We start from the raw sequence: 56826 nt of genomic DNA on the forward strand, positions 1-56826 counted from the left end.
CTGTTCCAGCAGCGCCCGTCCAGCGGGTGGGGCACGGTCGAGCAGATCACCGACCCCGAGTACTCCACCACCGCCTTCCTGAAGGGCCTCAAGCAGGTCAACGGCTGGCAGGACATGCCGCTGACCAAGGCCGCGCAGACGGTGCAGGTGTCGGCGTACCCGGACCACTACGCCCAGTGGGAGCAGCAGGCCGCTGACCTGGTCGCCCAGCACTGGAACAGCTGACCCACGATGTGACGGAGCAGACTGGCCGGCACCCCACCCGGGGTGCCGGCCAGTTGGCATTTCGCCCTGACCCCAGCGCCACCACCGGGTGCCCAGCCCCGAAAGGCCCGTGGACGTCTCCGCTCAGGAAGACGCCACCAGTTCGACCTCGTACCCCTGCCCGTCGGCCAGGTAACCGGCGTAGGTGTCGGGCCCGCCGGCGTACGGGTGGCGGTCAGGGAAGAGCAACTTCCAGCCGTACGCCGGGGCCTGTTCGACCAGCCGGTCCACGGCGGCGGGCGAGCCGGCGTGGAAGGCCAGGTGGTTGAGGCCGGGGGCGAGCCGGTCGTGCCGCCGGCCGGAGAGCGCGGGCGACTCCTCCAGTACCAGATATGTCGGGCCGAGCCGCCAGGAACGGCCGGCCGGCCACTCCTGGAACGGCGTCCAGCTCAATTCACCGAGCAGCCAGCCCCAACTGTGCATTGCCGCGCCCAGGTCGGGTACCCAGAGTTCCACGTGGTGCAGCGCACCGACCGTCACCGGCCTCCGCCCGGCACCCATAGCACATCTCCGTCCGGATTCGCCGTTCTTGACAGGATAAAGAGCAGATCCGAAAGCCGGTTGAGATACTTTGCCGGGAGAGGGCTGGTCCGGTCGGGGTCGTGTGCGACGAGGGCCCACGCCGCCCGCTCGGCGCGCCGGGCGATCGTCCGCGCCACGTGCAGTAGTGCCGCGCCCGTGGTGCCGCCCGGGAGAATGAAGGAGTCGAGCTTGCTCAGGCGCCCGTTGTACTCGTCGCACCAGCCCTCGAGACGCTCGACGTACTCCTCGGTGACCCGCAGCGGTGGGTACTTCGGGTCCGGTTCGACGGGGGTGGACAGGTCGGCCCCCACGTCGAACAGGTCGTTCTGGATCTGCCCGAGCACCGCCCGCAGGTCGTCGCCGAGCTGGCCCAGGGCGAGCGCCACGCCGAGCGCGGCGTTGCACTCGTCGACGTCGGCGTACGCGGCGATCCGTGGGTCGGTCTTCGGGACCTGTTCGTTGTTGCTCAGCCTGGTCATGCCGGCGTCGCCGGCCTTGGTGTAGATGCGCGTGAGGTGGACGGCCATGACGCACAGCCTACGGATCCCGGACCTGACCATCCCGACGCGACCGGAGGCGGGGCCGGGCCGGTCCGTCGGGGTGGGGCCGGGTGACGCTGGTGATCCCGGGATCGCCGACGTCGATGTCATCCGGGTGTCCGGCGCGGCCCGGCTCGCCGGCACCGTGCACGTGGTTGGCGCGAAGAACTCGGCGCTGAAGCTGATGGCCGCCGCGTTGCTGGCCCCCGGCCGGACCGTGATCACCAACGTGCCGCGGATCACCGACATCGCGATCATGGGCGAGGTGTTGCGCCGGCTCGGCTGCGACGTACGGTTCGACGCGGACGACCCGGTCGATCCGATGGTCGCGGGCGGCGGCGTGCCCCGCTCCCGGTCGGTTGCCATCGACGTACCGGAGCAGCCGGGCGTCGAGGCCGACTACGACCTGGTCCGCCGGCTGCGCGCGTCCATCTGTGTGCTCGGCCCGCTGCTGGCCCGGCGCGGATACGTGCGGGTGGCCCACCCGGGCGGCGACGCGATCGGCTCGCGCGGGCTGGACATGCACGTCTCCGGGCTGACCCGGATGGGCGCCGACATCTCGGGCGAGCACGGCTTCGTGATCGCTTCCGCGCCCGACGGCCTGCACGGCGCGGAGATCACGTTGGATTTTCCCAGCGTCGGGGCAACCGAGAACCTGGTCATGGCGGCGGTGCTGGCCAACGGCACCACCGTGATCGACAACGCCGCCCGGGAGCCGGAGATCGTGGACATCTGCACCATGCTCCAGCGGATGGGTGCGTTGATCGAGGGCGAGGGCACGTCCACCATCAGGATTGTCGGCGTACCCCGACTGGAGCCGGTCCGGCACGCCACCGTGGGGGACCGGATCGTCGCCGGGACCTGGGCCTTCGGCGCGGCGATGACCCGTGGCGACGTCACCGTGACCGGCGTGGACCCGGCGTTCCTGGAGGTCGCGCTCGACAAGGTGGTCGCGGCCGGTGGGTTGGTGGAGACCCGGGCGGACGCCTTCCGGGTACGCATGGACGACCGCCCGCGCTCGGTCGACGTGGTGACGCTGCCCTACCCGGGCTTCGCCACCGACCTGCTGCCGATGGCGATCGGGCTCGCCGCGCTCAGTGACGGCGCGTCACTGATCACCGAGAACATCTTCGACGGCCGGTTCATGTTCGCCAACGAGATGATGCGGCTGGGCGCGGACATCAAGACCGACGGGCATCACGCGGTGGTACGCGGCCGGGACCGCCTCTCCGGCGCACCGGTACGTGCCACCGACATCAGAGCCGGCGCCGGGCTGATCATCGCCGGGCTCTGCGCCGACGGGGTCACCGAGGTGTCCCACGTGCACCACGTCGACCGGGGCTATCCCGACTTCGTGGCTGACCTGCGGGCGCTCGGCATCGAGGTCGAACGGGCCACCACGCCCGAGGGACCCGACCTGTCGTTCTGAGCCGCGTCAGCCGTCGCGGCGGGTGGTCCAGCGGAAGGTGGTGAGGCAGAGCACCAGGCCGATCACGCACCACGCGGCGAGGACCAGGGCGACCCGGGTCAGCTCGAACGAGCCGCCGGGCTCCTGGGCGCCGAAGCTCTCCGGCAGGAAGACCGCGCGCAGCCCCTGGCACATCCACTTCAGCGGGAAGATCGCCGCCACCTGCTGCATCCAGTCCGGCAGGTTGGTGAAGACGAAGAAGACCCCGGAGATGAACTGGAGCACCAGCGCCACCGGGGTGACCACCGCCGAACCGCTGCGGGCGGTACGGGCCAACGACGAGATGGCGATCCCGCAGAGGGTGCAGGCGGTGATGCCCAGCGTGCTGACCCAGCCGAAGGTCAGCCAGGCGGTCGCGGTGCCCGGCAGGTCCAGGTCGAACAGGGTGACCGAAACGGCGAGCAGGAGGGCGGTCATCACCACGCCGGTCACCAGCACCATGATCACCTTGCCGGCGAACCACACCCACTTCGGCATTGGTGTGCCCCGGTAGCGCTTGAGCACGCCGCGGTCCCGCTCGATCGGGATCCAGATGCCGAGGTTCTGGAAGCTGACGGTCATCAGACCGGTCGCGATCATGCCGGTGACGAAGTACTGCGTGTAGCTCACCCCCGGCGCGATCTCGTCCTTGAAGATCGACGCGAAGATCAGCACCATGATGACCGGGAAGCCCAGGGTGAACACCACGGACTCCCGGCTGCGCAGGAACTGCCGGATCTCCAGCCGTCCCTGCCGCAGGGCGAGCCGGGCCGGGCCGAGCCGACGGGTTGCGGGTGCGGCGACCGGGGCGGCCGGCTTCGTCGTGGTGGTCATCGTTGTCCGATCATCCGCAGGTAGATGTCTTCCAGGGTGGGCCGGGTGACGGTCAGGCCCGGCACCTCCCCGCCGAAGCGCGCGGCCAGCTCCGTCACCAGCGCCGTCGGCGTCGCGCTCTCCGCGCTCTCGACCTGACCGTCGGGCGTACGCCAGGAGACCGTGGCCAGCGCCTCCCGCCGCCTGCCCAGGCTGTCCGGCGCGGCGACCTCGATCAGTCGGCCACCGGCGATCACGCCGACCCGGTCGGCGAGCGCCTCGGCCTCGTCCAGGTAGTGAGTGGTGAGCACGATGGTGGTGCCGGCGGCGGAGAGATCCCGGATCAGCTCCCAGAACTCACGCCGGGCCTCCGGGTCGAAGCCGGTGGTCGGCTCGTCGAGAAAGAGCAGCGCGGGGCGGCCGATGATGCCCAGCGCCACGTCGAGGCGCCGCTTCTGCCCGCCGGAGAGGGTGTGCGTACGGGCGCGGGCCTTGCCGGCCAGGCCGACCCGCTCGATCACCTTGTCCGGGTCGTCCCCGGACGGGTAGAAGCCGGCGAAATGGCTCACCACCTCGGCGACGGTCAACTCGTCGAACTCACCGGTCCCCTGGAGCACGATGCCGACCCGGCTGCGCCAGTCCGCAGCGAGGCCCTCCGAGGAGCGCGCTCGCCGGGTGCCGAGGACCGACTCGGGGTCGATGCCCAGGACCTGCACCTCGCCGGCGTCGCGCCGGCGGTAGCCCTCCAGGATCTCCACCGTGGTGCTCTTGCCCGCGCCGTTTGGCCCGAGCAGGGCGAATACTTCGCCCCGGTGGACGTCCAGGTCCAGGCCGGCCACCGCGACATTGTCGCCGTACGCCTTGCGCAGCCCACGGACCCGGATCGCGACCTCGTCACTCATGCCCCCAAGTGTGCGCCCCACCAGCAACACCCATCCGAGGGGGTGTAAGGAAGGGCACCTTATTAACGCCTCGTGTAGAGGAAGGGCCCCTTCTTAACAGCGCGCCCAGGGCGCCTCAGCGGCTGGCGTACGTCATGCAGTCCGCCATGTCCGCGTCCGGGCCGACCCGGATCGACGGGGCGCGGCACTCCAACTGCGCGTTGTGCCGGCAATCGGCGCGCTGGCACGCGCCCACCTGGGCGACCTGCCCGTCCACCCCGGCCCGCACCGAGGGCATCTCGATGAAGGTGTGGCAGTGCGCGTGATCCAGGCTGCCGATCGTGATGGCGAAGGCGTGGCAGTCGCCGGTGTGGTTGTACGCGCAGGCGGCCACCACACACTCCTGGACCCGGGGCATCTCGATCGCTGCGGTCATGGCGACCTCCTCTAGGCTCTTGCCCGATTTTAGGCATTTAGAGGATTTGCGGGACCTGATTCCGGTCATGGGCGGGGCCGCCTGCCGGGGGAGCCGCACGGCTACGCGGGGCCCTTGCCCGGGCCGCGCTGCTCAGCCGTTGAGGACCTCGGAGAGCAGGGCCGGCTCGAGACCGCGCTCGGCCAAGCCGGCCAGGATGTGCGGCAGTGCCTCGTCGGTCATCGGCGCGTTGGCCTCCGTCACGTGGAGGACGACCACCGAGCCGGGGCGTACCTTGTCCAGTACGGCCCGCACGATCGGTCGCCAGGCGGTCGCGAACGGGTCGCCGCTGACCACGTCGCCGTCGACGACCGTGAGACCGAGCGGGGCCAGTTCGGTCAGCGCGGCCCGATCGTGGCAGAGACCCGGGAAGCGGAAGTACCGGGTCTGCCGTCCGCCGTACGCGCTCACGATGTCGAAGGTGCCGGCCACGTCGGCGGTCATCTTCCGCCGCTCGATGCGGGGCAGGCCGTAGCAGTCCGCGGTGAAGGCCAGGTGCCCGTAGGTGTGGTTGGCCAACTCGAAGCGGGGATTGGCGGCGAGTCGGCGGGTCACGTCCGGGTACTGCTCGACCCACTTGCCGGTCAGGAAGAAGGTCGCTGGTACCCCTTCCTGCTCCAGCAGGTCGATGATCTTGAGGTTGGCGTACGACCGCACGGCGCCGCTGCGCAGTTGGTACCGCATGGCGTCGGTCATGTCCGCGTCGAAGGTGAGCGCGACCTTGTTGCCGGTGCGTGGACCGTGGTCGACCACCGGCGGCAGGGTTCCCGGAGAGGTCGCGCCGGGCAGGATCTCGGCCGGCGTCGGACTGCCCGTCGACGCGGGGTCGCCCGGTCCCTGGTCCGCTGTCCCGTCGGCGATCGCCGCCGCGTCCCGGCCGGTGGTGGATGGTTCGACGAAGGCGCCGACGCCGTCGGGCTGCCGGAGTGGATTCGCGACGGCCAGCAGGACCACCGCACTGAGCACGGCGGCGAGGGTGGCGAGAAGCGGAACGCGGGAGATTTTCACGGACACCGCGGGATCATCTCAACTCCGCCCGCCAAATGGTGCGGGTGCCCGATCCACGTATGTGGATCAGACCCGGAAGCCGGCCTCCCGGGCGGCTCGGCGCTCCCGGCGGCGGTCCGCGCGACGCCTGAGGAACCAGGGCAGGAAAAGGACGAAACCGACCAGGAACGCCAGCACCAGCACCGGCAGGATGATCGCGACGAGCGACATCAGCACGCTGGTGGCGTCCTCGGCGGTACTCGCCACCGGGGCCCCGAACCCGGCCGTGGTCGCGTTGATCACCGGCCGGGCGGCGGACTTGAGAAGGTGTACGCCGAGCGCGATGAGCACCCCGACCAGCACCGGAAGCCACTGGCCGGTGCTGGCGAAGAAGCTGTCCGGGTCGCTCACCGTCACCGTGTCGGCGGCCGAACCCGCACCGAATGCCAGGCCGCCTGCGGTCGGGCGGACCACCGTCTGCACCACGTCGTTGACGTGGTCGACCACCGGCACCTTGTCGGCGACGACCTCGACGGCGAGCAGCACGGCGAGGATGCCCAGCACCCACTCGTTGCCGAGCCACTGCCAGCCGCCGGGCAGGTCGATCACGCTGGTGTAGCGGGCCAGCAGGCCGGTCACCAGCAACGGGATGTACGCGTTCAGCCCCGCCGAGGCGGCGAGACCGGTACCGGTGAGCAATTCGAGCACCATTTCAGCATCGCACCGGCACGCCAGTGGCGCTCGGCGGCGTTTCCCGACGGCCTCGGCTACCCTCGTCGGGTGCGGTTGGTGATTGCGAAGTGCTCGGTGGACTATGTCGGACGGCTCTCGGCCCACCTGCCGCCGGCTACCCGGCTGCTGATGGTGAAGGCGGACGGGTCGGTGTCGATCCACGCCGACGACCGGGCGTACAAGCCGTTGAACTGGATGAGCCCTCCCTGTCGGCTGGAGGAGGCGCCCGGCGTCTGGCGGGTGGTCAACAAGGCCGGCGAGGAACTGCGGATCACCCTGGAGGAGATCTTCCAGGACACCTCGTACGATCTGGGTGTCGATCCCGGGCTGCGCAAGGACGGCGTGGAGGCGCACCTCCAGGAACTGCTGGCGGCCAGTCCGGAGGCGCTGGGCGAGGGGTTCACCCTCATCCGGCGCGAGTACATGACCGCCATCGGCCCGGTCGACCTGCTCTGCCGGGACGCCAACCAGGGCACGGTCGCGGTCGAGGTGAAGCGCCGTGGCGAGATCGACGGCGTGGAGCAGCTCACCCGCTACCTCGAACTGCTCAACCGCGATCCGCTGCTCGCCCCGGTCGCCGGGGTCTTCGCCGCGCAGGAGATCAAGCCACAGGCCCGGGTGCTCGCCACGGACCGCGGCATCCGCTGTGTGGTGGTGGACTACGACCGGCTACGCGGCATCGAGCGCGACGAACTGACGCTGTTCTAGGGTCACCTGCCGTACAGCATCTTGACCGCCTTCACCAGGCGGGCGACGTCGGCCGGGGTGCGTTCGAACGTGGTCGAGGGCAGCAGCGAGCGGGCCCGGCGGCGGGTCACCGCCTTGGCGCGGGCGAACTCGCGTAGCCCGTCCGCGCCGTGGATCCGGCCGAAGCCCGACTCGCCGACCCCGCCGAACGGGAGGGTGGACATCCCGGCGAAGGTGAGGGTCGAGTTGACCGAGGCCATCCCGGAGCGCAGTCGCCGGGCGACGGACGCCGCCCGGCGCCGGCCGAAGACCGAGCCACCCAGGCCGTACGGCAGGGCGTTGGCACGGGCGACGGCCTCGTCCGCGTCGCGGACCCGGTTGATCGTCAGGGTGGGACCGAAGGTCTCCTCGCGGACCGCGACGGAATCCTCGGGCACGTCCACCAGCACGGTGGGATGCGCGTACGGCGGCTGCACGGCGTCCGGCCCGCCGAGCGCCGCCCGACCACCCCGGGCCAGGGCGTCGGAGATGTGCTGGCGGATGACGTCGAGTTGGCTCGGCATGGTGATCGGGCCGATGTCCGCGTCGTCCGGGCCCACGGTGAGCCGCCCGGCGCGCTCGACGACCTTGTCGACGAAGGCGTCGAACACCGGTTCCACGGCGTAGACCCGCTCGATGCCGATGCAGGTCTGCCCGGCGTTGGTCATCGCGCCCCAGACGCACGCCTCGGCGGCGGCGTCCAGGTCGGCGTCGGCGTCGACGATCATCGCGTCCTTGCCGCCGGCCTCGAGGAGCACCGGGGTCAGCGACTCGGCACAGGCCGCCATCACCTTCCGTGCGGTCGCCGCCGAACCGGTGAAGGCGAGCTTGTCGACGCCGGCCCGGCACAGTGCCGCCCCGACGTCACCGAGCCCGTGTACCGCGGTGAACACGGGCTGCTCGGGCACGACCTCGGCGAAGGTGTCGACCAGCCACTGCCCGACGACCGGGGTGTACTCGCTGGGCTTGAAGACCACGGCGTTGCCGGCGGCCAGCGCGTACGCGAGGGAGCCGATGGGAGTGAAGACGGGGTAGTTCCACGGACCGATGACGCCGACCACCCCGTACGGCTGGTACTCCAGGTGGGCCGAGAACTCGGCCAGGACGAGCCGGGAGCGGACCCGCCGGGCACCGAGCACCCGACGTGCGTTGCGGGCGGCCCAGTCGATGTGCTCCACGGCGATCACGATCTCGACCAGCGCGTCGGGGATCGGCTTGCCGCCCTCCGCGTGCACCAGCTCCGCGAGCTGCTCCATCCGCTGGGCGAGCAGCCGTCGCCAGCGCAGCAGCCGTTCGCGTCGCCCGGTGAAGCCGAGCCCCGCCCACCAGTTACCCGCGACGCGGGCCTGCTCCACGGCGCGTACGACATCCGCCGTGCCGGCCACCGGGACCCGCCCCGCCTCGCCGCCCGTCGCCGGGCTGGTCGAAACCAGCTGGTCGCCCTCGATCACCGCGGTGCCGGGGATCCGCACAGCATTCATGGCGGAAGTTTAGACCCGGTTCCTACCGGTCGGTAGGGATGCCGGACGGGGTCTGGCCGACGCAAGGTTCGAGCGCAAAGTGCCCACCCGGTCACTGATGGTTGACCGGGCGGTGGTGTGGGTGGCCATCTGGTGATGGCACCCTGACGCAGGGTGATCTCTGGGGTGGGGGCTGACTGTCCATGATGAATGAATGCCAACTGTTGCCGCTGCTGACGGTGGCGAGTGGTCCGATGCGCGGGGTCGGGTTCCGGCTGCGCCGGCAGCCGCAGGTGATCGGCCGGGACCCGGCGGTCGACATCGTCGTGTACGACCCGCACCTGAGCCGGCGGCACGCCGAGATCCGGCTCGCCGACGAAGGGGTGGCCCTGGCGGACCTCGACTCCACGAACGGCACCTGGGTGAACGGCGGCAGGACCAGCGGGCTGACCCGACTCACCGACGGCGACGTGATCCGGCTCGGCCGCACCGAGTTGCGTTTCCATGATCCAGGGGTGGCGCGTACCGATCCGGTGGGGTTGAGTTTCGGGGCGGCACGGCAGGACCGACGGCAGACCCTGATGCTGCCCCTGGCGCTCGCGGCGGCCGGTGACACAGCCCACCGCGCCTCGACAACCGGGCACGTGGCAGACTCCCGCGCATGACCTTAGCGGCCGTTCAATCTCGGCCGGTACGGAGTGAGCAGGGAGGCCGGTCGTGGCGCGTGAGTTCACCAGCGTGGGCGTGGTGGGGCTGGGCACCATGGGTGCCGGAATCGTCGAGGTCTTCGCCCGCAACGGCATCGACGTGGTCGCCGTGGAGATTTCCGAGGCTGCCCTGGAACGCGGGCGGGCCCACCTGACCGGCTCCACGGACCGGGCGGTGGCCAGGGGCAAGCTCGCCGAGGCGGACCGGGACGCGCTACTGGGCCGGGTCACCTTCGCCGTCGGGATGGACGCGCTGCGCTCGGCGGACCTGGTGATCGAGGCGGTGCCCGAGCGCCTCGACCTCAAGCAGCGGATCTTCGCCGAGCTGGACCGGGTCTGCCAGCCGGAGGCCATTCTCGCCACCAACACCTCGTCGCTGAGCGTCACCGAGATCGCCGTGGCCACCGCCCGGCCCGAGCAGGTCGTCGGGCTGCACTTCTTCAATCCCGCACCGGTGATGAAGCTGGTCGAGGTCGTGCGTACGGTGGTCACCTCCCCCGACGTGGTGGCCGATCTGGAAGCCCTCTGCGGACGCCTCGGCAAGGTCGACGTGACCATCAGCGACCGGGCCGGGTTCATCGCCAACGCCCTGCTGTTCGGCTACCTCAACCAGGCGGTCGACATGTTCGAGACCGGGTACGCCAGCCGCGAGGACATCGACGCGGCGATGAAGCTCGGCTGCGGGCTGCCGATGGGCCCCCTCGCCCTGCTGGACCTCATCGGCCTGGACACCGCGTACGAGATCCTGAACACCATGTACCGGCACGGTGGGCGGGACCGCCGCCACGCCCCGGTGCCGCTGCTCCGGCAGATGGTGACCGCGGGACTGCTCGGTCGAAAGTCGGGCCGGGGCTTCTACACCTACGAGCGGCCCGGTTCGTCGAGGGTCGTACCGGATGAGTACACGCCGGGCCCGGCGGAGTCGGCGGCGGCCGACGGGGCGCACGGGATCGCGAAGGTGGGCGTGGTCGGCGCCGGCGCGACGGCCAGTGGCCTGATCGAGGTCTTCGCCAGGGCCGGGTACGAGGTCGTGTCAGCCACCCCCGAAGCACTCGAACAACTGGCCGACGTCGACCTGGTGGTCGAGGCGGTGGTCGAGGAACTGGACGTCAAGAAGGCGCTCTTCGCCAGCCTGGACGAGATCTGCAAGCCCGGCGTGGTGCTGGTCACCACCACCTCGTCGCTGCCGGTGATCGAGGTGGCGATGGCCACCCAGCGCCCGGCCGACGTGGTAGGCCTGCACTTCTTCGACCCGGTCGCCGTGCCGCTGGTGGAGATCGTCCGGACCATCCGCACCTCGGCGCAGACCACCGCCGCCGCTCGGGCCGTCTGTGCCACGCTCGGCAAGACCGGCGTGGTCTGCGGAGACCGGGCCGGCTTCATCGTCAACGCGCTGTTGTTCCCGTACCTCAACGACGCGGTGCGGATGCTGGAGGCCAACTACTCCACCGTCGACGACATCGACCATGCGATGAAGCTCGGCTGCGGCTACCCGACGGGCCCGTTCGAGCTGCTCGACACGGTCGGCCTGGACGTGGCGCTGGCCGTCCAGCGGAGCCTCTACCGCCAGCTGCGCGAACCCGGCCTCGCCCCCGTGCCGCTGCTCGAACAGATGGTCACCGCCGGCCACCTCGGCCACAAAACCGCCCGCGGCTTTCGCTGACGGATGTAAGGAGGGGCCCCCTATTAACGCCTGCGGTAGAGGAGGGGCCCCCTATTAACACCGGGCCCGAGTTCGGTGGCGGCGGCGATCACGCCGGAGCCCGTGCGGGGTCGCCCGTCGCGTCGGTCGTACGCTGGATGACGTGAGCCCCCGTCGTAACCGCCCCCGTCGCGAGGACGCCGAACGCCTGGATGTCGAACGGCTCCGGCACGGCGTCGCCGCGGTGCAGCGATGGCGGGACGGCGACTGGCAGGTACGCGGGATCAGCGGCGGCGCGTCGGCCAAGACGTACCGCTGCCCGGGGTGTGACCAGGAGATCCGCCCCGGTGTGGCGCACGTGGTGGCGTGGCCCGCGGACGGCCGGGGCGACCTCACCGATCGGCGGCACTGGCACAGCGGGTGCTGGCGGGCCCGCGAGCGGCGTGGCCCGATCATCCAGCGCGGTCGCGGCCCGCGCCACAGCTGACCGCTGCGGGCCGTACGCGGCGGTGTCGCGGCGTTAAAAGGGGGCCCTTCCTCTACCGCAGGCGTTAATAAGGTGCCCTTCCTTACACCTCGGCGGCTCGGTGGGCGGCGCGGCTCGGGGTGGGGGAAACTGGCGGGGTGAGCAAGAGCATCCGCGCGTCCTCGATCCTGCCCGGCCACCGGGAGGACATCGAGTTGCACACCGCGGACGGTCTGCGCCTCGTCGGCGAGCTGGCCCGACCGGTCGACCGGGAGCCGGCGGCCACCCTGGTCTGCCTGCACCCGCTGCCCACCCACGGCGGGATGATGGACAGCCACGTGTTCCGCAAGGCGGCCTGGCGGCTGCCCGCCCTGGCCGACGTGGCCGTGCTCCGGTTCAACACGCGGGGCACCAGCAGCGTGCGGGGCACCAGCGAGGGGGCCTTCGACTCGGCCGTCGGCGAGCGCTTCGACGTGGCCGCCGCCATCGAGTACGCCGAATTCCACGAGCTGCCCGACATCTGGCTGCTCGGCTGGTCGTTCGGCACCGACCTGGTGCTCAGGTACGGCTGCGATCCGGCGGTGGCCGGTGCGATCCTGCTCTCCCCGCCGTTGCGCTTCGCCGAGCCGGCCGACCTGGCCAACTGGGCCGAGTCGGGCAAGCCGCTGACCGCGCTGGTGCCGGAGTTCGACGACTACCTGCGCCCGGAGCAGGCCCGCGAGCGGTTCGCCGCGATACCGCAGGCCGAGGTGGTCGGGGTGGCGGGCGCGAAGCACCTCTGGGTCGGCGACGCCGAGACCGTGCTGGACGAGGTGGTCCGACGGGTCAACCCGGCAGTGCCGGTGCCGCTGCCCACCACCTGGGACGGCCCGATGGAGACCGGTGACGCCAGCGCGTACGCCGACCGCACGGTGGCCGCCTTCGCCGACGTCCCGGTGTCGGGCCCACAGCAGCGCCGGGCCGAGTAGCCACCGTTGCCTCAGCGGGCGTCCTGGCGGGGGATCACCACCTCACGCAGGATGAGCTGGACGGCGGCCACGGTCGGGATGGCGATCAGCGCGCCGATCACCCCCAGCAGGGAGACGCCGAGCAACGCGGCGACCAACGCGGCCACCTCGTTGACCTGCACCGACCGGCGCATGATCTTGGGGTAGACGAGGTAGTTCTCGATCTGCTGGTAGACCAGGAAGAAGACCATGCAGGCGATGCCGACCGACGGGCTGGTGGCGAAGCCGACCAGGCTGACGATCACCGCGCCGATCGTCGCGCCGATCTGCGGGATGAGGTCGGTCACCGCGACGACGATGGCCAGCGCGAACGGGTACGGCAGCCCGACGGCCAGCGCGAACACGAACGCGACCGCGCCGGCCAGCACCGCGATGGTCAGCGCCCCCACCATGTACGCCCCGACCTTGGTGAGTATCTCGTCGCCGATCAACTGCACCCGCTCCCGCCGTGAGCGCGGCACCAGCGCGTACCCGAGGTCGCGCATCCGGTCAAAATAGACCAGAAAATAGATGGTCAGCACCAGTACGGTCAGCACCCGGAACACCGTGCCGAACAGCAACTGCGCGCCGCCGAGCACGCCGCCCAGCGCCCGGCCGACCACGTCCGCGCTGGCCGCTTCCTGGGCGCGGCGCATCAAATCGAAGCGTACGACCAGGTCGTTGACGGTCTCGTTGCGCTGCAGCGCCTCCAGGTAGCTCGGCAACTGCTCGATGAACTGCCCGGTCTGGGTCACGATCGGCGGCACCAGGGCCAGCACGCCGGCGCCGAGCAGCGCCAGCACGGTCAGCGCGACGACCGCGACGGCCAGCCCGCGCGGCAGCCCCAGGGACCGTAGCCGGACCACCGCCGGGTGCAGGCCCACCGCGAGGAACAGCGCGATGACCACCAGGACCAGGATCCCGGCCGCGTCCCGCAGGCCCAGATAGACGGCGTACGCGGACAGTACGCCGAGCGCCCCGGTGAACCCGACCAGAAAACTGTTGCGCCGCAACGGCCGCCCCGGCGTACCGAACCGTCCGGCGTCCCCACCCACCGCCCGCTGACCCGGCACGGACATCGGGTGCAATGGCGCGGATGCCGGGGGTTGGTCGGATTCGATCGCCGTCATCGGCGCATCGGCGGATCCCGCTGCCTCCGTCGTGGACTGTCTGGCTGTGGACTGTCCGGCCTTGGGCTGTCCGGCTCTGGGCTGTCCGGCCTTGGGCTGCTCCGCGTCGTCCTGCCGCATTCGGCCTCTCCGCTCGCGTCGGGGGTTCAGTGTCGCTTGACCCTGATGACGAAGCAGCGCCAGCTCTGCGGGGTGAAGGTGAGCACTGGACCCTGCCGATCCTTGCTGTCGCGGACCGCGACCACGCCGGGCAGATTATCGGCCACCTCAACGCAGTTGGTGTGCGCGCTGCGGATGGTGGTGCGCCACCTCGCGCCGCTCAACTCCATGACTTCACCACTTCCTCGAGGAGTTCGATCGACTGCTGGCGGGAGAGGGCCTCGTTGCGCACCGTCTCCCACCGTGCCAGCAGGGTAGCCAGTTCGGTCTCCCCATCGACCGGCGTGGCGGTCAGTTGGGTCTCCATCGTTGCCACCCAGCCACCGTCGACTCCCCGGGCCAGCGAGAACGGTCCGAAAAGGCCGATGTGCAGCCCGGCACTGAGCGGAATGACGTGCACGCTGACGTTTGGGCGCTCGGCGCCGGCGATCAGGTGCTTGGCCTGATGGATCATGATTGCCCGAAAGCTTTCGGCATGCCGATGCAGGATGGCTTCGTCGATGACCGCGATGAGCTGTGGCGGGTCGGGCTGAGTGAGAATGGCCTGCCGGTCCAGCCGGGCTGCGACGCGTTGCTCCACCTCCTCGTCGCTGAGCAGGTCGTCGCAGCGGATCACCGCGCGGGCGTACCCCTCGCTCTGCAGCAAACCCGGGATGAGTGTCGGCTCGAACACCCGGAGCTGCCGGGCCATGCGTTGGATATCCAACCAGGGCAGGACCGATGCGGGCTGGCCCTCGCGCTCGGCGATGCGTAGCAGCGCCACCAGCAGACCACCGGAGCCCAGCGCCTCGTCGGTGCGAGCCAGGAACGGCCGGTCGTACGGCCGGCTGCCGGTCTCCACGGCGGAGACCATCGACGCCGAGTAGTGCACCAGCTTGCCGAACTCCTCCTGACTGAGCCCGGCGGCCACGCGTCGCCGGCGCAACTGTGCCCGGATCAGATCCGCCGTCGATTCCTGCACAGTGCCTCCACAGTTGTCGGCCGAGAATCACTCGGCATTCCCCGGCGGTGCCTCGGTTGCGCAGCGGCGCTACGGCCAGCCTCGATGCCTTCCGAGAGTAGTGGTGTGGTCACCAGACTGTCAGCCATGCCGGGCCGGTCCGCCGCCGGGGAGGGCGCGGACGGGTTCAGTGGACGTCAGCGGGGGCCGGCCAGTGGTTACCGGACATGATCAGCAGCAGGTTGCCGGCCCCGGGCCGTGGCCCCCATCCCGAGCGCCCGCGCGCCGCCGACGGCCGTCCGCCGCACACTCCGCTCCGGCCGACCTGGTGCTGCCGCTCGGACGGGCAGCCCTGGCCGTGCGGCGAGGCGCGGCTGCTGCTGCGGCTGGAGTACGACGGCAACACCGTCGGTCTGACCATCTACCTCGCCGGCATGATGTACGAGGCGATGCGCGACCTCTATCACCTCAACCCGCACGACGGCCCGGAGCCCAGCGCATTGTTCGACCGGTTCGTCACCTGGGGCACCTCCCGCCGCCGATCGGCTGTTCACCGCCCCGACCCGCCGTGACCCGGTCGGAGGGCCGCTCTCAGCGATCGCGTCGGGCGGTCGACCGACTCGGGCTCGACGAGATCACGCTGGGCTCAGTCCGAGGTGACCTTGCTCGGCTTGGCGCTGCGCTCGTCGGTGGTCGGCTTGGTCGGGCGCTTGCCGTTCTCGCCGGTGCTGGTGATCTTCGTCGGGGTGGCCCCCCGGCCGCCCTCGCCCGGCACGGCCGCCACCGTCGGCTCGCCGTCCACCCCCGCGCTCGCGGCACCGCCGTCGATGGTGGTCGGATCGGTGTTCGCTTTCGTCGCCGGTGGATCCTCGACAGTGGTGACCGGCTCCGCGACCGGCCTCGTCGCCGGTACGCCGTCGTCCGTGCCGGGCGGGGCGCCGCTGGCGATCGAGGCGGCGGCCGTCGACGCGGCCAGAGCGGCGGACACCGGCGTGCCCGAGCCGGCGGGGGCGGGCGAGGTCGGTCCGTCCGGCGTCGAGGCCGCCTGTAGGCGCAGGTCGAGCAGCTTGCGCTGCAACTCGTCGGACTCCTGCCGGGACTTCCAGGTCTCCTGGCGCAGGTCGGCGAGCTGCTGCTGGGCCTTGGCGATCTCCAGCATCACCTGGGCGAGCTGCTGGCGGCTGGCCGCCGCCTCCTGCTGCGTCGCCGCCAGGTGCTGCTGAGTGGTGGCGAGGTGCTGCTGCGTGGTGGCCGCGTACTCCTCGAACTGGCGGCGCGAGGAGGCGACGTACTCCTCCGCCTCTCGCCGGGTGCTGGTGGCGTGCTCGTCCGCTTCGCTGCGGGTGGACGTCGCGTACTCCTCGGCTTCGCGGCGGAGGTTCGTCGCGTACTCCTCGGCCTCGCGGCGCTTGGTGGCCGTCTCGGTCTCGGTCTGACGCAGCAGCTCGCCGGCCTGCTCCTCGGCCTGTGCGCGGAGCGTGGCGGCCTCCCGCTCGGCGGCCTGGCGGACCTGGTCGGCGCCCTGCTCGATCTCGTTCTTTCGCGCGGTGTAATCCGACTCCAGCTCCGCCCGGCGCGCCTCGAAACCGGACTCCAGCTCGGTGGTGCGGGAGCGGATCTGCTCGTCGAGCTCGGCGGTGCGGATGGCGATCCGCTGATTCAGCTCGGTGTTGCGGGCCTTGTACTGCTTCTCCAACTCGTCCCGGCGGCTGGTGAACCCGCGTTCGGCGGTCGCCTTACGCTCGGCGAGCTCCCGGTCCGCCGCTTCGCGTCGGCCGTTGACCTCCATCTCCACCCCGGCCCGCCAGGCGCCCAACTCCTGCTGCGCCTGTGAGCGCGCGTGCTGCACGTACGCCTCGGTCTCGCTGCGCATGCGCTGGGCGTACGCCTCGGTTTCGGAGCGGGTCCGCTTGGCCGCCTCGGTGGCCTGGAGGGTCAGCCGCTCCGCCTCCTGGCGGGCCTTGTTGCGGGCTGCCCGCCCGGCCTCGGCGGCGTCGTCGATGATCTGCTTGGCCTCCTGGCTTGCCTTGGCGTGGGTGGCCCGCCCGGCCTCGGTGGCCTGGTCGATCAGGCGTTTGGCCTCCTGCTGGGCCTTGGCGTGCACCTCCTTGGCGGCCTCGCGCAGCTGGGTCGCCTCCTGCTGGGCGGTGGCATGTGCCTCGCGTGCAGCCTCGCGCAGCTTGGTGGCCTCCTGCTGGGCCCGGGCGTGGATCTCCTTGGCGGTGTCCCGAAGCTGCGTGGCCTCCTGCTCGGCCCGGGCCAGCGCATCCTGGGCGGTCTTGCGCAGCCGGGCGGCCTCCTCCTTGGCCGCCTTGCTGGCGGCCTCGGACTCCGCCCGTCGCGCCGCGGCCTGCCGCTCCTCCTCGGCCCGGCGGGCAGCCAGGGCGATCTCGAAGTCCTTGAGCGCCGTCGCGGCCTCGTCCCGGGCCTCCTCGATGATGTGCTCGGCGGCGGCCCGGCGGGCCTCGATCTCCTCGTTGGCGGCGGCGAGAATGTCTTCGGCCTGCTCCTCGGCCAGCGCGAGAATCTGCTCCACCCGGGGGCCGAGATGCCGGAACGCGGCCCGGTCGACCACCCCGATCTGCTTGCGCACCTGAGCCAGGTCACGTTGCAGCACCTCGACCTGGCCGGCCAGCTTGTGGATCTGGGTGTACGCCTGCTCCCGCTCGGCCGCCAGCGTCTCGATTTCGTGCTCGGCCCGAGCGACGTACTTTTCGACCTGTCGTTTGTCGAACCCCCGCAGGGCGGACTCGAAGTAGGGCTCCGTGGTCACATCCCCGCCGAGGGCGAACAGTTCCTCGCCGTGCGACATACACCCATCCTCACACGCATCGGGGCCCGCTGGGGCGATACGGACGCCCAGGATTGGGAGCTGGCTCACGCACCGAGACACCCCCTCGGCGGCGCTTTCGCCAGACGCAGGGCGGCGCGGGGTGTCACCGTCAACCCGGTGTCACCCCGCGCCGTGGATCATGCCCCGGTGGTTGCTCAGCTGGAGGTTTCCGCGGTCACCTTCTCGTCGTCGTCGTCCGCCTTCTTGGCCGCTGCCTTGTCCGACGCGGCGGCGTTCGAGCTGGGGACGCCCGGCACGATGCCGGCCAGGCCGGAGAGCATCTGCCCGAGCTGGGAGGTGACGGCGTCCTTCTGCCGGGTGAGGTCCTCGACCTCGCGGCGGGCCGCCTGCGTGGTGATCTCGGCCTCCGTGCGGGCCTCGCTGAGCAGCCGCTGCGACTCGGCGCGCGCCTCGCTCAGCGTACGCTCCGACAGGGCCTTGGCCTTCTCGATCGTCTCGGTGGCGCTGCGCTCGGACTCGACCCGGCGGGCCTCGGCGCGCTGCTCGATCTCCTTGGCCCGCTCCTGCGCGGCCCGGGCCCGCTGCTCGGCCTCGTTGACCAGCTTCTGGGTCTGCGCGACCTGGGCGGCGTGCCGCTCCGACTCCTCGCGCTCGGCCTTCTCCCGCCGCTCGGCGAGCTGGAGCTCCAGGGCCTGGATGTCCTTGTCGCGCTTGTCCCGCGCGTCGGTGAGCAGCTTCGTCGCCTCCGCGCGCTTCTCCTCGGCCTCCCGGGCAGCCTTGGCCCGCTGCTGGGTGATCTCACGCTCGGCGGTCGCCCGCAGGGTGGCCACCTCCCGCTCGACCGTGGACTTCAGCTCGGCGACCTCGTGGGCGGTCACCGTGCGTAGCTGCTTGGTCTCCCGCTCCGCGTCGGCGCGCAGCGTGTCGGCCTCCCGGCGGGCCTGGACGCGTACCTCGGCCGCCTCGCGCTCGGCGGCGGTGCGGACGTTGCCCGCCTCCCGCTCGGCGGTGGCCTTCATCGCGGCCGCCTCGGCCCGCGCCTTGTCGGTGATCTCCCGGGCCTCGAGACGGGCTGCGGAGAGGATGCCCTCCGACTCGCGCTTGGCCTCGTTGCGGTGGTCGTTGGCCTGCTCCTCGGCGAGCCGGAGGATCTGCTCCACCCGGGTGCCGAGCCCGGAGAGCGTGGGCCGGCTGTTCTCCTCCAGCTGCTTGCTGGTGTCGGTGAGCTTCTGCTCCAGGGCGGTGAGCCGCTGCTCGGACTGCCGGAGCCGGCGCTGCGCGTCGTTGAGCGCCTGCTCGGCGTCGGCGCGGTCCTTGTTGGCCTGGCTCAGTGCGGCGTTCAGCCGGCCGATGAAGTCGTCGACCTGACCGGTGTTGTATCCGCGCAGGCCAACCGTGAAATCGGGCTGCGAGTTCGCGTTATCGAAGAACGCGAGAGGGGAGGACTGTTGCTGGGGCATTGGGACATACTGGCAGACTCCCCGGGGTGCTTCCAAGGGCGTGCCGTCCTCATTACATGGTCAACTGGACGAGCCGCCACGCAGCCGTGCCGAGGGGCGATCTTGCCAGCTCCGGGCGGAGCCCGGGGTACGGAGCGTGACGTGGAATAGGGCCGCCAGGCGCGACCGCTCGGCCCATTGTTTCCACCCGGCTCGATCTCACGAAGGGGCCGTCCGCGCGGGTGGGTGAAAGCGGGTGGGTGAAGAGCCAAGCGCGTTCACCGAATGGCCATCCCGTGGCTCGTCCGTCAGGTCAGCGTCCGCCGGACGCTCGGGCGGCTCCGCCGCCAGCCGACGTACGCCTCGCGGCCGCCTCGTCCCTCGGCTCCTCCGCGGGTTCGCCGGTTCCTCGGCGAGGGCTTGTTAATAGGGGCCCCTTCCTATGCACGAGGCGTTAAGAAGGGGCCCTTCCTTACACCCTTCCTTACACCTCGACCAGTTCGATCAGGACGCCGTGGGCGTCCTTGGGGTGGACGAAGTTGATCCGCGAGCCGGCGGTGCCGCGCCGCGGGGTGTCGTAGAGCAGGCGAAGGCCGCGTTCACGCAGCGCGGCACAGGCGGCGTCGATGTCCGCCACGGTGTACGCCACCTGCTGCACGCCCGGGCCGTTGCGATCGAGGAACTTCGCGATGGTCGATTTCGGGGTCAGCGGGGCGAGCAGTTGCACGCAGCCGCCCTCGGCGGTCGGCCCGACCGACATCATCGCCTCGCGTACGCCCTGCTCGGTGTTGGTCTCGGTGTGCACGCAGCGCATCCCGAACGTCCGCTGGTAGAAGTCGATCGCGGCGTCGAGGTCCGGGACCGCGATCCCGACATGGTCGATGCGGCGCAGGCCGATGTCTGTGACATAGTCGGCAGCGGGCTCGACGGGGGAGTTCTCAGGCATGACGTTAGTCTGGCCGAACAATCGTTAAGGCGTACAGGTCGGCACCCCTCGGAGGCAGGTATGGCTTCGGTGATCATCAGCGGCGCGCGGACCCCGATGGGGCGCCTGTTGGGCAACCTCAAGGACCTACCGGCGACCAAGCTCGGCGGCATCGCCATCTCCGCGGCGCTGGAGCGCTCCGGGGTCGCCCCGGATCAGGTGCAGTACGTGATCATGGGGCAGGTGCTCCAGGCCGGTACCGGGCAGATCCCGGCCCGCCAGGCGGCCGTGGCGGCGGGCATCCCGATGTCGGTGCCGGCCCTGACGATCAACAAGGTCTGCCTCTCCGGCCTGGACGCGATCGCCCTGGCCGACCAGCTGATCCGGGCCGGCGAGTTCGACATCGTGGTGGCCGGCGGCATGGAGTCGATGACCAACGCCCCGCACCTGCTGCTCGGTCAGCGCGCCGGCCACAAGTACGGCGACGTGACCCTCAAGGACCACATGGCGCTCGACGGGTTGAGCGACGCCTGGGACTGCTGCTCGATGGGCGAGTCCACCGAGCGGCACGGCAGCACCCGCGGCATCACCCGCCAGGAGCAGGACGAGTTCGCCGCCGCCAGCCACCAGCGGGCCGCCGCCGCGCAGAAGAACGGACACTTCGCCGACGAGATCACCCCGGTGGTCATCCCGCAGCGCAAGGGCGACCCGTTGGTGATCAGCGAGGACGAGGGCATCCGGCCGGACGCCACCGCCGAATCCCTGGCCAAGCTCCGGCCCGCCTTCGCCTCCGACGGCACCATCACCGCCGGCAGCTCCTCGCCGATCTCCGACGGTGCCGCGGCGGTGGTCGTGATGAGCAAGGCGAAGGCCAAGGAACTCGGCCTGGCCTGGCTGGCCGAGGTGGGGGCGCACGGCAACGTCGCCGGTCCGGACAACTCGCTGCACTCGCAGCCGTCCAACGCCATCCAGCACGCCCTGCGCAAGGGCGGGCTGAGCGTCTCCGACCTCGATCTGATCGAGATCAACGAGGCGTTCGCCCAGGTCGGCATCCAATCCATCCGTGACCTCGGGGTCAGCCCGGACAAGGTCAACGTGAACGGCGGCGCGATTGCGCTGGGCCACCCGATCGGGATGTCCGGCGCCCGGCTGGTGCTCACCCTCGCGATGGAACTCAAGCGGCGTGGCGGCGGCACCGGGGCGGCGGCGCTCTGCGGTGGCGGCGGCCAGGGCGACGCCCTGATCATTCACGTGCCCGCCAACGCTGAGAGCGTGCAGTGAGGGTGCCGAGCGAGCCGGGTCCGCGAGAGGCGGCGTGATGAAGGCGCGGAGCGAGCCGGGTCAGCGAGAGGCCGGCGCGGTGAGCCGGTCGAACGGTGGTGTTCCGGTCGTGGCCACCGGTCCGGTGCGCCGCAGTCGGGACGTACCGATGCTGGTCGGGCGGGCCCGCGACGGTGACGCCCGCGCGGTGGCCCGGCTGATCAGCCTGGTCGAGGCCGGCGACGAGGCGCTGCCGGCCATCGCCGCCGCGCTCGCTCCCTACACCGGTCAGGCCCAGGTGGTCGGCCTGACCGGCTCTCCCGGAGTGGGCAAGTCGACCACCACCAACGAGTTGGTGCGTGCCCTACGGGCCCGGGGCCACCGGGTCGGCGTACTGGCCATCGACCCGTCCAGCCCGTTCAGCGGCGGGGCGATCCTCGGTGACCGGGTCCGGATGCAGGACCACGCCACCGATCCGGGCGTCTACATCCGCTCGATGTCCAACCGGGGCCACCTCGGCGGACTGTCGGCGGCCACCCCGCAGGCGGTGCGGGTGCTGGAGGGTGCAGGCTGCGACGTGGTGCTGGTGGAGACGGTCGGTGTCGGGCAGGCCGAGGTCGACGTCGCCTCGCTGGCCGACACCACTCTGGTGCTGCTCGCGCCCGGTATGGGCGACGCGATCCAGGCGGTGAAGGCCGGCATCCTGGAGATCGCCGACGTCTTCGTGGTCAACAAGGCCGACCGCGACGGCGCCGACGCGACCGTCCGGGACATCCAGGGCATGATCGCGCTCGGCGAACGCGGGTCGGGCCAGTGGCGGCCGCAGGTGGTGCGGGCCGTTGCCGTGCGCAGCGAGGGGATCGACGACATCGCCGCCGCGATCGACAAGCACCGTGGCTGGCTGGTCGAGCACGACGAGCTGCGCCGCCGCCGCGAGGCGCGGGCCGCCGCCGAGATCGAGGCGATCGCGCTTGGCACGCTGCGGGCCCGGATCGGTTCACTGCGCGACGGTACGCAGCTGCCCGCGCTCGCCGCCGAGGTCGCCGCCGGTACGACTGATCCGTACCGCGCCGCCGACGCGCTGCTCGCCCAGCTGTCCGGGTAGGCCGTGGGCGGGCGGCCCGCGTCACCGACCCCGCCCCCGCCCCCGCCCCTGGCCCTGGCCCTGGCCCGGTCAACGGCTTCCTTGCCTCGACCCGCCGGCGTCCACTACGGAGGAAGCCGGACGGTTAGGCTCGCACCGCCCCGCGACGCACGTGGGGCGGGGTAGCGGGCCACTGGGGGAGAGAGCATGGACCACGAGATGACGCAGGAGTTGCCGATGACGCCGGACGCGGTGGCGGGTGGTCGTACGCACATCTCGGACGAGGTGGTGGAGAAGCTCGCGGTGGCCGCGGCGAAGGCCGTGCCCGGCGTGGTCGAACTCGGCGGGGACATCGCGCGGTTCTTCAACGCGGTGCTCGACCGGGTCGGGCTGGACCAGCTGGGCGACGCCCGACGTGGCTGCTCCGCTCACGTCGTCAACGGCGGCGCGGTGATCAACCTGGTCATCGTGACCGACGCCGGACATCCGGTGCCCGAGGTGACCACGGCGGTGCGGGCCGAGGTGACCCAGGCGGTCGAGGCGTACGGGCTGCGGGTCGACGAGATCAACATCCGGGTCGACGATGTGGCCATCGGAGGGACGGCCACCTGAACACCCCGAGCCGCCCGGTCACCGGGCGGCCACGGACCCCGCAGGGCGCTGCTCGGCCGGGGCGGCTGGGCAGGGGTGACAGTCGCAACTGGGCGGGCCGCGGTTGATCTGAGTTCGGCAGATCGCGTGCGAGACTAGATAACCATGAGCGACCCACGGATCACCTCGTCGATCTTCACCCGCGGCGCGGTCGACCTCAGCGCGCTGCGCAGTCCTGCCCCCAGTCCCGCCCCCGGTCCTGCCCCGGCACCGGCGCAGGCGGGTCCCCCCGCCGGTGCGCCCGGCGGCGCCGTCGGCGGCGTCACCGTCATCGACGTGACCGAGGCGACCTTCCAGTCCGAGGTCCTGGAGCGCTCGCTGACCACACCCGTGGTGGTGGACTTCTGGGCGGAGTGGTGCCAGCCCTGCAAGCAGCTCTCGCCGGTGCTGGAGCGGTTGGCGGTGGAGGGCGGCGGCGCCTGGGTGCTCGCGAAGGTCGACGTGGACGCCAACCCGCGGCTGGCGCAGATGTTCCGGGTGCAGGGCATCCCGATGGTGTACGCGGTGGTCGGCGGGCAGCCGGTCGACGCCTTCTCCGGGGTGGTGCCCGAGCCGCAACTGCGCCAGTGGATCCAGGCTGTGCTCAAAGCCGGCGGGGTCGAGGTGGCCGACCCGGAGGACCCCCGCCTCGACGAGGCGGACGACGCCCTGATGAGCGGCGACCTGGACGCCGCCGAGCAGGCGTACCGGAAGATCCTGGCCGAGGCCCCGACGGACGCCGCGGCAGAGGCCGGGCTGGCCCAGGTCGGGCTCGCCCGTCGGGTGGCCGGCGTCGACCCGCAGGCGGCGCTCGCCGCCGCGGCGGCCGATCCGGCCGACGTCGACGCCCAACTGTTGGCCGCCGACATCGAGGTGCTCAGCGGCCTGGCCGAGCAGGCGTACCAGCGGCTCGTCGGGGTGGTCCGGCGCACCGCCGGCGACGACCGCGAGAAGGTACGCCAGCACCTCGTCGGCCTGTTCGCCATCGCCGGGCCGGAGGACCCCGTGGTCGCCTCGGCCCGCCGGGCCCTGGCCAGCGCCCTGTTCTGAGCGCGGGCCCTGGCCAGCGCTCGGTCCTGAGCCACTGAACGCCAGTGCGGGCCGGCGTAGCGCCGCCGGCCCGCCGGAGACACCGGAGGACGGGAGCCCATGATGCGCCGGATCGCCGTCCTCGACGCACCGAGCAACCTTGGCCTGCGCCCACCCACGTCCACCTCGGTGCCGGGCTGCGGGAAGGCGCCCGGCGCACTACGCGACCAGGGCCTGCTGCCCCGGCTGCGGGCCCGCGACGCCGGCTGCCTCACGTCGCCCCGCTACGACGCCGGTCACTGGCGGCCGGGCGACGGGGTGTGCCACGCGCACGAGATCGCCGACTACTCGGCGGCGCTGGCCGACCGGATCGGGGCCATCATCGACCGGAGCGAGTTTCCCGTGGTGCTCGGTGGCGACTGCTCGATCCTGCTCGGCTCGGCGCTGGCCATGCATCGGCTCGGCGAGGCGGTCGGTGGCCGGATCGGGCTGGTCTTCGTCGACGGCCACTCCGACTTCCGGCACCCGGGCAACGCCTCGTACGTGGGCGCGGCGGCGGGCGAGGCCCTCGCGCTGGTCACCGGGCGCGGCCAGGCCGACCTGGCGGCCATCGAAGGCCGGCGACCCTACTTCCGGGACATCGACGTGGTGGTGTTCGGCATCCGGGCACAGGACGAGTACCGGCTCGACCTCCAGGCCGCCGGAATCATCACCAGGCCCGTGCCGACGTTACGGTCCGAGGGGGCGGCGCGCAGCGCGCAGTGGGCACACGAGCAGCTCGCCGATTGCGCCGGCTACTGGGTGCACGTCGACGTGGACGTGCTCGACCCGGCCGTGATGCCGGCGGTCGACGCCCCCGAACCCGGCGGCATCGCCTTCGCCGAACTGGAGATCCTGCTCGCCGGCCTGGTGGACACCCCGCACTGTCTCGGCGTCGAGCTGACCGTCTTCGACCCCGACTACGACCCGGACGGCGCGTACGCCGCCGAGATCGTCAACACCGTGGTCGCCGGCCTGCGCCCGGTCACCGCCCCCGGCTCGGTGCCGCCCCGGCTGCGCGCCGAGAAGACCGGGCGGGCCGCCCCGGAGCCCCGCCGCCCCACCACTCATCCCGGCACGCCAGTCACACCTGGCCCGCCCGCACCCGGTTCGCTGGCGCCTTCTTCGCTGGCGTCGGGTTCGCTCGCCTCGGGTTCGCTCGCGCCTGGGGCGGAAACCGCCGGGATCCCGGGGGAACTGCTGCCGCAGTCGACGCTCGACGATCAGGGCCACCCGGAGCAGGCCGGCTCGAACGACTGGAACCCGGCGCAGGACGGCCACGATCCGATTGCCGACGAGTCGGGCCTGGGCGACACCGGTGACCCGGCCGAGGAGTCGTCCGTTCGGCGCCCACACCCGGCGGCCTGATCGCCTAACCGCCTGACTCAGGGTTGATCATCACCGTCTCGTCGTAACGGCGGTGTCCCGGTCAACCGGATACCGCCGTACCGCCGGAACGGAGTCGATCAGTGGCTGGGGCCGGGTCACCGGCCGACGACTTGGCCCCGATCGGGCAGAGGTCGTCCGTGGGGGTGGCCGGCTGGTCAGATCCGAAGAAGCAGGCCTCGGCAAACCGCCACGGCCACGGCCGCCCCGGACATCGCTGCGGCCTCGGTCATCCCGCCGCACGAGATGTCGCAACCGTCCGCCGTGCGCGCGAGATGTCGCAACTGGCGGGCGTGCGCACGAGATGCCGCAACCGGCGGGCCTGCGCACGAGATGCCGCAACCGTCCGCGTGCGCACGAGATGCCGCAACTGGTGGGCCTGCGCACGAGATGCCGCAACTGGCGGTCTCAATCGGCCGGGATACCCCGACATGCCGCAACCCGCCTCGCCCACCGGTCCGGATGCGCCGAGATGCCGCAACCCGCGCCCGCCTTTCGGCCTGATCACCACCACATGCCGCAACCCGCGCCGCCCACCACCCCAGGCGCCGCGCCACGACCACCAAGGCACCGCGCAAGACCAAGGCGCCGTGCCAGGAACAGGGTGCCGTGCCAGGAACTGCCGTGCCAGGAACAGGGTGCCGTGCCAGGAACTGCCGTGCCAGGAACAGGGCGTCGCGCCAGGAGCAGGGCGTCGCGCCACGAGCCCAAAACTCGCCTCGCCACGCCCGGCAGGTCCTGCGCCACCGCCTCAGGACCCGCCTCGCCTGCAACCACCTACTGCCGGCGATCCCCGGAGGAGTCAGGAACGGGGCAGGGCGCGGAGGAAGCGTTCGGCGATCGGGACGGCGGTGCCGCTGCCGGAGCCGCCCTGCTCGACGAAGACCGCGAACGCCACGTCGCCCTGCCAGCCGACGAACCAGGCGTGGGTGTTCTTTGGATTGTCGTCGTACTCGGCGGTGCCGGTCTTGCCGTGCACCGGCTCGCCCGGCACGTCCCGCAACGCGGTGCCGGTGCCGGTGCTGATCACCTCGCGCATCATCGTCCGCACCGCCGTCACCGCCTCGGGCTTCAGTTCCGGGCCCGGCTCGGCCGCCGGCTCGGGGGCCGGGTCGAGGAGCAGCTTCGGCGGGATGAACTCACCCTTGGCCACCGCTGCGGTCGCTGCGGCCATGGCCAGCGGGCTGACCAGGGTCGTACCCTGCCCGATCGAGGCAGCGGCCTGCTCGGTGGCCCCGCCGTTCGCGGAGATTTTCCCGGTGTACGCGTCGAGGCCCACCTCCCACTTGCCCTCCAGGCCGAGGGCGCGGCCGGTGGCGGCGAGCCCGTCGGCGCCGAGTTGCGGCGCGAGGGCCGCGAAGGCCGTGTTGCAGGACTTGGCGAAGACGGTGTGGAACGGCACCTTGCCGAGGGCGAAGTCGTTGGAGTTCTTGAACGAGCGGCCGTCGACGGTGACCGTCTTGGGACAGTCGACAGTGGTGTCCGGGGTGATCGCGCCACGCTCCACCAGACCGAGCGCGCTGACCATCTTGAACGTGGAGCCCGGCGGCACCTGCGCGGTGAAGGCCAGGTTCTCCCCGGCGGCGCCGGGGCCGTTCGCGGCGGCGAGCACCGCGCCGTCGCTGATGCGTACGGCCACCAGGGCCGAGCGTCGCCGCTGCCCGCGCAGCGCCGCGTCCGCGGCGTTCTGAGTGGTCACGTCGAGGGTGGTCCGTACCGGCTGGCCGGGCTCCGGCTCGTGCCGGAACACCACGGTGTCGGTGGACTCCACCGTCCCGTCCGGCTTCGGCCGCTTGATGATCACGCTCAGTCCCGGTACGCCCCGTAGCCGCTCGTCCCACCGGCCCTGCAATCCGCCGTGCCCCACCAGATCGCCAGGGGAGTAGCGGTCGGGGAACTTTTCCAGGTCGTCGGCCTGTGCGGGGTCGACGGTGCCCAGCACCGCCCGGGCGAACTCGCGGGTCGGGGCGAGATCCAACTCGTCGGTCTGGAACTTCGTCCCCGGCAGGTCGCGGATCCGTGACCTGATCTGCCGGTACGCCTCGTCGCGCAGGGTGACCACCTCGACGAACGCGTCCGGCTTCGCCTCGTCGATCCGCTTGGCCAGGCTGGACAGGTCGACCGGCGGGGTGATCGCCGGCTTGATCGCGCGGAACGCGGCGTCCAGATCGCGGGCCAGTGCCTTCACGTCGGTGACCTTGCTGGGCTGCACGCCGACCCGGACCACCGGGCGCGGCGCCACCAGCGGCTCGCCGGCGCCGTCGAGCACACCGGCCCGGGGCGCGGGGGCCCGTCGCAGGCCGAGCCGGTCGCCGCTGGTGAGCTGCTCCTGCACGACCGGTGGCTCCCAGATCACCTGCCACCGATCGTCGCGGCCCTGGGTGAGGCGCAGCGGGCGGTCGTACGCCCAACTGGTCTCGCCCGGCAGCGTCCACTCCACCTTGATGGTGGCGGTGGCGGTGTTCCGGACGATCTCGGGGTCGCCCTTGCGGCTCAGCTTGAGCGGTGCCTCGGCCAGTTCGCCGGAAAGCGACTTGATCTCCTTCGCGACATCCGCCGCCGCGATTTTCGTCCCGGTCGGGTCGACGAAGCCGACCGCGTTCAGGTCGCCGGAACGCCAGCCGTCCAGGAAGGCGTCCACGCTGTGCTGCGGGCCGTCCTCGCCGGAGCAGGCGACGAGGGTGGCCGAGGCGAGCAGACAGGCGGCAACGGCGACTGAGCGGGACGAGCGGTGACGAAAACGTTGCGACCGGTGCATCGGCTGGGTTTCCTCCTGGTCGGGTTGCCCCGCACGCTATTACGCCGACGCCACCCGCCGCCGCCCCGGTCTCGTCGAGCGCGGAAAAGACGAGCCAGCGAGGGCGTGATGAACAACATCAGGCGGGTACTCCGAAGCCGGCCGAACCTCGTACCGCAACGGGTGAAAGGACGACCGCCCCAATCCGGAAGTCCCGGCCGGGGTCCGCCGACGTGCGAACCGGTCGGTCGGCCTAGGCTTGGCGACAAAGTGACCCACGACGTGGTGGGTCGAGGGGAGTGCGACCGATGGACCGGCGTCCGGCGATCAAATCGGAACCTGATCTTCGGCCGGCTGATGCCGGCCGGGACGACAGTTTCGACACGGCAACCGACGGGGACGGCTTCGGCCGGCTCGACTCAGGAGTGACCGGGATGACCGGCTCGAGCATCGACACCCTCTACGACCTGGGCCTGCCGCCGGACGCGCTGGGCGACGACGTGGAGCACGCCGAACTCGACGAGCCGGTACCGAACGCCGAGCGACTGGTGGCACAGGCGGTCGCGCTGGCCGGCGACGACCACGACGCGGCGACCCTGGTGGGCCGGTTCTGGCGGTTCGCGCCGGACGAGGAGCTGATCGGGTTCACCGCCGAGGAGATGATCGAGGCCGCCCGCGACCATCGGGAGCTGGCCGAGCAGCGGGTGCCGGGCGAGTTGAAGGTGCGGATCCATCCGCCCGACGCGGAGCAGCACCACAGTGTCATCGAGATCGTCACCGACGACATGCCGTTCCTGGTGGACTCGGTGACCGCCCTGCTCAACACCCAGCACCTGGACGTGCACCTGCTGGCCCACCCGTTGGTCGTGGTGCGCCGGGAGCCGTTGGGTCGGCTGATCGAGGTGGCCGCCGACGTCGAGCCGGACGACGCGATCTCCGGCGACCTGGTCGAGAGCTGGATGCACATCGAGATCGACCCGGTCCGCGACGCGGAGGAGCGGGACAAGCTGTGCCGGGAGTTGCAGCGGGTGCTCACCGACGTGCGCGAGGCCGTGGAGGACTGGCCGAAGATGCGCCAGCGGGCCCTCGCGTTCGCCGACGAGCTGGCCGCCACGCGGACCAGTGACACCCGGCCCCCGGTGCCGGAGAAGGACATCACCGACTCGGTCGAGCTGTTGCGCTGGCTCGCCCACGACCACTTCACCTTCCTCGGCTACCGGGAATATCGGCTGGTGCCGGACTCGGGCCAGGGCGGGCCGGCGTTGGAGGCGGTGCCCGGCACCGGGTTGGGCATCCTGCGGCAGGACGCGCCGGAGACCCGCGCGCTGTCCTCGATGACGCCCGAGGCACACGAGAAGGTCACCGAGAAGCGCCTGCTGATCATCACCAAGGCGAACTCGCGGGCCACTGTGCACCGCTCGGCCTATCTGGACTACGTCGGCTTCAAGATCTTCGACGAGCGGGGCGAGGTGGTGGGGGAGCGCCGCTTCCTCGGTCTCCTCTCGACCGCCGCGTACCGCACCAGCGTGCAGGAGCTGCCGGTGGTCCGGCGCAAGGTCGCCGAGGTGCTGGACCGCTCCGGGCTGAGCCTGCGCAGCCACTCCGGCAAGGGCCTGCTGCAGATCCTGGAGACCTACCCGCGCGACGAGTTGTTCCAGATCAAGACCGACGACCTCTACCACGCGACAGTCGGCGTGCTGCGGATGGCCGGGCGTCGGCAGCTGCGGGTCTTCCTGCGCCGGGACGCGTACGGGAGGTTCATCTCCTGCCTGATCTACCTGCCTCGGGATCGGTTCACCACCCAGAACCGGCTGCGCATGCAGGACATCCTGCTGCGTGAGCTGAATGGCGTGGGGGTCGACCACACCACCCGGGTCACCGAGTCGATGCTGGCCCAGGTGCACTTCACCGTCCGCACCGACCCGACCAACCCGCCTGGGGAGATCGACGCCGACCTGCTCGCCGAGGAGTTGGCCGACGCCACCCGGCTCTGGGACGACGACTACCGGCTGGTGCTTGAGCGCAAGCTCGGCGACGAGCAGGCCAAGCACCTGTTCGGCCGGTACGCCGACGCGTTCCCGGAGGGCTACAAGGACACCCACACGCCGTACGAGGCGATGAAGGACCTGGCCAAGCTGGAGCTGCTGGAGGAGTCCGGTCAGCTGGAGATGCACCTGTTCCGCAAGCAGCTGATGCCGCCGCGCGCCAGCGGTCGGGGGCCGGACGTCGACGATGCGATGGACGCCCGGTTCAAGGTCTACCGGTACGGCGAGCCGATGATGCTGTCGGCGGTGCTGCCGGTGCTGCACTCGCTCGGCGTACGCGTGGTCGACGAGCACCCGTACGAGGTGGAACGCGTCGACGGGCGGATCTGGCTGTACGACTTCGGGCTGCAACTGCCCGAAGGACACCAGGAACTGGCCGAGGTGCGCCCGCACGTGGAGAACGCCTTCGCGGCGGCGTGGCGCGGCGAGGCCGAGGTGGACGGCTTCAACGAGCTGGTGCTGCGCGCCGGGCTCACCTGGCGTCAGGTGGTGGTGCTGCGGGCGTACGCGAAGTATCTGCGCCAGACCGGCACCGTCTTCTCGCAGGACTACATGGAGTCGACCTTCATCGCGTACCCGCGGGTCGCCACGCTGCTGGTGCAGCTCTTCGAGACGCGCTTCAAGCCGGGCACGCTCGACGCCGAGCAGCGCGAGCAGCGCAGCGCCGAACTGGTCGCCGAGATCGGGACGGCCCTCGACGACGTGGCCAGCCTCGACCAGGACCGCATCCTGCGGTCGTACCTGTCGCTGATCCAGGCCACCCTGCGCACCAGCTTCTATCAGAAGCCGGGCGACGGGCGACCCAAGTCGTACGTGGCGTTCAAGCTGGACCCGCAGGCGATCCCGGAACTGCCCGCGCCACGCCCGAGGTTCGAGGTCTTCGTGTACTCGCCCCGGTTCGAGGGCGTACACCTGCGGTATGGTCCGGTGGCCCGCGGCGGCCTGCGCTGGTCGGACCGCCGGGAGGACTTCCGCACCGAGGTGCTCGGCCTGGTCAAGGCGCAGATGGTGAAGAACGCCGTGATCGTGCCGGTGGGTGCCAAGGGCGGTTTCGTGCTCAAGCAGAAGCCCGGCGACCGGGACGAGGCCGTCGCCTGCTACCAGCAGTTCGTCGGCGCCCTGCTGGACGTCACCGACAACATCGTGTCCGGTGAGATCGTGCCGCCGGAGGACGTGGTCCGGCACGACGGCGACGATCCGTACATGGTGGTGGCGGCCGACAAGGGCACGGCGAGCTTCTCCGACATCGCCAACGAGGTCTCCGCCGGGCACGACTTCTGGTTGGGCGACGCGTTCGCCTCCGGTGGGTCGGCCGGCTACGACCACAAGAAGATGGGCATCACCGCGCGGGGCGCGTGGGAGTCGGTCAAGCGGCACTTCCGCGAGCTGGGTCACGACACCCAGAGCCAGGACTTCACCGTGGTCGGCGTCGGCGACATGTCCGGTGACGTGTTCGGCAACGGCATGCTGCTGTCGGAGCACATCCGGCTGGTGGCCGCCTTCGACCACCGGCACATCTTCCTGGACCCGGATCCGGACGCGGCTCGGTCGTGGGAGGAGCGCAAGCGGCTGTTCGAGCTGTCCCGCTCGACGTGGGAGGACTACAACCCCGAGCTGATTTCCGCCGGCGGCGGCGTCTATCCGCGTACGGCGAAGTCGGTGCCGGTGTCGCCGCAGGTCCGCGCGGTGCTCGGGCTGGCCGGCGACGTCGATCAGATCAGCCCGCAGGAGCTGATGAAGGCGATCCTCACCGCGCCGGTCGACCTGTTCTGGAACGGCGGCATCGGCACCTACGTGAAGTCGGCCAGCGAGACCAACGCCGAGGTCGGCGACAAGTCCAACGACGCGATCCGGGTCAACGGCAAGGATCTGCGCTGCCGGGTGGCCGGCGAGGGCGGCAACCTGGGCTGGACCCAGCTTGGCCGGATCGAGTACGCGATGGGCGGCGGCCGGAACTACACCGACTTCATCGACAACGCGGCCGGGGTGAACTGCTCCGACCACGAGGTGAACATCAAGATCCTGTTGAACACGGCGGTCGCCGAAGGAGAGCTGACCCTCCCCGAACGGGACGAACTGCTCGCCGAGATGACCGACGAGGTCGCCGAACTGGTGCTGCGGGACAACTACGACCAGGCCCGGGCGATCAACAACTCGCAGGCCCAGGCCGCCTCGCTGCTGCCGGTGCACCGCCGGATGATCAGTGATCTGGAGCGTTCCGGTGTGCTGAACCGGTCGCTGGAGGCGCTGCCGACGGACGAGGAACTGGCGGGGCGAACGGAGTACGGGCTGACCGCGCCGGAGTCCGCGGTACTGCTGGCGTACGTGAAGATCGCGTTGGAGAAGGAGATCCTCGCCGACGGCCTGGCCGACGAGGAGTGGACCAACCATGTCCTGATCAACTACTTCCCGACGCCGATGCGCGAGCGCTTCGCCGAGCGGATGGGCCGGCACCGGCTGCGCCGCGACATCGTCACCACGTTGCTGGTCAACGAGGCGATCAACCGGGGCGGCATCACGTTCGTCTTCCGCGTCGTGGAGGAGACGGCCGCGTCGGCGGTCGACGTGATCCGGGCGTACGTGGTGGTCCGCGAGGTGTTCGGGCTGCGCGAGCTCTGGGATGCGGTCGAGGCGCTGGACAACCGGGTCGACCCGCAGTTGCAGACCGACGTCTACCTGGACACCCGCCGGCTGCTCGACCGGGCGGTGCGCTGGCTGGTGACCAACCGGCGCTCGCCGATCAACGTGCGGGCGGAGATCGACCGGCTGCGCGACGGGGTGGCCCGGCTGCTCCCGCAACTGGAGACGCTGTTCTACGGCAGCGAGCGGGAGGCGATCGCGGCGCACATCGACTCGATGACCGAGCGTGGTCTGCCCCGCGAACTGGCCGAACAGAGCACCCGGCTGATGTACGGCTTCGGCCTGCTCGACGTGGTGGAGACCGCCGCCGACACCGGGCGCGACGTGAGCGAGGTGGCGTTGGTCTACTTCGTGCTCTCCGACCGGTTCCGGGTGGACGCGTTGCTGTCGAAGATCTCGCTGCTGCCGCGCGAGGACCGGTGGCAGACCCTGGCGAGAATGGCGCTGCGCTACGACCTGTACGCCGCGCTGGCCGCGCTCACCGTGGAGGTGCTCTGCTCCACGCCGGCGGACCTGCCGCCGCAGGAGCGGGTGCAGCAGTGGGAGCAGGCGAACGCGACCTCGATCCACCGCTCCGAACGGGCGATGGAGGAGTTCGACGAGTCCCGCGCCGACCTGGCCGCCCTGTCGGTCCTGCTACGCCAGATCCGTACCCTGGTCCGCACCTCATCCGCCACCTGACCCCAACCCACCCACGTCAACGCGAGCGGTGGCCCGGCGGCAGACGCCGCCGGGCCACCCACCGTTCGTGGCTCGCTCACCGCACCAGCGAGGCGAAGACGATCACGTTGTCGAGGTAGTCGCCGGTCGCCTCGTCGAACTGGCCACCGCAGGTGATCACCCGCAACCCGGGCTGGTCGTTCGGGCCATACACCTGCTCGGTGGGGAAGGCATTCTTCGAGTGGGACGACACCGAGTCGACCCGAAAGTCGGCCGAGCGGCCGTCCAGCCGGCGGACCGTGATGATGTCGCCGGGTTGCAGGGCGCCAAGGGAGAAGAAAACCGCGGGACCGATCGCGGCCGAGTCGACGTGCCCGACGATGACCGCGTTGCCCACTTCGCCCGGACTCGGTCCTGGTTCGTACCAGCCAGCGAGCAGGGCCTGGTCCAGCGGGGGCACCTGAACGCTGCCGTCCGGGTTGGTGCCGAGCGCCATGATGTCCGCGTCGACGCCGATCCGGGGGATGCTGATCGTGGTGGGGGCGGAGCGGGGCAGGCCGGCCGGCTCCCGGTCGACGTCACCGGTTCCGACCTCCGCCGCCGGGGTCGCGGGCCCGGTTCCGGCCCGTGCCACGGGCTGAGGCGGGCGGACGGTGTCGCCGTTCAGCGAGGCGCCGATCAGCCCCGAGCCCACCATGGCGAGCAGGAGGACGACGGCGGCGCCGGCGGCGCGCCACGGTCCACCGTGGCGGCCGCCGGCCCCTCTCGCCGTCGGGTCAGGCCGCGAACTCATCGGCCCGGCGCCGACGCAGCAGCACGAGGCCACCGAGAGCGGCCGCGCCGATCAGGCTCGCCCCGCCGGCAGCCATACCCCGGTCGGCTCCGGTGGCGGTGCCGCCGTCGCCAGCCTTCACGCCGCCGTGTGGCAGGACGACCAGCTCGCCCTCGCCGCAGGAGCCCTCCAGCTTGTACTTCCCGGGCTCGGCGTGCTTGTCGACCCAGGCTTCGCCGTAGTAGACGAAGTCCTTCTTGTGCTCCCAGCGGTCGGCCTCGCCGTGCTCGCCGTACTCGCCGTGCTCGCCGTGCTCGCCGCGCTTGCCGTGCTTGCCGTGCTCGCCGTGCTTGCCGTGCTTGCCGTGCTCGCCGTGCTTGCCGTGCTCGCCGTGCTTGCCGTGCTCGCCGTACTCGCCGTACTCGCCGTACTTGTTGTACTCGTCGTACTCGCGGTGCTCGCGGTACTCGCCGTGCTCGCCGTCCTTGTCGTGCTCGCGGTACTCGCCGTCCTTGTCGTGCTCGCGGTACTCGCCGTCCTTGTCGTGCTCGCGGTACTCGTCGCGCTTCTCGCGCTTGTCGTACCCGTCGCGCTTCTCGCCTTCGTGCTCGGTCCGCTCGCGGCCCTCCGCATCCTGGCCGTGCTCCTCGCCCTTCCAGCCGCGGTCGTCGGCGGCACCGCCACCAGCGCCACCCTCCGCGTCTGGCTTGTGCCCTTCTTCGCCGCCCTTGCCTTCTTCGTGGCCCTTGTCTCCTTCGTGGCCCTTGTCTTCCTCGTGGCCCTTGTCTTCCTCGCGGCCCTTGCCTTCTTCGTGGCCCTTGTCCTCCTCGCGGCCCTCGCCGGACTTCCACTCCCCGTGCTCCTCGCCGCCCTTCCAGTCCTTGTCGTCCTTCCTGTCCTCGTCGCCCTTCCAGTCCTTGTCGTGTTCCCGGCCTGAGTCGTCCCGCCACTGGTCGCGGTGCTCGCCGCGCTCGGAGTAGTCGTCCTCGCCCCGCTCGTGGCCCTCGCGGGCCGGCTCGAGCTTGACCTTGCCGGTCACCTTGGACCAGACGAAGGCGTGCTCCTGCGGCTTCTTGCAGATTTCGACCAGCTTGACCTTTTCGCCGGGCTTGACGGCGTGCGGCTTGGCGTGGACCTTGCCCTCGTCCTCATGATGCTGGCCGTCGGCGAACGCGACCCCGGGCGCGAACACCAGCAGGGAGGCACCGCCGAGGGCCGCCCCCGCCACCATTTTTCCAAGCACCTTCTTAGCCATGACCTGCGTCACTCCCATCCCTGGTTGTCCTGCGGCCGGCAACAACCGAGCCAGAACCGACGTTAGACCGTTTCACGACTTATGAGGGCTAAGACTCGCGTTTTGGCGCTAGATCGCTTCTGTAGGTAGAAGACCTCTTGGTCAGCACCTGGCAGTTTCGGTCCGGGATGAGCAATGATGCGGCGTATGGCCTTGCCGGAGGCGCTGCCCGGCGTCGGCGATCCGGTTCGCCTGCGGGCTGGGCGTTCGACCCGTCGACCCGCTGGCCGGGGTGGAAGGCCGCGAGGGGGCGAGTTGCGGTATTTTGCCCCGGTACGGTTTCGAAAATATCGAACCATTGCCATGGAAGCGCTCCCATGCAAGAATCGCTGCACGCGGTTAGGGGAGCCCACACCGCGTAGGCAGGGTGTCGAGGGCAACCGGGGCTGAACCGGACGATCACCCGCCGCCCGACCGGTGACGCACCGGTCGTCGCACCACCACCAACGCCCGTCCGGGTCGGGCACCCCGAAATTCCCGTTGGTGCCGGAGGCGGTCCTCCCAGGACGCCTTGGCGCCACGTGCCGGGCCGTACGCGGATCCGGTCTCGCCCAAGGAGATCAGTGGCATGAATGTGTGGAGAAAACTGTCCGGCCCTCGCCGGGCCGTCGCGCTGGCCGGCGCGAGCGCGCTGGTCGCGGGCGGTCTGGTGACGATTCCGGTCACCGCGGCGCACGCGGCTACGCAGTGCGACGTGTCCTACACGACCAACGACTGGCAGGGTGGCTTCACCGCCAACATCACCATCAGGAACATCGGCGACCCGCTGACCAGCTGGAGCCTCGGCTTCACGTTCCCCGACGCCAACCAGCGCGTCACCCAGGGCTGGTCGGCCCGGTGGAGCCAGTCGGGCCGTAACGTCACCGCGCAGAACGAGTCCTACAACGGCTCGCTCGCCCGGGGCGCGAGCACGACCATCGGGTTCAACGGCAGCTGGAGCGGCAGCAACCCGCGGCCCACCTCCTTCACGATCAACGGGGTCACCTGCAATGGCGGCACCCCGCCGACCACGGCCCCGCCGACGACCTCCCCGCCGACCTCGACTCCGCCCACCACGGCTCCGCCGCCCACCACGGCTCCGCCGCCGACCACCACGCCGCCGCCCGCCGGTGCGAAGGTGGACAACCCCTACCTGAACGCCCGGGGCTACGTGAACCCGGAGTGGAAGGTCAAGGCCGAGTCGGTCAGCGGCGGCAACCGGGTGTCGAACACCCCGACCGGCGTGTGGCTGGACCGGATCGCGGCGATCAACGGAACCGCGGACAGCCAGTCCAACGGCCCGATGGGCCTGCGTGACCACCTGGACGAGGCGCTGCGGCAGAACGCGCAGTACATCCAGGTCGTCATCTACAACCTGCCCGGCCGCGACTGCTCGGCGCTCGCCTCGAACGGTGAGCTGAAGGCGGACGAGCTGCCGAGGTACAAGGCGGAGTACATCGACCCGATCGCGGCTATCCAGGCTGACGCGAAGTACCGCAACCTCCGGATCATCAACATCATCGAGATCGACTCGCTGCCCAACCTGGTGACCAACACCACGGGCAACGCGGGCGGCACCGTGATGTGCGACACGGTCAAGGCCAACGGTGCGTACGTCCAGGGTGTCGGCTACGCCCTGGCCAAGCTGGGCGCGATCTCGAACGTCTACAACTACATCGACGCCGGCCACCACGGCTGGCTCGGCTGGGACACCAACTTCGGCCCGTCGGCCGGCGTTCTGCGCGAGGCCGCGGGTGCCTCCGGCTCCACGGTCGCCAACGTGCACGGCTTCATCGTGAACACCGCCAACTACTCGGCGCTGCGTGAGCCGTACGCGAAGGTCACCGACTCGGTCAACGGGCAGACGGTGCGGCAGTCCAAGTGGATCGACTGGAACTACTACAACGACGAGCTGTCCTTCGCCCAGGCGTTCCGCCAGGAGCTGATCAACAGGGGCTTCGACCGCAACATCGGCATGCTGATCGACACCTCCCGCAACGGTTGGGGCGGTAGCGCCCGGCCCACCGCAGCCGGTCCGACGACCAGCGTGGACGCCTACATCGACGGTGGCCGGGTCGACCGCCGCATCCACAAGGGCAACTGGTGCAACCAGGCCGGTGCCGGTCTGGGCGAGCGGCCGAAGGCCGCGCCGGAGGCGGGCATCGACGCGTACGTCTGGATCAAGCCCCCGGGTGAGTCGGACGGCTCCAGCCGGGAGATCCCCAACAACGACGGCAAGGGCTTCGACCGGATGTGCGACCCGACCTACACCGGCAACGCCCGCAACGGCAACAACCGCAGCGGCGCCCTGGCCGACGCCCCGATCTCGGGCGCCTGGTTCCCGGCGCAGTTCGCCGAGCTGATGCGCAACGCCTACCCGCCGCTCTCCTGACGGCCAGGCACACCCGCCGCCAGCAGTAGGTGAGGCACTGCGGCGGCAGGTTCCCCGGGCCCCTGGTCCGACCGCACCGGTCGGGCCAGGGGCCCCTCACCGCGCGGCCCGTCGGATGGCGGGCGCGCGGCCCGGCGGATGTTAGGAGGGGACCCTTCCTATACACCAGGCGTTAAGAAGGGGCCCTTCCTTACCTCCTTACGGGACGGTTTTCTCGATGGCGGCCTGGCCGATCTCGGTCAGGTCCCGTCGGGCGCGGTCGATGTTCTCCGGGGTCGGGTCCTGGCCCCGGGCCATCACCAGGTCCTCCGGGTCCCAGGGCTGCTCCGCGCCGGTACGGATGGTGCTGGCGCCGGTGCCGGTCCCCGTCGCCCCGGTACCCGCGGCGTAGGGGTCGGCGATGATGTCCTCGGTCGGCCCGCCCCGATCGGATTGTTCGCCGGGCTCGGCGAAGGCCGGGTTGTCCCGGCCGGGCCCGCCCTGGGTCATCAGCTCAGGAACACCGGTGTCGTCGTCCACCGCCGCGGCCACCTCGGGGCGCTCCTCCAGTGGCCGTCGCGGGTCGCGATCTGTCATCGTTGCTGCCCTCCTGTCCGCGGCCGGTCCTCCACGGCTGCTTCCGCGTACCCAGCTGACCGGTGGCCATGCCTGCCGCCGGCACGCCGAGGGCGGGCGTCCGCTCGGAACGCCCGCCCGATGTCCGCGATCAGCGCCCGAGCACCCGGTCGAGGAAGTCGCGGTACTCGCGTACGGCCACGCGCAGCTGCTCGGTGTCGGTCGAGCCCGCCTCCTGCCAGCCACCGAGCTTGTTCTTGTGCTCCGCCAGCGCGGCGGACAGGGCCTGCATGGCCTCGTCGACCAGCGACTGCGCCTCGCCGGCCGCGGCCTGCGGGTCGTCCACGAAACGCAGCTGGACGTCGCGCCAGCGGTTCCGGAAGCCCTGCGCGGTCGACTCGTCGAACAGGCTCGCCGCACCCGCCGGCAGGGTCGCCGCTTCCGTGCCCGGCCCACTGTCGTTCGGGGACCGGGTGTCCGGATCCACCATCGTCGGGGCGGCGCTGCCGTAGCCGGCGCCGCCGGCCGCCGCCGCCTCGACGTCGTGGTCGTGCGTCCGATCGAACTCGGCCTCGGGGTCGGCTCGCCATCCCTCGCGTTCGCCGTCGATCGCGCCGTCGCCGGGCCGGGCGGTGCCCTCCTCGCGGGGGTCCCGCTCGTCCTCGGGACGCGGGCTGGCCAGCGCCGACGCGGCTACCGCGCCGCCGACGGTGGTCGCGCCGAAGGCGGTGGGCACGGGGGCGGGCTGGTGGAATTCGACGCGCTCGCCGTCGGCGTCGGAACGGCCATCTGAGGGACGGGCACGGTCGGCGTCGGGCCGGTCGCGGTCCGCCGGCTCGTAGACGTCGTCGGCCACGTCGTGGTCGTCGACCGGTGGCACCGCCACGGGGGCGGACCGGACGGCCTCGGGGTGATCGTTGTTGAGCTGTTGCTCTTCCTGCCGCATGGTGGTCTCCTCAGCGGTTGGTGGCGTCCTGGGTGGCGTCGGCACGGCGCTGCTCCGGCGTCCGGGGCGCGACCGGCTCGTCGGGCGTCCGGGTCGCGGTCGGCTCGTCACCCAGCAGGTCGGCGAAGAGGGCGCGGTAGTGGACGATGGCTTGGCGAAGGTCCTCGGTGCTGGCCTCTCCCTGGGAGTTGCGCAGGTGGATCTCGTGGGCGTCCCGGTAGTGGCTGAGCGTGCGGGCGTGTTCGACGGACAGATGGGCGATCTGGTCGGAGAAGTCACCAGTGGGGTATCCCCGGTCGGCGATGAGTCGGGTGACCAGTTCGTCGGCCTGGCCGACGGTCTCGGCGGGGGAGTCGACGAACCGGACCTGGAGTTCCTCCCAGGCCTCGGCGTACCGGGCGCGCACGTCCGGGGTGAGTGGGACCAGTTGGAGTTCGGCGTGCCGGCGTTCCCGGTCACGCAGTTCCCGCTCGGCCTCGCTGCGGCTGTCCCGCTCGGCCACGACGTGGTCGTACTCGGGGCCGAAGCGCTGCCTCAGCGCCCGGCGGCGGCCCGCGACGACGGCGGCCGTGACGACGACGGCGACGAGCAGGATGACGAGGACGGTGACGACTATCTGCGTGGGCGACATGGTTCCTCCTTCGCCTGCAGGTATTCCCTCCGTCCACTGATCGCCAATCCCGTTCCGGAGCACTTTCCTCGCCCGGCTTGGGCGGCGGCGGGCGGATGCCGGACAACGGGGCACCCGCTTTACCACGTGAATCGGGCCGAAAGGCGTGACGCGTCGGCCGCACGGACGAAGATCGTGGCGGCGACAACCGGAATGAAGGGCGGCCGGATCGGCGTGTCGCGTGGCGGAATCCGGCCGGGCGGCGGCACTCCGGAGGCCGTCACCGTACCGGTAGTCTCGACGGACGGTAGTGCGCCCGGCGCGGATTACGTATCCTGCCCAAGGCGCCCGAGCCGGCGTCCCGGTGGGGCAACCGGGGCGCGTACCGGCGACGGCGCTGCCCGGCCGTGCCGGAGCCCTTCCAGCCACCCCTTCCGGGCGAGGTCCGATTGAACACCCGCGACTGGCCGATTCGCTCCAAGCTGACCGCGCTGGTCGTGGTGCCGGTGACCGCGTTGCTGGCACTGTGGATATTCGCCACCACCCTCACCTTCGGACCGGCGCTCGACCTGCTCGCCGCCCGCACCCTCCTCTACGACCTGGGCCGACCGGGCGAGACCGTGGTGGCCGAGCTGCAACGGGAGCGGCGACTCTCGATGGTGCACCTCGCCACGGCTCGCTCCACCTGCGAGCGGTCGCTGGCGGGGTGTGTGCTGCCCGCGCTGACGGAACAGCGGACCCGTACCGACTCGGCGGTGGCCGAGCTGCGCCGCCGGGCAGGTGGAGAGAAGCTGCGCGATGCCGCCGGCGAACTGCTCGAGGCCCGGCTGGACCGACTGTTGGAGCGGCTTGAGACGCTGCCGGCGGGGCGCGACTCCATCGATCGCCGGGAGCTGGACCGGGTCGGCGCGATCGACCTCTACAGCGGAATGGTCGCGGCGGCGTTCCAGACGTTCGAAGCACTGGCGAACCTGCCGGACCAGGATGTCAACCGGGAGGCGCTGGCCCTGACGGACCTCGGACGCTCGCGCGAGTTGCTCGGGCAGACGGACGCTCTGCTGGCCGGGGCGCTCACCAGCGGTGCCTTCGCCAAGCGGGAGCACGCCATGCTCGTCCGGAGCATCGGCAACCAGTGGTTCCTGGTCGAGTCCGCAGTGGCCGACCTGCCCGAGCCGGACCAGGCGGCGTACCAGCGGTTGGCCGAGCAGGAGGCATTCGGCCGGCTGCGGACGATGCAGGACGAGCTGATCGCCGCCGGCCCTTCGGCGCCGCCCACCGTCGACCCGCAGGCGTGGCAGGCCAGCTACGACACCGTCCAGCGGTCGCTGCGGGACTTCGAACTGACCCAGGCCGACGGGTTGGCCGACCGGTCGGTGCCGATGGCGGTACAGACCCTGGCGCGGCTGGCCGCCGCCGGGCTGCTCGGGCTGATCGCCGTCGTGGTCTCGCTGGTGGTGGCGCTGCGGGTCGGTCGATCCCTCGCGCAGCGGCTCACCCTGGTACGCGGGACGCTCAAGGAGACCGCCGAGCGGCGGCTGCCGGACGTGGTGGAGCGGTTGCGCCGCGGCGAGCAGGTCGACGTCGCCCGGGAGACGCTGGTGGCGGACCGGGGCGCCGACGAGATCGGCCAGGTGGCACAGGCGTTCACGGAGGTGCAGAAGGTCGCGATCCAGGCCGCCATGGTCGAGGTCTCGCTGCGCCGCGGGCTCAACGAGGTCTTCCTGAACATCGCCCGCCGCAGCCAGAGCCTGGTGCACCGCCAGCTCGCCCTGCTCGACCGGCTGGAACGCGACGCAGAGGACCCGGACCACCTGGCCGAGCTGTTCCGGGTCGACCACCTCGCCACCCGGCTGCGGCGGCATGCGGAGGACCTGGTGATCCTCGCCGATGCCGCACCCGGCCGGGGCTGGCGTAGCCCGGTCGCGATGGTCGACCTGATCCGGGGGGCGATCTCCGAGGTCGAGTCGTACGACCGGATCGACATCACCACCGTGCAGCCCGCCGGCACGCTCGGTCGGGTGGTGGGCGACATCATCCATCTGCTCGCCGAGTTGATGGAGAACGCCACCACGTTCTCGCCGCCCGACTCCCGGGTGGAGGTTTCCGGCGAGCACGTCGCGCACGGGTACGCCCTGTCGGTCTCCGATCAGGGCCTCGGCATGAGTCCTGCCGCCGTCGAGGAGGCCAACCGGAAGCTGGCCCGGTCACCGGAGTTCGATCCGGCGGAGACCGCCCGGTTCGGACTGTTCGTGGTGGCGCGGCTGGCCGCCCGGCACAACGTCCGGGTGCGGCTGCGCCCGTCGGACGGCACCGGCCTGACCGCGGTGGTGCTGATCCCCACCGACCTGATCACCGTCGAGCCCTCGCCACTGCCCGAGCCGGACGCGTCGCCGGTGGAGGACACCGCCGTCACCCAACAACACCGGCGGCTGACTCGGGCCACGCGGCTGATCACGGTGCCCCGGCAGCGGAGCAGGTCGGCGACCCGCTCCGAACCGGCGTCCTCCGGTGGCCGGGAGCGGTCGCCCGGCCCACTCGCGGCGCACCTCGGTGGCCCGGACCAGCATTCGACGGTGGGGGAGGGCGAAGCCGACGGGCTGCCCCGCCGGATCCGGCGGCATCGCCCGGCTACCGTCGCCGGCGCGTCGGTCGCCCCGGCGGAGTCGGTCGCCCCGGCGGGCTCGGGGTCCTCGGCGGAGTCGGCCGTGCGGAGTGCGCCCACGGAGCGGTTGGTGGCGCCGGTGACCGAGCGGGTCGGGGTGGACGCGCCGACGGTCCGGCTGCCGGCGGTGACCGCGCGACCGGCGCGTAGGGCGGCCCTGGACGAACCGACCGTGCAGCAGCCCGTGGTGGTGCCTCGGACGGAGCCGGTCGGCGACCCGTCACCGCGCAGCCCGGAGGAGGCGCGCCGGGTCATGTCGGCCCTCCAGAGCGGGACGGCGCGCGGCCGGCTGGCCGCCGCCGGCCGGGAGGTGACCGCAGCCGGGAAGAGCAGCGCCGCCGCCCGCGCCGACGGGACAGCCGCCGAGCACGTGACCGCGCCCGTCCGCGCGGGGGTGATCGCCGAGCACGTGACCGACGGCGTGCACCAGGACCGGAGCACCGAGCGGACGGATCCGCCGACCGGCGGTCCGGTGACCGCGGTATCCCCGACCACGACTGAGAGGGAAACCTGATGCGATCGATGAAGCAGAATGCCGATCTCGACTGGTTGCTCGACGATCTGGTGGAGCGGGTGCCGACCGCGCGGCGAGCCGTGGTGCTCTCGGCGGACGGCCTGATGCTCGGCTCCTCCGCGGGGCTGGACCGGGCCGACGCCGAGCATCTGTGCGCCCTGGCCGCCGGCCTCGCCAGCCTGGCCCGGGGCGCCAGCCGACATCTCGACGGCGGGCCGGTCCGCCAGACGGTGGTGGAGATGGAATCCGCGTACCTCTTCGTCACCGCGGCGGGACAGGGGACGTGTCTGGCGGTGGACAGCGACACCGACGCGGACATCGGCCTGGTGGCGTACGAGATGGCGATGTTGGTGACCCGGGTGGGTGAGAACCTGCAAGTGCCGGCCCGCGCGTCGGTGGGTGCCGCCGATGCGGACTGAATTACCCGGGCACCAGCACGAATGGCTCGACGACGACGCTGGCCCGGTGGTGCGGCCGTACACCCTGACCGGCGGCCGGGTGTGGCCTGACGGAAACGGCTTCGACCTGGTGGCGTACGTGCTGGCACGGCCGGATCCGGACCTTGCCGCCTACCCGGAGTTGCACCCGGAACACCGGCTGCTGGTGGAGTTGGCCGGCCGGGGAACCCCGCTGGTGGAACTCGCCGCCGATCTGGATCTCGCCGTCGGTGTGGTCCGGGTGCTACTCGGTGATCTGCTGTCCCGGGGACTGGTGTCCGTGCATCAGCCACCGCGTGCCACATACCTGCCCGACAACGACATCCTCAAGGCGGTAGTCGATGGACTCCGTGCGTTATGACGCCGAGCGGCGGGGCCACGTCCCGATCGCGCTGAAGATACTCATCGCCGGTGGCTTCGGCGCCGGCAAGACGACGCTGGTCAGTGCGTTGAGCGAGGTCCGGCCGTTGCAGACCGAGGAGATCCTGACCGGTGCCGGCGTCGAGACCGACGACCTCTCCGGCGTGGAGACCAAGTCGACCACCACGGTGGCGATGGACTTCGGGCGGATCACCATCAACGACGATCTGCAGCTGTACCTCTTCGGTACGCCGGGACAGGACCGGTTCTGGTTCCTGTGGGACGAGTTGGCCTTCGGCGCCCTCGGCGCGGTGGTGCTCGCCGACACCCGCCGGCTCGCCGACTGTTTCCCCTCGATCGACTACTTCGAGCAGCGGGGCATCCCGTTCGTGGTCGGAGTCAACTGCTTCGATGGTTCCCGCCGGTTCAGCCTGGATTCCGTGCGCCGGGCGTTGGATCTCGACCCCGAGGTGCCGATGGTGCTCTGTGACGCCCGCGACCGGCAGTCCGGTAAGACGGTGTTGATCTCCCTGGTGGAGCACGTGGCCCGGCAGCGGGGCGAACCGGTCTCGGCGATCTGACCGGCGGCGCGTCGCGGCAGGCCCCGAGGACGGGATGCCTAACCCGCCGCTGTGGGGCAACTGGTGGAATCGACGGAAGGGCGGAGGCAATGGCGGGTCGGGACGAGGTCGTGCTCATCGGCGGGTACACCGAGCAGAGCGGGGGTCGCGCCACCGGCATCGTCGCGGCCCGGCGTGACCCGGCCACCGGCGAGCTGACCTCGCTGGGCACCGTCGCGGCCACCGCGTCGCCGTCGTTCCTCGCCCGTCATCCGAGCCGGCCGGTGCTGTACGCGGTCAACGAGCTGCCCACCGGCGAGATCAGTGCGTGGCGGGTGGCCGAGGACGGCGGTCTGGGGCCGATCGGCTCGTGGCCGACGGGCGGGGCGGAGCCGTGCCACCTGGCGGTCGCCGCGGACGGCGGGCACCTGTTCGTGGCCAACTACGGTGGCGGCAGCGTGTCGGTCTTCCCGCTGGACGCCGACGGGGTGCCCGGCGAGCGCACCGATCTGGTGGAGCACCAGGGGCACGGGGTCGATCCGGAGCGTCAGGAACGGGCGCACACGCACATGGTCTCGCCCGGGGCCGGGCGCCAGCCGCTGCTCGCGGTCGACCTGGGCACCGACTCGATCTACCGGTACGACCTGGACGTCGCCTCCGGGCGGCTGGTGCCCCGAGCGCCACGGGTGCGTACGCCGCCCGGCACCGGGCCACGGCACCTCGTCCGGCATCCGGACGGGCGGCGCTGCTACGTCTCGGGTGAGCTGGACGGGTCGGTCCTGGCGTGCGAGCTGACCGACGACGGTGCCCTGCACCAGCGGGGCCACGTCGACGCCAGCGGCCGGGCCGGGCACGTCCAGCCGTCGGAGCTCGCCGTGGGCGCGGACGGCCGCTTCCTCTACGTGGCCAACCGGGGGGTGGGCACGCTGGCTGTCTTCGCGCTCGGATCGGGCCTGCCGGAACTGGTCGACGAGGTGGCGACCGGCGGTGAATGGCCTCGGCACTTCGTGCTGGTCGGGGAGCACCTCTACGTCGCCGACGAGCGGGCGGACATGGTCCGTACCTTCCGGGTGGACCGGGCGACCGGTGTGCCGGTGGCGATCGGCGAGCCGATGGTCGTTCCGAGTCCTACATGCGTTCTGCCCTGATCGGGGCGTTGGGCATTGGTGCATCCACATTACGCCGCCGAATCGTCACTCAGAGTTACTAATTCCAGGTAAACTGTTTCTCCTCGGTAACTTTCGTCCGAACGGCCATGGCAGTCGCCCGGCCGGGTACGCAAGATGGTCTGCGTGTCAGCAGGCCGCCATCGCATGCGTTCAGGTTTCCACGGTGCCGCCGCCGCAGCCGCGGTCGGTGTTCTCGTCGTCACCGCCGGGGGTTGGGTGGGCTACCGCCAACTCACCGGTCCCGACTGCTCTGGCAAGATCGAGCTGGCGGTGGCGGTGGCGAGCGAGCTCGCGCCGGCGGTCGACGAGGCGGCCACCGAGTGGGAGGAGAAGGGCGCGGCCGTCGACGGGACCTGCATCGACGTGACCGTGGCGGCCTCCGACCCGGTCGAGGTGGCCGCGGTGGTGGCGGCCAAGCACGGCGCGACCCTGGCCGGAGTGGGTCAGGCGAGCGGCACCGCGGTGAGCCCGGACGTCTGGATCCCGGATTCCTCGACCTGGTTGCTGCGGCTCAAGACCGGTGGCGCCGCAGCCTTCGAACCGGGCAACGGCGCGTCCGTCGCGAGCAGCCCGGTGGTGGTCGCCATGCCGGAGCCGATCGCCACCCGGCTGGGCTGGCCGCAGAAGGAGTTGGGCTGGACCGACCTGTTGACCCGGGTCAACAGCGATCGCCCGCTGAAGACCGGCATCGTCGAGCCGACCCGGGACGCCGCCGGCCTGTCCGGCCTGCTCTCGCTGATGACAGCCGCCTCCTCCTCCGGTGGCGCCACCGCCGAGCAGGACCGCGTCGGCGCGCTGCGGGCCCTGGCCTCGGGGGCCTCGGCGCTGCGGCAGGATCTGCTCGCCAAGTTCCCGACCTCCTCGGACGGCACCACGCTGGCCAGCGCCCTCGGCGCGGCGGCGCTGTCCGAGGAGGATGTCATCCAGTACAACGCTCGCAAGCCTCCCGTGCCGTTGGCGGCGCTCTACCTGAAGCCGGCACCGTTGCCGCTGGACTACCCGTACGCGGTGCTGCCGGGCATCGAGCCGGCCAAGGCCTCCGCCGCGCGGGTGCTGTTCGAGGTGCTCACCACGGCGTCGTTCAAGAACCGGCTGGCCGCGCAGGCGCTGCGGGCGCCGGACGGTAGCTGGGGCGACGGCTTCGAACCGCCGCAGGGCGCACCGAGCCCGGCCGGCGGGGATGCCTCCGCCGCCCCGCCAGCGCAGGGCGGGATCGCCGCCGGCGGGCTGGCGCCGGACGCGGTGGAACGTGCCGTCTCCAGCTGGTCCATCGCCACCCTCTCCGGCCGGATGCTCTGCATCATCGACGTCTCCGGTTCGATGAAGAAGCCGGTGCCGACCGCCAATGGCGCGACCCGGCAGCAGGTCACCGTGGAGGCGGCCCGGCGCGGCCTGAACCTGTTCGACGACTCCTGGTCGATCGGCCTCTGGGTGTTCTCGACCAGGCTCGAGGGCTCCCGCGACTACCGCGAGGTGGTGCCCATCGGTCCGCTGTCGCGGCAGCGCGGCACCCTGGAGCGGTCCCTGGACACGGTCGTCTCGTCGAGCGGTGACACCGGCCTGTACGACACGATGCTGGCCGCGTACAAGGACGTCCAGCAGAAGTGGGAGCCGGGCAAGGTCAACTCGATCGTGCTCTTCACCGACGGCAAGAACGAGGACGACGACGGCATCTCCCAGCGGCAGCTGCTCTCCGAGCTGAAGAAGCTCCGGGACCCGGAGCAGCCGATTCAGGTGATCATCATCGGGATCGGCGACGAGGTCAGCAAGTCGGAGCTGGACACCGTCGCCGAGGAGGGTGCGGGTGGCCACGCCTTCATCGCCCAGGACCCCACCAAGATCGGCGACATCTTCCTGCGGGCCATCGCGCTGCGGAAGGCACCTGCCTGACCTGATCGCCCGGCAAGCCTGAAACCTGATCGTCCGGCAAGGGGCCGGTGGTACCGGATAAACCGGTACCACCGGCCCTTTTTCGCTCGTCCGCCGCCTCGGAAAGTGACGGCAATAAGTCCGACGCAATCGGTCGCCATAGTTGTCAGGGCAGGATGTCGTCGTGCACCGGTGGATCCGGCCTCGGTCAGGGGTGGGTCCATGCCGTCGGCGAGCGATGTGGGAGGCCTGGTGACCTCGACGACGCTATTGACCCCCGCCAGATCGTCACCGCACCCGGCGGGCGCCTCGTCAGGCGCTTCCGTGCGCGGCGATCAGCGAAGCTACCTGCGGAGCCTGGTCGTGCTGGACACCGTCGTGCTCACCGGCGCGGTGCTCGTCGGCTACGCGGCCAGGTTCGGCGACTCCACGCCAGGTAACGTGCCGTACGTCCTGGTCGCCCCGGGGCTGCTGTTGGCCTGGCTGGTCAGCCTCAAGGTCATGCGCTGTTACGACAACCGGGTGATCGGCTACGGCGCGGACGAGTACCGCCGGGTCAGCATGGCCAGTCTCCGGCTGGCCGGCGCCGTCGCCATCGCCGGCTACGTGGCCGACGTCGGCGTCTCCCGAGGCTTCCTGGCGATCTCGTTCGCCGTCGGCACGATCGGCCTCGAGGTGGCCCGGTTCGCCGCCCGCAAGCGCCTGCACCGGGCCCGGTCGCGGGGCACGGGCTGGTCGCGGCGGGTGCTGGTGGTCGGCGACACCACCCACGTGCTCGATCTGGTGCACACCCTGCGCCGCGAGCCGTACGCGGGCTACCAGGTGGTGGGTGCGTGTATTCCGGACGCCCTGCTGGCCCCGGTGGCCCAGCGGCTCGGCGACGTACCGGTGGTCGGCTCCTTCCGGGGCATCCCCGAGGCGGCCGACGCGATCGGCGCGGACACCGTGGCCGTCACCGCCTCCGGCGAGCTCACCGCCACCCGGCTGCGCCGCCTCGGTTGGCAGTTGGAAGGCACCGGCATCGACCTGGTGCTGGCCCCGGCGCTGACCGACGTCGCGGGTCCGCGCATCCATACCCGCCCGGTCGCCGGCCTGCCCCTGATCCACGTGGAGGCGCCGGAGTTCCGTGGGGCGCGCCAACTCGTCAAGGGCTTCGTCGACCGGTCGGTGTCGCTGGTGGCGCTGATCCTGCTGCTGCCGGTGCTGGTGGTCATCGCGCTGGCCGTGAAGCTGGACAGCCGGGGTCCGGTGCTGTTCCGGCAGACCCGGGTCGGGCTGGGCGGCCGGGAGTTCGGGGTCTTCAAGTTCCGGACCATGGTGATGAACGCGGACGCGCTGTTGGCGGAGTTGACCTCCCGCAACGAGACCGACGGCCTGATGTTCAAGATGCGGGACGATCCGCGGGTGACCCGGGTCGGCCGGCTGCTGCGCAAGTGGTCACTGGACGAGCTTCCGCAACTGCTCAACGTCGTACGCGGCCAGATGAGCCTGGTCGGTCCCCGGCCGCCGCTGCCCTCCGAGGTCGCCCGCTACGACGGCGACGTGGCCCGCCGGCTGCTGGTCAAGCCCGGCATGACCGGGCTCTGGCAGGTCAGCGGCCGGTCCGACCTGAGCTGGGAGGACGGCATCCGGCTGGACCTCTACTACGTGGAGAACTGGTCGCTGGCGGCCGACCTGAGCATCCTCTGGAAGACCATCGGCGCGGTGGCCAACGGTCGGGGGGCGTACTGATCAGGCTGGTCGGAGCTTCTGGTCGGCCTGCGGCCCGAACCAGTCCAGGCAGACCACCACGGCGTCGTCGGTCAGGTCGCCGGCCACGAACGCCCGCAGGTCGCCGAGGATGGAACGCACCGCGTCCAACGGGCTCATCGGAGTGGTACGGCGAAGCATCCGGTCCAGCGCGGTCTCGCCGTACCGCACGTTCTGCCCGGTCGCCTCGAGCACCCCGTCGCTGATCATGAAGAGTCGATCGTGGGGTTCCAGCCGGATGTGCTGCTCACGGTAGTGCGTCCCCTCGAACATCCCGAGCGGGAACTGCTCCTCAAGCCGCTGCACACTGACCTCGCCCCGACGGAGCAGGACGAGTCGGGGCGAGCCGGCGTCGACGGCGGTCAGCAGCCCGCTGCGCAGGTTGAGTTCCAGCAGCAGCGTGGCGACGTACTGTTCGCCCCCGTGCAGGTCGTAGATCGCCTGATCCGCCAGCGCGGCCTGGTCGGCCAGCGAGATGCCGGCCCGGCGGGCGTTGCGCAATGCGCAGGTGGCGAGGGTGGTGAGCATCGACGCCGTGACGCCCTCGCCCATGCCGTTGATCGTGGCGGCCCAGACCCGATCCCCGTCGTCGGACCAGTCGAAGCTGTCGCCGCGTACCGCGTAGGCCGGTTCCAACTGGCCGGCCAGGCTGAACGAGGGCCGGCTCCGGCTGCGCCCGGGTAACAGCTCCCACTGCACCTCGGCGGCGAGGGTGAGGCGCCGGCTGCGCCGGGCGACCCGGTACACATCGGTGCCGGGGTCGACGGCCGCGAGTTCGTGCGCCAGCGCGGTGGCGATCTCCGACAACCCGGCCAGTTGGCCCTCGTCGGCGACCCGGGCCACCCTGAGCACGCCGCGCCGTTCCCCGCGCATGCTCACCGGCAGGTAGCCGGTGCCGTCGGCGTACACCGGACTCTGGTGGTCGAAGCAGCGCCAGGCGGGGTGGCCCGGTGCCCGCACCTCCTCCCCGCCGCCGAGCGGGATCAGGGCCGCCAGCCGGTAGTCCACCTGGAAGAGCTCGATGTCGGTGCTGCCGTACTCCCGCTCCAGCAGCGTCGCGACGCGCCCGACCAGGAGATCTACGGGGGCGGCGACAAGGGCGGCACGGGCCCGGTCGACCGGCTCGCTCATGGCTTCTCCTTGATCACAAGCCCATTCGCCGACAAAATCGGAGTACGCTCAGGCCCACCATGGCGGAACTGCATGGTCCACCAGGACCCGAGATGAGTATGGCTGCCGAGCTGGACACCGTGGCGGGTGCGCTGCTGACCGTCTGGGACGGTGCTCGGGAGCGGACGGCGAACCGGATCTCCACCGCCCAGCTTCGTGCCGTCATGCTCGTCGAGCGGCAGGACGGGATCAACCTGCGCCGGTTGGCCGCCGGGCTGGACATGCTGCTCTCCTCGGCCAGTCGGCTGTGTGACCGGTTGGTCGCCGCCGGGATGTTGGAGCGGGAGCCCGGCCGGGCGGACCGGCGGGAGATCTCGCTGCACCTGACCGCCGAGGCCCGTCGGCTCCTCGCCGAGCTGCGCGACGACCGCCGGCAGCACCTGGCGACGATCCTGGCCGACATGACGCCCGAGGGGCGCGAGGCGCTGCTGCGCGGGTTGCGGGAGTTCGACGAGGTGGCTCGCGCACGGGTCGTCCGGTCGGTGTCACCGCTGGTGCCGCAGCCGGAGGAGCAACCCCGCAGGCCGCAGTTGCCGGAGACCCGCGGCGGCGCCGACCAGGCGCTGCGCACCTGGTCGGCGGGGGAGAGTGCCGTTTCCCGGACGGCCTGACCCGGCAGCAGCAGCCCCGGCCGCGGCGGAACCGGGCACGAGGGTCCCCGGGTCGTGTCAGGACCCGACCCGGGCCAGCCAGCCGGCGGGACGCGCGATGATGCGGCGTACCACCGACCCGGCCGCGCCCACCGCGGCGGCCGTCGCGCCGAGGGTGGCCGGCCGGACGGTGACCGGCGACCAGGCCGCCGTCAGCACCCGGCGATCGATCTCGGCGAGCATCGGCGGCCGCAGCCATGGGGTGAGCGGGGCGTAGCCGCCGCCGAGCACCACGGTGTCGAGGTCCAGCAGGTTGACCACGCTGGCCGCGGTGACGCCGAGTGCCGTGCCGGCCTCGTGCAGGGCGTTCAGCACGGTGACCTCTCCGGCCTCGGCGAGCTGGGCCAGCCGGGTCGGCGCGGTGTCGGCCGGCAGGTCGGCGCCGGCCAGACCGGCCGCCGAGAGGATGGCCTCCTGCCCGGCGTAGCGTTCCAGACAACCACGGCCGCCGCACCGGCAGGCGGGACCGTCCGGGCGGACCGGAATGTGGCCGATCTCGCCGCTCCAGCCGCGACTGCCCCGGTAGAGGGCGCCGTCGAGCACGATCCCCGCCCCGATGCCGACCTCTCCGGAGACGTGCAGGAAATTGTCCGGCCCGGCGCCGGCGTGCAGTTCGGCCAACGCGGCCAGGTTGGCCTCGTTCTCCACCACCAGCGCGGGCACGCCGTCGACGGCCGCGGTCAGCGGCGGATGGCCGGCCAACAGCTCCGGCACCGGTACGTCCCGCCAGCCCAGGTTCGGCGCGAGCCGGACCTGGCCGGCCGCGTCGACCAGCCCGGGCACCCCGAGCGCGGCGCCGGCCAGGGTGAGGCCCTGCTCGTCGGCGATGGCGCGGGCACCGGCGGCGAGCCGGGCCAGCCGGCCGAGCGCGTCGTCCGCGCTGACGGGCCGCAGGTCGGCGCGGTGCACGACATGGTGCCGCACCGCGCCGGCCAGATCGACGACGCAGGCCGCCAGGTAGTCGACGTTGATCTCCAGGCCGAGCCCGGCCGGGCCGTCACCGGCGAGCACCAGCCCGCGGGCGGGCCGGCCGGCACCGGCACGGGGGGTCGGCTCCGCCTCGGTGACCAGCCGGCCGGCGACGAGATCCTCCACCACGGCCGAGACCGTGGCCCGGGTCAGGCCGGTTTCGGCGGCCAGCGCGGCCCGGGACGGCGGGCTCGGCGCGGCGGCGATCCGGCCGAGCACGAGGGCGAGATTCAGCTCGCGCAGGCTGCCCTGTCGCACCGCACCGGCCGGGGGCGCGGTTCGGTTCACCCCTTGACAGTGCCACATCGCGGCCATTTAATTCAACCACTGAACAAATAGCGGACGACATCACCGGAGGTCTGCCATGGCACCCCGTCCCACCCCTGCCGACAAGTTCTCCTTCGGGCTCTGGACGGTCGGCTGGCAGGGCCGAGACCCGTTCGGCCACGCCAGCCGAGCCCCGCTGGACCCGGTTGAGTCGGTGCACCGGCTCGCCGAACTGGGCGCGTACGGCGTCACCTTCCACGACGACGACCTGATCCCCTTCGGCTCCGACGCCGCCACCCGCGACGGCCAGATCGCCCGGTTCCGCAAGGCGCTGGACGAGACCGGCCTGGTGGTGCCGATGGTCACCACGGACCTCTTCCAGCAGCCCGTCTTCAAGGACGGCGGCTTCACCAGCAACGACCGCGACGTCCGGCGGTACGCGCTGCGCAAGGTGCTGCGCAACGTCGACCTCGCGGCCGAGTTGGGCGCCAAGACCTTCGTCATGTGGGGTGGCCGGGAGGGCAGCGAGTACGACCTGGCCAAGGACGTGCAGGCCGCGCTCGAGCGCTACCGTGAGGCGGTCGACCTGCTCTGCCAGTACGTCATCGACCGCGGCTACGACCTGCGCTTCGCGCTGGAGCCCAAGCCCAACGAGCCGCGCGGCGACATCCTGCTGCCCACCGTCGGGCACGCCCTGGCGTTCATCTCCACCCTCGCCCACCCCGAGCGGGTCGGCGTCAACCCGGAGGTCGGCCACGAGCAGATGGCCGGGCTGAACTTCGCCCACGGCATCGCCCAGGCGCTCTGGCAGGGCAAGCTGTTCCACATCGACCTCAACGGCCAGCGCGGCGTCAAGTACGACCAGGACCTGGTCTTCGGCCACGGTGACCTGATCAACGCGTTCGCCCTGGTCGACCTGCTCGAGCACGGCGCACCCGGCGGCGGCCCGGCGTACGAGGGGCCGCGGCACTTCGACTACAAGCCCTCCCGCACCGAGGACATCGACGGGGTCTGGGTCTCGGCGGCGGCGAACATGCGCACCTACCTGCTGCTGAAGGAGCGCGCCGCGGCGTTCCGGGCCGACCCGGAGGTGGCCGAGGCGCTGGCCGCCAGCAAGGTCGCCGAACTGGGCGTGCCGACCCTGGGCGACGGTGAGGGCTACCCCGAGCTGCTCGCCGACACCGCCGCGTTCGAGGACTTCGACGTCGACGCGACGGCCGCCCGGGGCTTCGGCTTCGTCCGGCTCAACCAGCTCGCCGTCGAGCACGTGCTCGGCGCGCGCTGAGGCGGTCGGCATGCCGCTCGTCGCCGGGGTGGACTCCTCCACCCAGTCCTGCAAGGTGGTCGTCCGGGACGCGGAGACCGGCACCCTGGTCCGGCAGGGGCGGGCCGCGCACCCGGACGGCACCGAGGTCGACCCCACGGCCTGGTGGTCCGCCCTCCGGACGGCGGTCGACGCCGCCGGCGGGCTGGCCGACGTCGCCGCGGTCTCCGTCGCCGGCCAGCAGCACGGCATGGTCTGCCTGGACGAGGCGGGGGAGGTGGTCCGCCCGGCCCTGCTGTGGAACGACACCCGCTCGGCCGGCGCCGCGGCGGAACTGATCGAGGAGGCCGGTGCCGGCGAGGCCGGACGCCGGTTCTGGGCCGACGCGGTGGGCAGCGTGCCGGTGGCCAGCTTCACGGCGACCAAACTGCGCTGGCTGGCCCGGAACGAGCCGGCGAACGCCGAGCGGGTGGCCGCCGTCTGCCTACCGCACGACTGGCTCACCTGGCGACTGGCCGGTGCACCCGGGCTGGACACGCTGCGTACCGACCGCAGCGACGCCAGCGGCACCGGCTACTGGTCGCCGGCCACCGGCGAGTACCGCTTCGACCTGCTGGAGCAGGCCTTCGGCCGGCGACTGCGGGTGCCGACCGTACTCGGCCCGGCCGAGGCCGCCGGCCACCTCGACCCGGCGGCCCTCGCGGGTGCCGGCACATCCGCCGCGGGCCCTGGGACGGCTGCGTCGGGCGCGGCGTTGTCCGGCGCCGGCGGGGCGCTGCTCGGGCCGGGCGCCGGTGACAACGCCGCCGCCGGCTTCGGCGTCGGTGCGCGCCTCGGCGACGTGGTGGTGTCGATCGGCACCTCCGGCACCGTCTTCAGCGTCGCGGACAGCCCGGCGGCCGATCCGAGCGGCATCGTCGCCGGCTTCGCCGACGCGACCGGCCGGTTCCTGCCGCTGGTCGCCACGCTCAACGCCGCGCGGGTGCTGGATGCCGCCGCCGGCCTGCTCCGGGTCGGTCTGGACGAGCTGGCGGAGCTGGCGCTGTCCGCGTCGCCCGGTGCGGACGGTCTGGTCATGGTGCCGTACCTGGAGGGCGAGCGTACGCCGAACCGGCCGGATGCGACCGGGTCGGTGCACGGGCTGACCCTGCGCACGTCGACCCCGGCCCACCTGGCCCGGGCGGCCGTGGAGGGGATGCTCTGCGCGCTCGCCGACGGGCTCGACGCGCTGGCCGCCCAGGGTGCGGTGGTCCGCCGGGTGATCCTGGTCGGCGGCGGCGCCCGCTCCGCCGCGGTACGCCGGATCGCCCCGCAGGTCTTCGGCTACCCGGTGGTCGTTCCGCCGCCCGGCGAGTACGTCGCCGACGGCGCCGCCCGCCAGGCCGCCTGGCTCGCCCTCGGCGGGTCGGAGCCGCCGTCCTGGACCCCGGCCGGCACCGAGGAGTACGCCGCCGTACCGGTCCCCGCCATCCGGGAGCGCTACGCGCAGGCCCGGGAACGCCACCTGGACCGACCGGCCCAGGGGTGAACCCGTCCGATCCCGGATCGAGTGGCCTCGACGTGGTGCGGTGGCCGCTCGATCCGGGACGCGCACGATCGGCGCACCAGCCCTCGGTGACCGGCGTCGACACCGCGCGCGGCCCGGCCCGGTGACCGGCGTCGGCACCGCGCGCGGCCCGACCCGGTGACCGGCTCGTTGTCCGGTCCTGGTTGGCTGCCCGCATGACCAGGACCAGGGGCAGACCCGCGCGGGTGTGGGGTGGGGGCGCCGGGCACCGGTTCTACAGCGTCGTGGTCTTCGTGCTGCTCGCCTCGCTGGACAACGTGGCGATCGGTCTGGTGCCACCGCTGTACGGCGCGATCGCGGAGTCCTTCGCGGTGCCGCAGCGCCTGCTCGGGCTGGTCACCGCGGTCAGCTTCCTGGTCAGCGCCGTGGCGGCGGTCGGCTGGGCGTACATCGGGGACCGCACCAACCGCAAGCCGCTGCTCATGATCGGTACGCTGATCTGGGCGGCCGGCACCGGCGGCAGCGCGCTGGCCGGCAACTATCCGACCTTCCTGGTCGCCCAGTTGCTGGCCGCGATCGGGCTCGGCGCGGTCGGCTCGGTCGGTTTCTCGGTGGTCACCGACCTGATCTCGCCCCGGCGGCGGGGTCTGGTGATGAGTTTCTGGGGCCTCTCCCAGGGCGCCGGCACGCTGGCCGGCACCCTGGTCGGCGGGCTGCTCGGGGCGGTTGACTGGCGTCGGCCGTTCCTGCTGCTCACCGTCGTCGGCCTGGCAGCCACGGCGGCGTACCTGTTCACGTACGACATCCGGCGGGGCCAGAGCGAACCGGAACTGGCCGACGCGATGGCGGCCGGCGCGGAGTACGACTACCGGATCAGCCGCGCCGACCTGCCCGCCGTCCTGCGCCGCCGGACCAATCGCTGGCTGATCCTGCAGGGCCTCACCGCGCAGGCCGCCTTCGGTTCGTTGGTCTGGCTACCGGTGCTCTTCGCCGAGCGGGCCCGCGACCAGGGGTACTCGTCGGCCACGGCGATCGTGGTGGGCAGCGTCTTCGCCACCCTGTTCCAGCTCGGAGGGGTGCTCTCCATCGTCGGCGGCCTGGTCGGCGACGCGCTGCAACGGCGTACGCCGTCGGGTCGGGCCCTGGTCGCGGCGGTCGGCATCCTCGCCGCGGTCCCGTTCTACCTGGTGCTGTTCTTCGTGCCGATCCGGATCGACGTGCCGGACGGTGCCGGCACCGGCGCGGTGGTGCGGGCGGTGCTGGGCAGCGTGGTCAGCGAGCCCACGGTCGGGCTGAGCCTGCTCACCGCGCTGCTCGCGCTGGCGCTGACCTCGGCCAATTCGCCGAACTGGTTCGCGTTGATCGCCGACGCGAACCCGCCCGAGCATCGGGGCACGGTCTACAGCCTGGGCAACCTGGTCAACGGGGTCGGCCGGGCCGCCGGCAACGGCCTGGTCGGGGTGGCCTTCCACGCCCTGCGGGCGGCGTTCCCACCGCCGTTGAACTACGCGGTCGGGCTGGCCGCGTTCCAGCTCTTCTTCATCCCCACCGGCATCATGTACTGGCTGGCCGCCCGCAGCTCGCCCA

47 protein-coding genes and 1 pseudogene (1 of these 48 only partly in view) are annotated in these 56826 nt (G+C 71.7%); 26 read left to right on the plus strand and 22 right to left on the minus strand.

The genetic code is table 11. The features are described from left to right. A pseudogene (locus IEY61_RS17685) lies at nucleotides 1–225 on the plus strand (hypothetical protein); the annotation flags it as partial. A gap of 123 nt (nucleotides 226–348) precedes the next feature. Here the strand turns inward: IEY61_RS17685 and IEY61_RS17690 are convergent. Then, complete coding sequence (locus tag IEY61_RS17690; protein ID WP_189045702.1) at nucleotides 349–765, minus strand: VOC family protein; 417 nt, start codon at nucleotides 763–765, stop codon at nucleotides 349–351. Then, nucleotides 741–1313, minus strand: a complete 573-nt coding sequence (locus tag IEY61_RS17695) for a cob(I)yrinic acid a,c-diamide adenosyltransferase (RefSeq protein ID WP_189045704.1) — start codon at nucleotides 1311–1313, stop codon at nucleotides 741–743. The genes IEY61_RS17690 and IEY61_RS17695 overlap by 25 nt, the downstream gene beginning before the upstream one ends. On the opposite strand from IEY61_RS17695, the gene murA reads away from it, so the two are divergent. Then, nucleotides 1312–2754 carry a UDP-N-acetylglucosamine 1-carboxyvinyltransferase gene (murA, locus tag IEY61_RS17700; protein ID WP_189045706.1) on the plus strand — a complete coding sequence of 481 codons (1443 nt, stop codon included), beginning with the start codon at nucleotides 1312–1314 and terminating at the stop codon, nucleotides 2752–2754. The genes IEY61_RS17695 and murA overlap by 2 nt on opposite strands. 6 nt (nucleotides 2755–2760) lie before the next feature. On the opposite strand, the gene IEY61_RS17705 is transcribed toward murA, so the two are convergent. From IEY61_RS17705 to IEY61_RS17725, 5 genes are all read right to left on the minus strand, one after another. Then, a complete protein-coding gene (locus tag IEY61_RS17705) occupies nucleotides 2761–3606 on the minus strand; it encodes an ABC transporter permease (RefSeq protein WP_189045708.1) in 846 nt (281 codons plus the stop codon). Next, nucleotides 3603–4487, minus strand: a complete 885-nt coding sequence (locus IEY61_RS17710) for an ABC transporter ATP-binding protein (protein WP_189045710.1) — start codon at nucleotides 4485–4487, stop codon at nucleotides 3603–3605. Before IEY61_RS17710 ends, IEY61_RS17705 begins: the two co-directional genes overlap by 4 nt. A 115-nt stretch (nucleotides 4488–4602) precedes the next feature. Next, nucleotides 4603–4902: a DUF1540 domain-containing protein gene (locus tag IEY61_RS17715; protein ID WP_189045712.1), complete on the minus strand. Its 300-nt coding sequence runs from the start codon at nucleotides 4900–4902 to the stop codon at nucleotides 4603–4605. A gap of 132 nt (nucleotides 4903–5034) precedes the next feature. Further along, nucleotides 5035–5955: a polysaccharide deacetylase family protein gene (locus IEY61_RS17720; RefSeq protein WP_229706005.1), complete on the minus strand. Its 921-nt coding sequence runs from the start codon at nucleotides 5953–5955 to the stop codon at nucleotides 5035–5037. Nucleotides 5956–6015: 60 nt separating this feature from the next. After that, a complete protein-coding gene (locus tag IEY61_RS17725) occupies nucleotides 6016–6636 on the minus strand; it encodes a DUF4126 domain-containing protein (protein WP_189045991.1) in 621 nt (206 codons plus the stop codon). A 72-nt stretch (nucleotides 6637–6708) separates the two neighbouring features. Between IEY61_RS17725 and nucS the strand changes: the two genes are divergently transcribed. Next, nucleotides 6709–7368, plus strand: coding sequence for an endonuclease NucS (nucS, locus tag IEY61_RS17730; RefSeq protein ID WP_189045714.1), 660 nt, complete (start codon nucleotides 6709–6711; stop codon nucleotides 7366–7368). Nucleotides 7369–7370: 2 nt separating this feature from the next. On the opposite strand, the gene IEY61_RS17735 is transcribed toward nucS, so the two are convergent. After that, nucleotides 7371–8867: an aldehyde dehydrogenase family protein gene (locus tag IEY61_RS17735; RefSeq protein WP_189045716.1), complete on the minus strand. Its 1497-nt coding sequence runs from the start codon at nucleotides 8865–8867 to the stop codon at nucleotides 7371–7373. Nucleotides 8868–9052: 185 nt separating this feature from the next. Here IEY61_RS17735 and IEY61_RS17740 point away from each other — a divergent pair, with 185 nt between their 5' ends. The 4 genes from IEY61_RS17740 to IEY61_RS17755 all read left to right on the plus strand — a co-directional run bounded on the left by IEY61_RS17740 (nucleotide 9053) and on the right by IEY61_RS17755 (nucleotide 12629). Then, nucleotides 9053–9511, plus strand: a complete 459-nt coding sequence (locus IEY61_RS17740) for an FHA domain-containing protein (protein WP_229706006.1) — start codon at nucleotides 9053–9055, stop codon at nucleotides 9509–9511. A 52-nt stretch (nucleotides 9512–9563) separates the two neighbouring features. Beyond that, nucleotides 9564–11216: a 3-hydroxyacyl-CoA dehydrogenase family protein gene (locus IEY61_RS17745; RefSeq protein ID WP_189045720.1), complete on the plus strand. Its 1653-nt coding sequence runs from the start codon at nucleotides 9564–9566 to the stop codon at nucleotides 11214–11216. A 142-nt stretch (nucleotides 11217–11358) separates the two neighbouring features. Beyond that, nucleotides 11359–11682, plus strand: a complete 324-nt coding sequence (locus tag IEY61_RS17750) for an Rv1322 family protein (protein ID WP_189045723.1) — start codon at nucleotides 11359–11361, stop codon at nucleotides 11680–11682. Nucleotides 11683–11819: 137 nt separating this feature from the next. Further along, the gene (locus IEY61_RS17755; RefSeq protein WP_189045725.1) at nucleotides 11820–12629 is read left to right on the plus strand and encodes an alpha/beta hydrolase; all 810 of its coding nucleotides are present in this window, start codon (nucleotides 11820–11822) and stop codon (nucleotides 12627–12629) included. Between the two features lie 11 nt (nucleotides 12630–12640). Here IEY61_RS17755 and IEY61_RS17760 read toward each other — a convergent pair whose 3' ends face one another. The 3 genes from IEY61_RS17760 to IEY61_RS17770 form a co-directional block, all read right to left on the minus strand. Beyond that, nucleotides 12641–13726, minus strand: a complete 1086-nt coding sequence (locus IEY61_RS17760) for an AI-2E family transporter (RefSeq protein ID WP_189045727.1) — start codon at nucleotides 13724–13726, stop codon at nucleotides 12641–12643. Between the two features lie 197 nt (nucleotides 13727–13923). Beyond that, entirely contained in the window at nucleotides 13924–14106 is a 183-nt protein-coding gene (locus IEY61_RS17765; protein WP_189045729.1) for a DUF397 domain-containing protein, read from the minus strand. Next, on the minus strand, nucleotides 14097–14897 hold the full coding sequence (locus IEY61_RS17770) for a helix-turn-helix domain-containing protein (protein ID WP_189045731.1): 801 nt from the start codon (nucleotides 14895–14897) through the stop codon (nucleotides 14097–14099). The genes IEY61_RS17765 and IEY61_RS17770 overlap by 10 nt, the downstream gene beginning before the upstream one ends. 206 nt (nucleotides 14898–15103) lie before the next feature. Between IEY61_RS17770 and IEY61_RS17775 the strand changes: the two genes are divergently transcribed. Continuing rightward, complete coding sequence (locus tag IEY61_RS17775) at nucleotides 15104–15448, plus strand: hypothetical protein (RefSeq protein WP_189045733.1); 345 nt, start codon at nucleotides 15104–15106, stop codon at nucleotides 15446–15448. Between the two features lie 74 nt (nucleotides 15449–15522). Here IEY61_RS17775 and IEY61_RS17780 read toward each other — a convergent pair whose 3' ends face one another. From IEY61_RS17780 to mce, 3 genes are all read right to left on the minus strand, one after another. Continuing rightward, a complete protein-coding gene (locus tag IEY61_RS17780) occupies nucleotides 15523–17688 on the minus strand; it encodes a coiled-coil domain-containing protein (protein WP_189045734.1) in 2166 nt (721 codons plus the stop codon). Between the two features lie 176 nt (nucleotides 17689–17864). Next, nucleotides 17865–19130: a DivIVA domain-containing protein gene (locus IEY61_RS17785; RefSeq protein ID WP_189045752.1), complete on the minus strand. Its 1266-nt coding sequence runs from the start codon at nucleotides 19128–19130 to the stop codon at nucleotides 17865–17867. Nucleotides 19131–19593: 463 nt separating this feature from the next. Beyond that, on the minus strand, nucleotides 19594–20055 hold the full coding sequence (mce, locus tag IEY61_RS17790; RefSeq protein ID WP_189045754.1) for a methylmalonyl-CoA epimerase: 462 nt from the start codon (nucleotides 20053–20055) through the stop codon (nucleotides 19594–19596). A 60-nt stretch (nucleotides 20056–20115) separates the two neighbouring features. Here mce and IEY61_RS17795 point away from each other — a divergent pair, with 60 nt between their 5' ends. The 5 genes from IEY61_RS17795 (at nucleotide 20116) to IEY61_RS17815 (ending at nucleotide 25444) form a co-directional block, all read left to right on the plus strand. Continuing rightward, nucleotides 20116–21315 (plus strand): acetyl-CoA C-acetyltransferase, encoded by a 1200-nt coding sequence (locus tag IEY61_RS17795; RefSeq protein WP_189045756.1) that lies wholly within the window; start codon nucleotides 20116–20118, stop codon nucleotides 21313–21315. A 148-nt stretch (nucleotides 21316–21463) separates the two neighbouring features. Further along, nucleotides 21464–22399, plus strand: coding sequence for a methylmalonyl Co-A mutase-associated GTPase MeaB (gene meaB, locus IEY61_RS17800; protein WP_229706016.1), 936 nt, complete (start codon nucleotides 21464–21466; stop codon nucleotides 22397–22399). Nucleotides 22400–22585: 186 nt separating this feature from the next. Continuing rightward, a complete protein-coding gene (locus tag IEY61_RS17805) occupies nucleotides 22586–22990 on the plus strand; it encodes an Asp23/Gls24 family envelope stress response protein (RefSeq protein WP_189045758.1) in 405 nt (134 codons plus the stop codon). A gap of 144 nt (nucleotides 22991–23134) precedes the next feature. After that, nucleotides 23135–24058, plus strand: coding sequence for a tetratricopeptide repeat protein (locus IEY61_RS17810; protein ID WP_189045760.1), 924 nt, complete (start codon nucleotides 23135–23137; stop codon nucleotides 24056–24058). Between the two features lie 99 nt (nucleotides 24059–24157). Continuing rightward, on the plus strand, nucleotides 24158–25444 hold the full coding sequence (locus IEY61_RS17815) for an arginase family protein (protein WP_373293172.1): 1287 nt from the start codon (nucleotides 24158–24160) through the stop codon (nucleotides 25442–25444). A gap of 820 nt (nucleotides 25445–26264) precedes the next feature. Here IEY61_RS17815 and IEY61_RS17820 read toward each other — a convergent pair. Further along, complete coding sequence (locus IEY61_RS17820) at nucleotides 26265–28220, minus strand: penicillin-binding transpeptidase domain-containing protein (protein WP_189045762.1); 1956 nt, start codon at nucleotides 28218–28220, stop codon at nucleotides 26265–26267. A 287-nt stretch (nucleotides 28221–28507) separates the two neighbouring features. Here IEY61_RS17820 and IEY61_RS17825 point away from each other — a divergent pair, with 287 nt between their 5' ends. After that, on the plus strand, nucleotides 28508–33565 hold the full coding sequence (locus IEY61_RS17825; protein WP_189045764.1) for an NAD-glutamate dehydrogenase: 5058 nt from the start codon (nucleotides 28508–28510) through the stop codon (nucleotides 33563–33565). A gap of 76 nt (nucleotides 33566–33641) precedes the next feature. On the opposite strand, the gene IEY61_RS17830 is transcribed toward IEY61_RS17825, so the two are convergent. Both IEY61_RS17830 and IEY61_RS17835 read right to left on the minus strand, forming a co-directional pair. Then, a complete protein-coding gene (locus IEY61_RS17830) occupies nucleotides 33642–34337 on the minus strand; it encodes a class F sortase (RefSeq protein WP_189045766.1) in 696 nt (231 codons plus the stop codon). Then, nucleotides 34321–35571: a hypothetical protein gene (locus IEY61_RS17835; protein WP_189045768.1), complete on the minus strand. Its 1251-nt coding sequence runs from the start codon at nucleotides 35569–35571 to the stop codon at nucleotides 34321–34323. The genes IEY61_RS17830 and IEY61_RS17835 overlap by 17 nt, the downstream gene beginning before the upstream one ends. Before the next feature lie 607 nt (nucleotides 35572–36178). On the opposite strand from IEY61_RS17835, the gene IEY61_RS17840 reads away from it, so the two are divergent. Next, the gene (locus tag IEY61_RS17840) at nucleotides 36179–37981 is read left to right on the plus strand and encodes a glycoside hydrolase family 6 protein (RefSeq protein ID WP_189045770.1); all 1803 of its coding nucleotides are present in this window, start codon (nucleotides 36179–36181) and stop codon (nucleotides 37979–37981) included. 198 nt (nucleotides 37982–38179) lie between these two features. On the opposite strand, the gene IEY61_RS17845 is transcribed toward IEY61_RS17840, so the two are convergent. From IEY61_RS17845 to IEY61_RS17855, 3 genes are all read right to left on the minus strand, one after another. Next, complete coding sequence (locus tag IEY61_RS17845; protein WP_189045773.1) at nucleotides 38180–38557, minus strand: hypothetical protein; 378 nt, start codon at nucleotides 38555–38557, stop codon at nucleotides 38180–38182. Nucleotides 38558–38687: 130 nt separating this feature from the next. Next, complete coding sequence (locus IEY61_RS17850) at nucleotides 38688–39482, minus strand: hypothetical protein (protein ID WP_189045775.1); 795 nt, start codon at nucleotides 39480–39482, stop codon at nucleotides 38688–38690. A 10-nt stretch (nucleotides 39483–39492) separates the two neighbouring features. Next, a complete protein-coding gene (locus IEY61_RS17855; protein ID WP_189045777.1) occupies nucleotides 39493–40113 on the minus strand; it encodes a hypothetical protein in 621 nt (206 codons plus the stop codon). Between the two features lie 428 nt (nucleotides 40114–40541). On the opposite strand from IEY61_RS17855, the gene IEY61_RS17860 reads away from it, so the two are divergent. The 7 genes from IEY61_RS17860 (at nucleotide 40542) to IEY61_RS17890 (ending at nucleotide 49394) form a co-directional block, all read left to right on the plus strand. Further along, the gene (locus IEY61_RS17860) at nucleotides 40542–43268 is read left to right on the plus strand and encodes a sensor histidine kinase (protein ID WP_189045780.1); all 2727 of its coding nucleotides are present in this window, start codon (nucleotides 40542–40544) and stop codon (nucleotides 43266–43268) included. Beyond that, complete coding sequence (locus IEY61_RS17865; protein WP_189045782.1) at nucleotides 43268–43687, plus strand: roadblock/LC7 domain-containing protein; 420 nt, start codon at nucleotides 43268–43270, stop codon at nucleotides 43685–43687. Before IEY61_RS17860 ends, IEY61_RS17865 begins: the two co-directional genes overlap by 1 nt. After that, complete coding sequence (locus IEY61_RS17870; RefSeq protein WP_189045784.1) at nucleotides 43677–44066, plus strand: DUF742 domain-containing protein; 390 nt, start codon at nucleotides 43677–43679, stop codon at nucleotides 44064–44066. Before IEY61_RS17865 ends, IEY61_RS17870 begins: the two co-directional genes overlap by 11 nt. After that, a complete protein-coding gene (locus IEY61_RS17875) occupies nucleotides 44047–44646 on the plus strand; it encodes a GTP-binding protein (protein ID WP_189045786.1) in 600 nt (199 codons plus the stop codon). The genes IEY61_RS17870 and IEY61_RS17875 overlap by 20 nt, the downstream gene beginning before the upstream one ends. An 89-nt stretch (nucleotides 44647–44735) precedes the next feature. Continuing rightward, nucleotides 44736–45773 (plus strand): lactonase family protein, encoded by a 1038-nt coding sequence (locus IEY61_RS17880; protein ID WP_189045788.1) that lies wholly within the window; start codon nucleotides 44736–44738, stop codon nucleotides 45771–45773. Between the two features lie 144 nt (nucleotides 45774–45917). Continuing rightward, complete coding sequence (locus IEY61_RS17885; RefSeq protein ID WP_189045790.1) at nucleotides 45918–47684, plus strand: VWA domain-containing protein; 1767 nt, start codon at nucleotides 45918–45920, stop codon at nucleotides 47682–47684. Nucleotides 47685–47915: 231 nt separating this feature from the next. Further along, nucleotides 47916–49394, plus strand: a complete 1479-nt coding sequence (locus IEY61_RS17890) for a sugar transferase (protein ID WP_189045792.1) — start codon at nucleotides 47916–47918, stop codon at nucleotides 49392–49394. Here IEY61_RS17890 and IEY61_RS17895 read toward each other — a convergent pair whose 3' ends face one another. Beyond that, on the minus strand, nucleotides 49395–50543 hold the full coding sequence (locus IEY61_RS17895) for a PP2C family protein-serine/threonine phosphatase (RefSeq protein WP_189045794.1): 1149 nt from the start codon (nucleotides 50541–50543) through the stop codon (nucleotides 49395–49397). Between the two features lie 92 nt (nucleotides 50544–50635). On the opposite strand from IEY61_RS17895, the gene IEY61_RS17900 reads away from it, so the two are divergent. Continuing rightward, nucleotides 50636–51193, plus strand: a complete 558-nt coding sequence (locus IEY61_RS17900) for a MarR family winged helix-turn-helix transcriptional regulator (protein WP_229706007.1) — start codon at nucleotides 50636–50638, stop codon at nucleotides 51191–51193. A 57-nt stretch (nucleotides 51194–51250) separates the two neighbouring features. Here the strand turns inward: IEY61_RS17900 and IEY61_RS17905 are convergent, their stop codons facing one another. Next, nucleotides 51251–52516 (minus strand): ROK family transcriptional regulator, encoded by a 1266-nt coding sequence (locus tag IEY61_RS17905; RefSeq protein ID WP_189045796.1) that lies wholly within the window; start codon nucleotides 52514–52516, stop codon nucleotides 51251–51253. Nucleotides 52517–52565: 49 nt separating this feature from the next. Between IEY61_RS17905 and xylA the strand changes: the two genes are divergently transcribed. From xylA to IEY61_RS17920, 3 genes are all read left to right on the plus strand, one after another. Next, nucleotides 52566–53753 carry a xylose isomerase gene (gene xylA, locus IEY61_RS17910; RefSeq protein WP_189045798.1) on the plus strand — a complete coding sequence of 396 codons (1188 nt, stop codon included), beginning with the start codon at nucleotides 52566–52568 and terminating at the stop codon, nucleotides 53751–53753. 10 nt (nucleotides 53754–53763) lie between these two features. Then, entirely contained in the window at nucleotides 53764–55260 is a 1497-nt protein-coding gene (gene xylB / locus IEY61_RS17915) for a xylulokinase (protein ID WP_189045800.1), read from the plus strand. Between the two features lie 194 nt (nucleotides 55261–55454). Further along, nucleotides 55455–56826: the 5' portion of an MFS transporter gene (locus IEY61_RS17920; RefSeq protein WP_189045802.1), read on the plus strand. The gene runs 53 nt beyond the window's last position; only the first 1372 of its 1425 coding nucleotides appear in the window; it begins with the start codon at nucleotides 55455–55457; the stop codon falls past the right edge of the window.

Origin of the sequence: Micromonospora sonchi, assembly GCF_014646235.1 — a bacterium.
Classification (GTDB): Bacteria; Actinomycetota; Actinomycetes; order Mycobacteriales; family Micromonosporaceae; genus Micromonospora; species Micromonospora sonchi.

Excerpts from the sequence above, each read along its gene's own strand:
- IEY61_RS17690 (WP_189045702.1), bottom strand. The coding sequence starts at position 765 with ATGGGTGCCGGGCGGAGGCCGGTGACGGTCGGTGCGCTGCACCACGTG.
- murA (WP_189045706.1), top strand. The coding sequence starts at position 1,312 with ATGACGCACAGCCTACGGATCCCGGACCTGACCATCCCGACGCGACCG.
- IEY61_RS17695 (WP_189045704.1), bottom strand. The coding sequence starts at position 1,313 with ATGGCCGTCCACCTCACGCGCATCTACACCAAGGCCGGCGACGCCGGC.
- IEY61_RS17705 (WP_189045708.1), bottom strand. The coding sequence starts at position 3,606 with ATGACCACCACGACGAAGCCGGCCGCCCCGGTCGCCGCACCCGCAACC.
- IEY61_RS17710 (WP_189045710.1), bottom strand. The coding sequence starts at position 4,487 with ATGAGTGACGAGGTCGCGATCCGGGTCCGTGGGCTGCGCAAGGCGTAC.
- IEY61_RS17715 (WP_189045712.1), bottom strand. The coding sequence starts at position 4,902 with ATGACCGCAGCGATCGAGATGCCCCGGGTCCAGGAGTGTGTGGTGGCC.
- IEY61_RS17735 (WP_189045716.1), bottom strand. The coding sequence starts at position 8,867 with ATGAATGCTGTGCGGATCCCCGGCACCGCGGTGATCGAGGGCGACCAG.
- IEY61_RS17740 (WP_229706006.1), top strand. The coding sequence starts at position 9,053 with ATGAATGAATGCCAACTGTTGCCGCTGCTGACGGTGGCGAGTGGTCCG.
- IEY61_RS17760 (WP_189045727.1), bottom strand. The coding sequence starts at position 13,726 with ATGTCCGTGCCGGGTCAGCGGGCGGTGGGTGGGGACGCCGGACGGTTC.
- IEY61_RS17765 (WP_189045729.1), bottom strand. The coding sequence starts at position 14,106 with ATGGAGTTGAGCGGCGCGAGGTGGCGCACCACCATCCGCAGCGCGCAC.
- IEY61_RS17775 (WP_189045733.1), top strand. The coding sequence starts at position 15,104 with ATGATCAGCAGCAGGTTGCCGGCCCCGGGCCGTGGCCCCCATCCCGAG.
- IEY61_RS17780 (WP_189045734.1), bottom strand. The coding sequence starts at position 17,688 with ATGTCGCACGGCGAGGAACTGTTCGCCCTCGGCGGGGATGTGACCACG.
- IEY61_RS17785 (WP_189045752.1), bottom strand. The coding sequence starts at position 19,130 with ATGCCCCAGCAACAGTCCTCCCCTCTCGCGTTCTTCGATAACGCGAAC.
- mce (WP_189045754.1), bottom strand. The coding sequence starts at position 20,055 with ATGCCTGAGAACTCCCCCGTCGAGCCCGCTGCCGACTATGTCACAGAC.
- IEY61_RS17795 (WP_189045756.1), top strand. The coding sequence starts at position 20,116 with ATGGCTTCGGTGATCATCAGCGGCGCGCGGACCCCGATGGGGCGCCTG.
- meaB (WP_229706016.1), top strand. The coding sequence starts at position 21,464 with ATGCTGGTCGGGCGGGCCCGCGACGGTGACGCCCGCGCGGTGGCCCGG.
- IEY61_RS17805 (WP_189045758.1), top strand. The coding sequence starts at position 22,586 with ATGGACCACGAGATGACGCAGGAGTTGCCGATGACGCCGGACGCGGTG.
- IEY61_RS17810 (WP_189045760.1), top strand. The coding sequence starts at position 23,135 with ATGAGCGACCCACGGATCACCTCGTCGATCTTCACCCGCGGCGCGGTC.
- IEY61_RS17815 (WP_373293172.1), top strand. The coding sequence starts at position 24,158 with ATGATGCGCCGGATCGCCGTCCTCGACGCACCGAGCAACCTTGGCCTG.
- IEY61_RS17820 (WP_189045762.1), bottom strand. The coding sequence starts at position 28,220 with ATGCACCGGTCGCAACGTTTTCGTCACCGCTCGTCCCGCTCAGTCGCC.
- IEY61_RS17825 (WP_189045764.1), top strand. The coding sequence starts at position 28,508 with ATGGACCGGCGTCCGGCGATCAAATCGGAACCTGATCTTCGGCCGGCT.
- IEY61_RS17830 (WP_189045766.1), bottom strand. The coding sequence starts at position 34,337 with ATGAGTTCGCGGCCTGACCCGACGGCGAGAGGGGCCGGCGGCCGCCAC.
- IEY61_RS17835 (WP_189045768.1), bottom strand. The coding sequence starts at position 35,571 with ATGGCTAAGAAGGTGCTTGGAAAAATGGTGGCGGGGGCGGCCCTCGGC.
- IEY61_RS17840 (WP_189045770.1), top strand. The coding sequence starts at position 36,179 with ATGAATGTGTGGAGAAAACTGTCCGGCCCTCGCCGGGCCGTCGCGCTG.
- IEY61_RS17845 (WP_189045773.1), bottom strand. The coding sequence starts at position 38,557 with ATGACAGATCGCGACCCGCGACGGCCACTGGAGGAGCGCCCCGAGGTG.
- IEY61_RS17850 (WP_189045775.1), bottom strand. The coding sequence starts at position 39,482 with ATGCGGCAGGAAGAGCAACAGCTCAACAACGATCACCCCGAGGCCGTC.
- IEY61_RS17855 (WP_189045777.1), bottom strand. The coding sequence starts at position 40,113 with ATGTCGCCCACGCAGATAGTCGTCACCGTCCTCGTCATCCTGCTCGTC.
- IEY61_RS17865 (WP_189045782.1), top strand. The coding sequence starts at position 43,268 with ATGCGATCGATGAAGCAGAATGCCGATCTCGACTGGTTGCTCGACGAT.
- IEY61_RS17870 (WP_189045784.1), top strand. The coding sequence starts at position 43,677 with ATGCGGACTGAATTACCCGGGCACCAGCACGAATGGCTCGACGACGAC.
- IEY61_RS17875 (WP_189045786.1), top strand. The coding sequence starts at position 44,047 with ATGGACTCCGTGCGTTATGACGCCGAGCGGCGGGGCCACGTCCCGATC.
- IEY61_RS17880 (WP_189045788.1), top strand. The coding sequence starts at position 44,736 with ATGGCGGGTCGGGACGAGGTCGTGCTCATCGGCGGGTACACCGAGCAG.
- IEY61_RS17895 (WP_189045794.1), bottom strand. The coding sequence starts at position 50,543 with ATGAGCGAGCCGGTCGACCGGGCCCGTGCCGCCCTTGTCGCCGCCCCC.
- IEY61_RS17900 (WP_229706007.1), top strand. The coding sequence starts at position 50,636 with ATGAGTATGGCTGCCGAGCTGGACACCGTGGCGGGTGCGCTGCTGACC.
- IEY61_RS17905 (WP_189045796.1), bottom strand. The coding sequence starts at position 52,516 with ATGGCCGCGATGTGGCACTGTCAAGGGGTGAACCGAACCGCGCCCCCG.
- xylA (WP_189045798.1), top strand. The coding sequence starts at position 52,566 with ATGGCACCCCGTCCCACCCCTGCCGACAAGTTCTCCTTCGGGCTCTGG.
- xylB (WP_189045800.1), top strand. The coding sequence starts at position 53,764 with ATGCCGCTCGTCGCCGGGGTGGACTCCTCCACCCAGTCCTGCAAGGTG.